36 protein-coding genes and 1 other RNA gene are annotated in these 43,928 nt (G+C 31.1%); 16 read left to right on the plus strand and 21 right to left on the minus strand.

Going from position 1 to position 43,928, the window contains the following annotated elements:
- Positions 1–47: 47 nt before the first annotated feature.
- The 9 genes from Z054_RS0125455 to Z054_RS0125495 all read left to right on the plus strand — a co-directional run bounded on the left by Z054_RS0125455 (position 48) and on the right by Z054_RS0125495 (position 8,138).
- Entirely contained in the window at positions 48–665 is a 618-nt protein-coding gene (locus tag Z054_RS0125455; protein ID WP_024772824.1) for a hypothetical protein, read from the plus strand.
- Positions 666–710: 45 nt separating this feature from the next.
- On the plus strand, positions 711–1,166 hold the full coding sequence (locus Z054_RS0125460) for a hypothetical protein (RefSeq protein WP_024772825.1): 456 nt from the start codon (positions 711–713) through the stop codon (positions 1,164–1,166).
- A gap of 87 nt (positions 1,167–1,253) precedes the next feature.
- A complete protein-coding gene (locus tag Z054_RS0125465; protein ID WP_024772826.1) occupies positions 1,254–1,814 on the plus strand; it encodes an HNH endonuclease in 561 nt (186 codons plus the stop codon).
- A gap of 405 nt (positions 1,815–2,219) precedes the next feature.
- The gene (locus Z054_RS0125470; protein ID WP_024772827.1) at positions 2,220–3,221 is read left to right on the plus strand and encodes a helix-turn-helix domain-containing protein; all 1,002 of its coding nucleotides are present in this window, start codon (positions 2,220–2,222) and stop codon (positions 3,219–3,221) included.
- Between the two features lie 120 nt (positions 3,222–3,341).
- Entirely contained in the window at positions 3,342–3,866 is a 525-nt protein-coding gene (locus Z054_RS30615; protein WP_024772828.1) for a hypothetical protein, read from the plus strand.
- Between the two features lie 7 nt (positions 3,867–3,873).
- The gene (locus Z054_RS0125480) at positions 3,874–4,470 is read left to right on the plus strand and encodes a DinB family protein (protein ID WP_024772829.1); all 597 of its coding nucleotides are present in this window, start codon (positions 3,874–3,876) and stop codon (positions 4,468–4,470) included.
- Positions 4,471–4,481: 11 nt separating this feature from the next.
- Positions 4,482–4,925: a hypothetical protein gene (locus Z054_RS0125485; protein WP_024772830.1), complete on the plus strand. Its 444-nt coding sequence runs from the start codon at positions 4,482–4,484 to the stop codon at positions 4,923–4,925.
- 343 nt (positions 4,926–5,268) lie between these two features.
- The gene (locus Z054_RS0125490) at positions 5,269–6,402 is read left to right on the plus strand and encodes a helix-turn-helix domain-containing protein (protein WP_024772831.1); all 1,134 of its coding nucleotides are present in this window, start codon (positions 5,269–5,271) and stop codon (positions 6,400–6,402) included.
- Between the two features lie 89 nt (positions 6,403–6,491).
- On the plus strand, positions 6,492–8,138 hold the full coding sequence (locus tag Z054_RS0125495) for a serine hydrolase domain-containing protein (RefSeq protein ID WP_024772832.1): 1,647 nt from the start codon (positions 6,492–6,494) through the stop codon (positions 8,136–8,138).
- Between the two features lie 318 nt (positions 8,139–8,456).
- Here the strand turns inward: Z054_RS0125495 and Z054_RS30620 are convergent, their stop codons facing one another.
- Complete coding sequence (locus Z054_RS30620) at positions 8,457–9,953, minus strand: serine hydrolase (RefSeq protein ID WP_024772833.1); 1,497 nt, start codon at positions 9,951–9,953, stop codon at positions 8,457–8,459.
- Between the two features lie 364 nt (positions 9,954–10,317).
- Here Z054_RS30620 and Z054_RS0125505 point away from each other — a divergent pair, with 364 nt between their 5' ends.
- Positions 10,318–10,764: a hypothetical protein gene (locus Z054_RS0125505; RefSeq protein WP_024772834.1), complete on the plus strand. Its 447-nt coding sequence runs from the start codon at positions 10,318–10,320 to the stop codon at positions 10,762–10,764.
- Positions 10,765–10,864: 100 nt separating this feature from the next.
- The gene (locus Z054_RS0125510; protein ID WP_024772835.1) at positions 10,865–11,065 is read left to right on the plus strand and encodes a hypothetical protein; all 201 of its coding nucleotides are present in this window, start codon (positions 10,865–10,867) and stop codon (positions 11,063–11,065) included.
- Here the strand turns inward: Z054_RS0125510 and Z054_RS0125515 are convergent.
- From Z054_RS0125515 to Z054_RS0125555, 8 genes are all read right to left on the minus strand, one after another.
- A complete protein-coding gene (locus Z054_RS0125515) occupies positions 11,055–11,924 on the minus strand; it encodes a DUF4249 family protein (RefSeq protein WP_024772836.1) in 870 nt (289 codons plus the stop codon). The genes Z054_RS0125510 and Z054_RS0125515 overlap by 11 nt on opposite strands.
- Positions 11,925–11,927: 3 nt before the next feature.
- Complete coding sequence (locus Z054_RS0125520; protein WP_152538676.1) at positions 11,928–14,516, minus strand: TonB-dependent receptor; 2,589 nt, start codon at positions 14,514–14,516, stop codon at positions 11,928–11,930.
- Positions 14,517–14,577: 61 nt separating this feature from the next.
- On the minus strand, positions 14,578–15,561 hold the full coding sequence (locus Z054_RS0125525; protein ID WP_024772838.1) for a FecR family protein: 984 nt from the start codon (positions 15,559–15,561) through the stop codon (positions 14,578–14,580).
- Positions 15,562–15,671: 110 nt separating this feature from the next.
- Positions 15,672–16,532, minus strand: a complete 861-nt coding sequence (locus Z054_RS0125530) for a DUF4249 family protein (RefSeq protein WP_024772839.1) — start codon at positions 16,530–16,532, stop codon at positions 15,672–15,674.
- Between the two features lie 51 nt (positions 16,533–16,583).
- Complete coding sequence (locus Z054_RS0125535) at positions 16,584–18,917, minus strand: TonB-dependent receptor (protein ID WP_024772840.1); 2,334 nt, start codon at positions 18,915–18,917, stop codon at positions 16,584–16,586.
- A 78-nt stretch (positions 18,918–18,995) separates the two neighbouring features.
- Positions 18,996–19,166 carry a hypothetical protein gene (locus Z054_RS31935; protein WP_161635342.1) on the minus strand — a complete coding sequence of 57 codons (171 nt, stop codon included), beginning with the start codon at positions 19,164–19,166 and terminating at the stop codon, positions 18,996–18,998.
- A 139-nt stretch (positions 19,167–19,305) separates the two neighbouring features.
- On the minus strand, positions 19,306–19,866 hold the full coding sequence (locus tag Z054_RS0125545; protein WP_024772842.1) for an RNA polymerase sigma-70 factor: 561 nt from the start codon (positions 19,864–19,866) through the stop codon (positions 19,306–19,308).
- A gap of 197 nt (positions 19,867–20,063) precedes the next feature.
- A complete protein-coding gene (locus Z054_RS0125555) occupies positions 20,064–20,660 on the minus strand; it encodes a porin family protein (RefSeq protein ID WP_024772843.1) in 597 nt (198 codons plus the stop codon).
- A 469-nt stretch (positions 20,661–21,129) separates the two neighbouring features.
- Between Z054_RS0125555 and Z054_RS0125560 the strand changes: the two genes are divergently transcribed.
- Entirely contained in the window at positions 21,130–21,729 is a 600-nt protein-coding gene (locus Z054_RS0125560; protein ID WP_024772844.1) for a TetR/AcrR family transcriptional regulator, read from the plus strand.
- Between the two features lie 159 nt (positions 21,730–21,888).
- On the opposite strand, the gene Z054_RS0125565 is transcribed toward Z054_RS0125560, so the two are convergent.
- The 3 genes from Z054_RS0125565 to Z054_RS0125575 all read right to left on the minus strand — a co-directional run bounded on the left by Z054_RS0125565 (position 21,889) and on the right by Z054_RS0125575 (position 27,989).
- Positions 21,889–25,404, minus strand: coding sequence for a T9SS type A sorting domain-containing protein (locus Z054_RS0125565; RefSeq protein WP_024772845.1), 3,516 nt, complete (start codon positions 25,402–25,404; stop codon positions 21,889–21,891).
- 3 nt (positions 25,405–25,407) lie between these two features.
- Positions 25,408–25,833 (minus strand): hypothetical protein, encoded by a 426-nt coding sequence (locus tag Z054_RS0125570; RefSeq protein WP_024772846.1) that lies wholly within the window; start codon positions 25,831–25,833, stop codon positions 25,408–25,410.
- A 530-nt stretch (positions 25,834–26,363) separates the two neighbouring features.
- Complete coding sequence (locus Z054_RS0125575; protein WP_024772847.1) at positions 26,364–27,989, minus strand: ABC-F family ATP-binding cassette domain-containing protein; 1,626 nt, start codon at positions 27,987–27,989, stop codon at positions 26,364–26,366.
- Positions 27,990–28,235: 246 nt separating this feature from the next.
- On the opposite strand from Z054_RS0125575, the gene Z054_RS0125580 reads away from it, so the two are divergent.
- A complete protein-coding gene (locus tag Z054_RS0125580; protein ID WP_024772848.1) occupies positions 28,236–29,681 on the plus strand; it encodes a TlpA family protein disulfide reductase in 1,446 nt (481 codons plus the stop codon).
- Positions 29,682–29,736: 55 nt separating this feature from the next.
- Here Z054_RS0125580 and fsa read toward each other — a convergent pair whose 3' ends face one another.
- The 3 genes from fsa to ffs form a co-directional block, all read right to left on the minus strand.
- Positions 29,737–30,390: a fructose-6-phosphate aldolase gene (fsa, locus tag Z054_RS0125585; RefSeq protein WP_024772849.1), complete on the minus strand. Its 654-nt coding sequence runs from the start codon at positions 30,388–30,390 to the stop codon at positions 29,737–29,739.
- A 151-nt stretch (positions 30,391–30,541) separates the two neighbouring features.
- Positions 30,542–31,363 carry an SDR family oxidoreductase gene (locus Z054_RS0125590; protein WP_024772850.1) on the minus strand — a complete coding sequence of 274 codons (822 nt, stop codon included), beginning with the start codon at positions 31,361–31,363 and terminating at the stop codon, positions 30,542–30,544.
- A gap of 121 nt (positions 31,364–31,484) precedes the next feature.
- An RNA gene (gene ffs, locus Z054_RS31170) (signal recognition particle sRNA small type) lies at positions 31,485–31,583 on the minus strand.
- Between the two features lie 87 nt (positions 31,584–31,670).
- Between ffs and Z054_RS0125595 the strand changes: the two genes are divergently transcribed.
- The 3 genes from Z054_RS0125595 (at position 31,671) to Z054_RS0125605 (ending at position 35,560) form a co-directional block, all read left to right on the plus strand.
- Positions 31,671–32,726 (plus strand): glutaminyl-peptide cyclotransferase, encoded by a 1,056-nt coding sequence (locus Z054_RS0125595; RefSeq protein ID WP_024772851.1) that lies wholly within the window; start codon positions 31,671–31,673, stop codon positions 32,724–32,726.
- Between the two features lie 171 nt (positions 32,727–32,897).
- A complete protein-coding gene (locus tag Z054_RS0125600) occupies positions 32,898–34,658 on the plus strand; it encodes a DEAD/DEAH box helicase (RefSeq protein WP_024772852.1) in 1,761 nt (586 codons plus the stop codon).
- A 137-nt stretch (positions 34,659–34,795) separates the two neighbouring features.
- On the plus strand, positions 34,796–35,560 hold the full coding sequence (locus Z054_RS0125605) for a carboxypeptidase-like regulatory domain-containing protein (protein ID WP_024772853.1): 765 nt from the start codon (positions 34,796–34,798) through the stop codon (positions 35,558–35,560).
- A gap of 21 nt (positions 35,561–35,581) precedes the next feature.
- Here the strand turns inward: Z054_RS0125605 and Z054_RS0125610 are convergent, their stop codons facing one another.
- The 6 genes from Z054_RS0125610 to Z054_RS0125635 all read right to left on the minus strand — a co-directional run.
- Complete coding sequence (locus Z054_RS0125610) at positions 35,582–35,947, minus strand: VOC family protein (RefSeq protein ID WP_024772854.1); 366 nt, start codon at positions 35,945–35,947, stop codon at positions 35,582–35,584.
- A 68-nt stretch (positions 35,948–36,015) separates the two neighbouring features.
- A complete protein-coding gene (locus tag Z054_RS0125615) occupies positions 36,016–36,672 on the minus strand; it encodes a TrmH family RNA methyltransferase (RefSeq protein WP_024772855.1) in 657 nt (218 codons plus the stop codon).
- A 1,751-nt stretch (positions 36,673–38,423) separates the two neighbouring features.
- The gene (locus Z054_RS0125620; protein ID WP_024772856.1) at positions 38,424–39,239 is read right to left on the minus strand and encodes a mechanosensitive ion channel family protein; all 816 of its coding nucleotides are present in this window, start codon (positions 39,237–39,239) and stop codon (positions 38,424–38,426) included.
- A 124-nt stretch (positions 39,240–39,363) separates the two neighbouring features.
- Positions 39,364–41,334 (minus strand): OmpA family protein, encoded by a 1,971-nt coding sequence (locus tag Z054_RS0125625; RefSeq protein ID WP_024772857.1) that lies wholly within the window; start codon positions 41,332–41,334, stop codon positions 39,364–39,366.
- 98 nt (positions 41,335–41,432) lie between these two features.
- The gene (locus Z054_RS0125630) at positions 41,433–42,389 is read right to left on the minus strand and encodes a PorP/SprF family type IX secretion system membrane protein (RefSeq protein ID WP_024772858.1); all 957 of its coding nucleotides are present in this window, start codon (positions 42,387–42,389) and stop codon (positions 41,433–41,435) included.
- 73 nt (positions 42,390–42,462) lie between these two features.
- A partial coding sequence (locus tag Z054_RS0125635) for a T9SS type B sorting domain-containing protein (protein ID WP_024772859.1) occupies positions 42,463–43,928 on the minus strand: 1,466 nt, incomplete at its 5' end.

Consider the following 43,928-nt stretch of genomic DNA (forward strand, 5'->3'; position numbering starts at 1 on the left):
TTATCGCCAAACAAAACATACACTTAACGTTGTAGTGCATTGTGAAAATGAATGAAGTGATAAAAAATAGAAAATATAATCAACAAATAATCTGGGAAGGAGATTTAAAAGATGACTGCAAAGCAAAATGGTCTGGATTAATGTTGCGAGCTGAGTGGATGGACGAAGATTATTGGTGGTGGTGCGTTTATGACAACCTGAATAATGATATTCAAATTGACAGTTCAAATGAATATGGTGAAAGGTTTATTGGTGGTGAAATTGCAAGAAATAAAGCAGAGAAAATAGCAAAAGAATACTTAAAAAACGAATTAGTTTTAGAACTCAAAAAATCTCAACTAGAAACAAATTTTGATGAACTTATATCTAATTTGAAAACTATGGGAATTTCGCCGATGCAATCAATTATGACTCTTATAAAAGATTTTGACTTTGAATACTCAAAGGCAAAAGATAAAGTGTTTGATTCTCCTGTTTGGAAAGGATTACGCCAACAATCTGAAAATCTGACTCAAGCCTTCTTAAATATTGCATCGGAAGATGCTGATAATGTTGAATATTATGATGACGGACACGTAAGTTCAATAACTTTTGACTTGACGAAAGAAGACTCAAATAAAAAACAAACCTTTTGGGATAGATTGAAAACTAGAATGAAAAAATAAACGCACTACAACATTTAAAATAAGATGCTAAGAAGATTATAATAGATGAGGACTTATCCAGAAAACACTGAAGAACTAGAAAAAAAACACAGTTTTAGTTTTCCTTTAGATAACAAAAAGTTAGAGCTTATTCATAATAATGTAATTTTACGTAATGATATTGCATTCGTATTTTTCAAATCAAGAATCTTAAATTCACTGAAAATGCAAAATCTATTCGAAAACGAATTATCTAATGAGTCATTTTTGGACAAAAAATTTAACCAAACAGACAGACTTAAAATTTATAAAGCAATAAAAAACCAGCTTCCTCAGCCAGTTAGTGAGAGTAAGAAATTGAGTTTGTATTCTTTGTTTCATTTAAACGAAAAACCAAAAATAGATACTAGAGTATTAACAATTAAAGACTTAATTTGTGATTTAATCAAGCAAAACAGAGTAACTATTAAAGGGGAATTTGAAACTTTTTTTAAAGATGAGCTTGATAACTTAAAATACTAAAACGACACTACAACAATATGTAAAAATGCATTAAAACGCATTTTACATTAACCGTTAACTACAATTAAATACAACTTAAAAATCTTAATGGCAATATATAATACTGTTTCAGACTCTTCTAATACTGCTGTAAGAGCATTATTAACTAAAATCGGAGAATATTATTGGGGTAAATCATTTAATACTGGCTCAGGAAAATCGAAAAGAATATGGGAATCTATTAGAGATGAAATTTTTAATGGAGAATGTGCTTATTGCAAAGATAAAAATTCCAAACTTCAAATTGAACACTTAATAATGTTCAATAGAACTCAATTTGGTTTACATCACCCTGGGAATGTTGTCCCTGTCTGTAACGATTGTAACAAAAGAAGGAAAAACAAAAAAAAAGAATACTTAGATTGGAAGGATCACTTGTTAGAAATATGTCTTGAAAATGACACTATGAATACTTTTGAATCTAAAAGAGATAAAATTTTAAATCATATGAACGAAGGTGAATTCAAATACCCCAATTTGAATGAAACTGAAAGAAATGCAATACGAGTAATTGCAAATTCGCTTTACGAAAATATTAAATCGGAAGGAGATAAATCTCTAAGGATGTATATGGAATTGGATAAAGTATTTGTTAAAAACAAACAGTAGCTAACACTATAAATGTGATCATAGCTGAATAGCAATTAATCTATTGGTTCTTGTATATTTATGATGGCATAGCAATTTTAAAGCTAAATAAGGTATGAAATCTGCGCAGAAGTCCAGGGTTAGGTAACAATTTACCCTGCTACAACACATATATTAAACATTACTACAAATTAAAATAAAAAAACACAAGGAAGATATAAAAATGTAATAAAAACATATTTTACACTTAACGTCATAATGCATTCAGAAAACCCTTAGTATCTAATATTTTATTCAAGGAAACATGTTCTTTAAAGTATATTAATACTATAATCTCCTATTTTACCAATTATAAATTCGTATCAATCATTGATGAATTAATACAATTACTAAATACAATGTTATCAAAAACCGTAAATTTATTACATGTTAACAACGGGATTAATTCTTATTCTTGCTTCTCTTGGTCTGGCTCAAGGTCTTTTTTTAAGTTTTTACTTATTCACACTTAAAAAAGGTGATGTAAAATCTAATATTTTTCTAGCACTTTTCTTATTAGGTCTAACCATTAGAATTGGTAAATCTGTATTAAATTATTACATCCCTTTAGAGAATTGGCAAAACAACATTGGTATTTCAGGCATTTTGTTTGCCGCACCTTCTTTATGGCTGTATGGAATTACACTTTTTGATAAAAAAAGAATACTATCAGTAAAAGATTACCTTCATTTTGTTCCTTTTATATTGTTTCTTTTTTTAATTCCATTTGTACCAAGAAATGGAAATTTTGAATCTTTTTGGAACTACGGAATAGTTGTTTTTTGTTTACTTTTTTATTTAATACTATCCTGGACGTATCTATATAAAAATCGGGTAAAAGTATCCAAAAACATATTCTTTTGGTATCGTAATATACTAATTGGTACTACATTTGTTTTGATTCATTATATTGGTAATCTTTTTGATTTTACGATGTACTATATCAGAGGCCCTATATTTTATTCTTTTCTAATATATGCTTTTAGTTTCATTTTCTTAAACCGGCACAAGTTTAATCTACAGAAATATAGCAATTCTAATTTGGACAAAAATAATTCTCGAGATCTATTTTTGGAGATTAAAAAACTCTTTGAAACCGAACAACTTTTTTTAGATGACCAACTAACTTTACTTGTTGTTTCTAAAAAATTAAACAGGAAAACTCGAGAAATTTCGCAAGCCATTAATGAAAACACCCAACAAAATTTTTATGATTTTGTAAACCAGCAACGTATTGAAAAAGCAGAGCAATTATTTAACGATTCAGAATACAAAAATGAAAAAATAGCTACAATTGCTTACGAATCTGGTTTTGGAAATGTTACTTCTTTTAATGTTGCCTTTAAGAAAAAAACCGGACTAACCCCTTCAGCTTATAGAAAAGGATAAAAAATTAGATTTTTCGTTCAAGGAAGAACGTATATTAAACTATTCTAACAATTTATTATTGAATATTGTCAAATACAAATTTGTAATGATTTTTAATTATATCATTAAAATATTCAATACATGGACAGAAAGAAATTCATTTATGGTTCAATTGTAGGGCTTGGTACAGCAATCGCCATACCTGCATATTTACTCACAAAACCACAAAAAGAAAACGCTCAACAATCCAAAAAAGATTCGGATCAATTAGATGAAAAATTAGTGAAAGATTTTGTAATTGCCGGGCATTCAAAACTAAATCTGGTTAAAGAGATGCTTAATGAGCATCCAAACTTAATTTATACATCTTATGATTGGGGAAATGGTGATTTTGAAGAAGCGATTGAAGGTGCGGCCCATCTAGGAAACAAAGAGATTGTAAACTACTTTATATCTAAAGGATCAAGAGCTAATCTTTTTGTATTAACAATGTTAGGCAAAACATCCTTAGTAAAACCAGTTATCGAGACTTATCCCGAATTACTTTTTGCAAAAGGCGCTCATGGTCTTACGCTACTCCATCATGCGCAAATTGGTGAGTGTTTAGAACTCGAAGACTATTTTAAGGAAAAAGGATTAACCAAAAAAATGATAAAAATTAGATAAAAAAATTATGAAAAAGATAATACCGTTTTTAATATTACTTGTACAATGCACTTCAACTTCTAATAATGAACTTACGAAAGAAGAACGAAATTTTGCAATCAATGAGTTAACTAATTCAAAAAACAATTTATTAAGTGTCGTAGATGATTTGAATGAATTACAACTTAACTATAAAAGTGATGAATCATCTTGGTCTATTGCTCAATGTACAGAACATATTACAATCTTTGAGAATCAAGTATTTGAAATACTTGAAGAATCTCTAGAATTACCTGCAAATCCAGAAAGAAGAGAAGGTGTAAAAAACACCGACAAAGAACTTATGGCTCGTATACTAGATCGAACAGATAAAGCGACTACACAAGAAGACCTTGAACCAAATGGAACATATGGAAATCATAACTCCACTATTGAAGAGTTTATAGTAAAACGCGAAAAACATATAAACTACATCAATACCACTAAAGATGATCTAAGGAATCATTTCATGGCTTTTGGGACTGTGGATGCTTATCAAATTTTTCTATACATGTCTGCACATACAGAACGCCATATCGAACAAATTAAAGAAATTAAAGAAAACATAAATTTTCCAAAAAATTAAATAATAAACAGATGAAAAAAATAACAATGATTAGTTTAATCACTCTCTTTATAGTTGCATCATGTAAAGAAAACACCCAAGGTACGAGTAATGATAAATCAACAACAAAACAAAATTATTCAAACCTAACACCACTAGAAGTTGTAAACAAAAGAATGAATTATTTTAATGAACATAATTATGATGAGTTCATTAAACTTTATAATACTGATGTTAAAGTATATACATATCCAGATAACTTAATGGGGACAGGTTCAGACAGGCTCGCTTTTATATTTAAATCAGATTTCGAAAGTAAATCAGTAGCAGTAAAAATTGTAAATCAAATGGATAATGGTCCTTATGTTATTAATCATGAAATAGTCTCTAATAATGGTAAAAAGACTAAGTATATTTCTATTTATAAAGTCGAAAAAGGGCTCATAAGTGCTGTAAGTTTTGTGAGAGATTTTTAACTCCAAAAGTTATTCTATTCATTCTAAAATAGATTCTAAAAATGCTAATGGTTTTCATCTAGAATTTCAAAAAAAAACGATTCGATAATAATAGAATAGATTTGGATTAGACGTAAATAAGAAAGCATGTAAAGAGTATATTCTTCCCGTACTTTTGAATTAAAAGACCAGTATATAATTTATTGCCTCGCACTCACCTACTTACCAAAATCTTAGCGGATCTTCTTTTCGGTTTGTATTTGTTAAATTTGATTCTGGATCTAAAACATATTATTTTGGACTTGCAGTTGATGATGTCGAAGCAAAGTATTTATCAAATGAACTGAATAAAAAAATGTAATTAATGTGCGAATTCAATTTAAATGTTTTTAATTTTATAATAATAGCATCTGTATTTATAGGAACAACATTTGGACTACTACTTATTTTTACTAGGCGGATAAACAGAAAAGCTAATGTACTACTTGGCTTAGTTACTTTCATTATTGTTTTTTGGAATATTTGGATATTGAGTTTGGATTTTCAAATAACTAATTATCTACCACATTTTTATTTAATACCATTAAATTACTCTTTGGCTCTTGGGCCATTATTATACTTATATGTTAAAAAAATAACCAACTTTAGTTATCATCTTTCTAAAAAAGATAGCATTCATTTTTTGCCATTAGTAATTGAACTCACTATACATTTTATTATAAGTCGTGATGCGTTTGTTAATAATATCATTGGTATTGAAACTGATACTTATTATAAATTAATGCCCATCGTTCAGTTTTTTGCTATTGTTTCTGTTGTAACCTATTGTTTATATGCACTGAAAGCAATTAAAGCATATCATTCTTGGTTAAACAAAAATTATAGCAACAATGACGCATATAGTTTAAGATGGTTATATAGGTTGATTATTGTGTTCGCTGTGCTTTGGTTTTTATGGACACCTTATACAATTATTGATTATGTAATATTTGATTTCCAGTTAAACATAAGTGATTATTATCCAATTTATGTATTACTTTCTATTATAACTATTTGGATTAGTGCTGAAGCTTTTTTAAGGCCAGAAATAATTTTACTTGAGGCTAATAGAGAAAATAGTATTGACAAAGAAAAACCATCTGAAGAGATCTTTAAAAAAGCATCTTGGTTAAAAGAACAAATGGTAACTAATCTTTTTTATCTTAACTCAGAATTGACCTTAAAGTCTTTAGCAGATAACCTTAATATGCACCCAAATGTCTTGTCCAAAGTAATAAACGATGGTTTAGATAAAAATTTCTCGGATTTTGTAAATGAATATCGTGTAAATGCTATTATTGAAAAGTTACATAGTGGTAATTATGATCACATAACTTTATTAGGTATATCTTTTGAATGTGGTTTCAATTCAAAAACAACTTTTAATAGAGTCTTTAAAAACATCAAAGGAGTGACTCCTATAAATTATAAAAAATCAATAAAAAACAACCCTGAATAGCTATAAATGGGTACCATTCTATAATATGGGGCTTTCGGTAATCTTAGTAAGTATATGTTTGTTGAATAATCCAATTTATACAATCAAATATGAAATCAAATTATTACTTAGCACTTATTGCTTGCTTAATAATATCTTGCAATACCATCAATAGTTCGCCCAAAAAAAATTCTCAAACAAAAGAAATTGAAAATTTATATTTTTCAAAAATTGACTTTAAAAAAAATAAACCAACATCAGATAACTACTCAAATAGTTTTACGCTAAACAAAGATGAATTTCTAAACATTCACTTTACATTAGACAAACCTCTTATCGAGAGTCTTAAGTTATTGGCTCCAAACTTAACACAAGACCAATTATTAAATAAAGGGAATTTTCAATTTTCGTTTTTAGTAGATGGAGAAATAATTTATGTAGAAAATTTAAACAAAGGTGCAGGAACAATTGATTCTAAAACAACTCAACTTAAACATATGATTCCTTTAGTTTATCCCAAACAAATTGACTTTTGGGGTTGGTTTATGTGGTTAAAGTTTATGAAATTAGGAGGGGGACAAGATGTTCTTGCTGAAGGGAACCATTCTTTAAGTATTGAAGTAAGGCCTTATATAAAAGAAGAAACATTAAAAGTTGGTACCATTCTAGCCAAAGGAAATATTACTGTAGAGGTGGCAAAAATCCTTGTAGATGAAACTCTAATACCTGTTCAAAAAATACAACCCAATAGTGGTTGGGAATTATCTAAAGATAATTTTAATAGTCCCAAAATAGAAGCTCTAAATAGAAAAATAGCTGAAAAAAGATTTGAAAATATTAATGGCGTTGTAGTTATAAAAGAAAATAAGCTTTTAATAGAAGAATACTTTAATGGTGAAAATAGAAATAGTTTACATGATTCAAGATCTGTAGGGAAATCACTTGCCTCTACAATGCTCGGAATTGCTATTGAAGAAAATCACATTAAAAGTGAAAATACATTATTAAAAGATTTTTACGAATTAAAATCTTTTAATAATTATAGCAAGAAAAAAGATTCAATAACATTAAAATCTCTTTTAACGATGAGTTCCGGATTTCTTGGTGATGATAGTGATTACAGTAGCCCTGGAAATGAAGAAAACATGTACCCAACAAATAATTGGGTGAAATTTTCACTTAATTTACCTATGCAGAAAGACAAAACAATAGGAAAAGACTTTACATATTTTACAGCTGGAGTAGTGATTCTAGGGGATGTCATTCACAAATCTGTTCCTGAAGGGTTAGTTTCATATGCAGATAAAAAATTATTTGCACCTCTTGATATTACCAATTATAAATGGCAATATACACCACAAAAAGTAGGAAATACTGCTGGCGGAATACAGCTAAGAGCAATTGATTTTGCTAAGTATGGACAGTTATACAAAAACAAAGGAAAATGGAATGGCAAACAAATTATAACTGAAAAGTGGGTAGAAAAAAGTTTATCAAAACAAGTATCACAAGCCTATGCTGGAATAGAAGGCGGGTATTATGGCTACCTTTTCTGGAATAAAACATATACCGTCAATGGTAAAAATCATCAAGTTTCTTTTTGCAGTGGTAGAGGTGGAAATAAAATCTTCATCTTCAAAGACATTCCTTTTGTTGTCGTTATTACTTCTTCTGCATATAACAATCCAAGTGCCCACTCTAATGCAGACAAAATGATGATTGAATATATATTACCAGCAATAATCGAGAAAGAATAAAGCCAGTTGCCAACAATGTATAAAAAACATAGGACGTTTTGTACTTAATCGAGATTGCATGTATATAAAGAAGGCTCTAATATTGTATACCAAATGTCATTAGAGAATTTAATGGTCCAGATAAAGAAGAATATTCATTAGAAGACATTAAAAACAATAACTCTAAAGTTGTTTCAATTATCTGGAAATAAAATACAGCAAACAATGTCCAAAAAAAACAGAAAAACAAGTTAATATTTTGCCTTGCTGCGACACACATATTAAAAGTTACCATTCATTGCAAAACGAACTCTGAGTCGAAAAATTGTAATTTAAAAACTACTTGTTTTTATTAAGCCATATTTCTAATTTCTGAGCTTTATCTTTAGCATATTCTAGAGTATTATCCATCTCATAACACTTTTTAAAATTCTTTAAAGCATGTATAGAATCTCCTTTTTCTAATAACCCATCACCATAACTATCATATACATTTGCAGAGTTTGGATATTCGTCTATGTTTAACTTAAATATTTTTAACGACTCTTCTAGATTACCATTTTGCAATAACAAATATCCTAATTGATTAATATTACCTTCTTTAACTTCATAAGTCATTGTATCCTTTTTTATCTCATAATAATGAGCAATACCTTTATCGATGCCTTCATTCAATATTTTTTTAGCCAAAACAGTTTCGGCTTTTAATCTTGGAACCTTATATGATTCATTTCTATTAATATTGACAAAACCACCAACTATATCTCGAAGATTACTATTTGAATTATTAGTTAGTAAAATTAAACCGCTTTTGGCATCGACTTCATTATACAAATAAGTACCAAAACCTACCCAACCACCAGAATGAAAAACAATCCTTGGTTCGGTTTTAGATTCTATAAACCAACCAAAACCATAGTTAGTTTCTTCTCCACTATTTAATTTCCCTGGTGTAAATGCTTCATCCAGATATGCTTTTGAAATAATTGTATGATTAGAAAGTGCCATATTCCATTTCATTAAATCTTCTAATGTTGAGTAAATACCACCATCGCCTCTTACATCATTAACAATATTATAATCATTAAGTTCTAAATCTTTTTGGTTTAATGCAGTTTGGTAACCAAAAACACGATTTGGCATGTTTGGGTCTGCTGCCTCTTGGTATTTATACAAAACGGTATTATTCATTTTTAGAGGTTCTAAAATTTGCTCTTTTAAAAATGTGCTAAAATGCTGTCCTGATATTTTTTCTACTATCGAAGCTAAAAACAAATAACCAGTGTTACTATACTCCCACTTCTCTCCTGTTTCAAAATCTAATCCCGGATTGACTCTATATATTTCTTTAATGATTTCATCGTTTCCTAAAATGTACTTTTTAGTAGAATCTGCAGGTTTCCAATTGTAATCAATTAGCCTTTCATAATCGGTTAACCCCGAGGTATGGTGCAATAAATGCTTGACAGTTATATTTTTATATGGGAAATTGGGAAGAATAGTATTTACTTTTTGATCGTAATCTAACTTTCCTGCTTCTTTTAATTTCATAATGGCCATACCAGTAAACTGCTTACTAACTGATGCTAAACGAAATTGTGAATCTAAGGTTAAGGAATCTTTAGGATTGATGCTTCTTAATCCCGAAGTATTTTTAAAAACAACTTCTCCGTTTTTGTATACTAAGATGTTTCCTGTTGTTATGCCTTTTTTGTGAAGCTCATTCAAAAACTCTTTATAAGTATTAGTTTCGGTTGCTGGTTTCTTTTCTGTTTTACAGGAAAAAAGGCAAACTGTAAGAAAACATATAAAGGCTATTTTTTTTATTGATTTCATTTTCTTAATTGATTAATTGAACACACTAAAATTACAATTAAATCCTTAATTATTTGGCAACGTATTACTATACTTAGCATTAACAACAATTGCTTTATTACTACTGCTCTTTGGGCTATTTTAAATAATAAAACTGAATTTGCTTTAACACTGAAAAATAGAAAACAGAATTTAATCGAATAAAATTAACTCTGAAAAACAGTAAAACGGCTACAAAATGCGTAACTAATTACTATTTCCTTGTAAATCAAAGTTAATAATTGAGTTATAAAGGTTAGTGATTCTCCAAGATTTAGTAAATTTAACACACAACTTACCATACACGAGACCTTAACTGCAATTAGAATATAAATTGAATAAGATCATGATAAAACCAATAATCTTTTTTTTGTCTCTCTTATTTTTAGGATGTAATGGTCCTAATAAAAAAGAAAATCGTTCCTTTTCAGATATCGAAAGAAAAAGTATAAATTGTGTAAAACAGATTTTTGAAAAAGACAGCATTTTTGGCAACATCAGAAATCACGCTTCCGAAAAAGTTTCATTAACTGAAGCTATTAATAATTACTCAAAAAATTCAAAATCATTAGATTATTCTAATTGCCCGGAAGGATTTGAATCAGCATTTTCTAAACATATTGATGCGTGGCTGGATTTTAGAAAAATATCGGATAAATATCCGTTACTTCGTGGAGAATTACATGATGTTTTTGCTGTCATAGAAAAAAGCAAAGATTCTACAGAATTTAAATCAAGATTGAATCAAATTTTGGAAACATGGAAAATAGTTGAAGAGAGTTCAAATCAATAAAAGCCAATTACCAACAAAATGTACAATTCATTACTTCGGGTTTTCTCTATTGATAAAGAAAATACCTTTACAATTATCAACAATAATTTGTCTTAAAATTATGGAAAACGAAAATAAATCACCTCGTAGAACTTGGGATCTGATGATCGGGATTGCTCTTGTCTTATTTGGAAGTTTGCGATTATACAACAGATTACAGGCTCAAACAGAATGGGGTTTTAGATCTATTATTACTATATTGTTTATTGGATATGGTGGATATCTGATCTATAGACATTTTCAAAACTCATCTAAGGGTTAACCGGATCGAGAGTTAGTTTTGTTTCTAATAATCTAAAACCAGCAAAAACACCATAACCACCTTCTCCTTGTATATTATTAGGAGGTATAATAGGCTGAAAGAAAGGGTTTGATGTTTGATCTTTATTTAGAAACGATGCTTTTAAAGTAGTGTAAATAATCTCATCTACGTTTGCAACTTTTACAGTTATTTCCTGAGTTGTATTTATATTAAAAATCGTTCCGTTTGCAGATACACCAAGTCCATCTCCATTTACATCTGTTGCAAATCTTTCAATATCAAAATCTGATATAGTGGGGTCTTCTCCAGTATTGTTCACTGTATTAAACAAAGCACCAATAATATAAAAATTATTTTCTCCTTTAAGGTCATCAAAACTTACGATAAGGTTTTCCCGAACGTTACCTTCATAAATTTTTAACCCCTTTGTAACAATTGCATTTTCTACTCTGGCAGTAGGAATAGTACAAGTGGCTTTAAACTCTTTTCCTTCGGCTATAACGTTTAATGTATAACTTTTTCCCGGTGCTATCAAAAAATTATCAGATGAAATCTCGTATAATTTATTATCATTAGAATAGATCAATTCAATCTCTTCTTGATTTTCATTTCTAATAGTTACAACGGCATCTTTAATAAGCAGAGTGTTTTCAAAATCTGCTTGCTCAATTTGTAATGGTTCATCAAATACAGATATCGTTTTAGAGACTTTTACTTTAATCACTTTTTCTTCAGGAGATAAAAACCCGTTAATCAAAACTAACTTCTCTCCTTCTGGTTTGTTTTTTATTTCTTCTTTTAGATCATCGCAACCTAAAATGATAAAACCACCAATTATAAATAAAATGTAAGATCTCATAAGCTAAAATTTTAAACTGTAATTAAATGATGGAAGGAATTGAAATAAATACCTTCTGTATAAAACATTCCGAGAATTTTCTTCATTCTTTGAAACTTCATAATAAAAAGGGTTTTTTCTGGCATATACATTATAAAACGAAAAACCCCATGTTCTTTCTCTCTTACGCTTTGTGATTTTATGAAATTGAATTCCCAAATCTAAACGATGAAAGTTTTCTCCTTTAAAATTATTTTTTTCTGTATTAAACAGTAATATATTATCATTATTATTTACATCTTCTATCGGAAAATTATCCCCAGCAGCAACTCCCAATGTATTTGGAAGGTTATAATTAATTCCTGATGAAAATAGCCAATTACCAGAAATCGTTATCTTTTTACTGGGCTTATATATACCAACTAATGAAAAATCGTGTCTTCTATCATAGCGCTCATTAAATATCTTTCCTCCATTTAAGTCTTCAAATTGTCTTTGCGACCATGATAACGTATACCCCAACCAACCTGTTAATTTCCCTTTCTTCTTTCTAAACAAAAATTCTGTTCCATATGCCCAACCTTTCCCAGTAGTAATACCATTTACAAAATCTACGGTTCGGATTGATCCTGTGATTTCTTTTTCGCTTCCGAGACCTGCAAAAGAAACTCCTTCTTTAAACGCTATGATATCATTCATTTTTTTATAATAGCCTTCAATGGTTAATTCATAACTATTATTGCCAAAATCTTTGGCCAATCCCAAAGCAATTTGCTCAGAAAGCTGGGGTTTTAACCGTTCTGTCGAAGACACCCAAAGATCTGTTGGCAAACCCAGACCACTATTAGATAGTCTATGTATATACTGATTCATTTTTGCATACGATCCCTTTAATGTAAACAAAGGAAATAACTTGTAAGCTACAGAAAGTCTCATCTCTGGTTTAAAATAACCTTTAGATTTATGCTGAAAATGACTAAATCTCAAACCCGGGTATATGCTAATTTTATCATTAATCCTCCAATCATCTTCAATATATACAGCACTCTCTAAGGTTTTAATTTTTTGTGTATTTACAATTTCATCATCACTAATATTTCTAATATCAATTTCTTTTGGCGTAAAATCATGATAAGTTGATCCCAGACCAAACCTAAATGTATGATTGGGATTAGGGTAGTAATTAAAATCGAACTTAACTCCATAATCGTTGATCCCAGAGCTAGTCTTAAAAGTAGAAATACGATTTGCTGCCCCTGTATTTTTATTACTAACTGTAAATTTATAATTACTAAATATTAGTGATGTATTAGAGAAGAGTTTATTATTAAATTCATGATTCCAACGTAAAGTAGAGGTTATATTACCCCAAAGAATTTTCTGCTTAGACTTCTCATTCTCTGCAGCAGTTTTATATCTATATTTATCTTGCCCATAGTATGTGCTCCAATACAGTTTATTTTTATCATTTATAACATGATGAAGCTTAGCGTTGACATCGGTGAAATAATAAACCAACTTGTACTCCTTAGACATAAATGGTAAAAGTAGTAGGTCTGCATATGTTCTGCGACCACTTATTACAAAGGATGTTTTTCCTTTTTTTATAGGCCCCTCTAGCAATAAAGATGATGAAATCAAGCTAATATTTGCTTTGCCGGCAAATTTCTCCTTATTCCCATTTTTAGTATCTATTTTCACTACAGAAGATAGTCTTCCGCCATATCGTGCAGGAAAACCTCCTTTAAATATTTCTACCGATTTAATGGCGTCTCCATTAAATATGGAAAAAATCCCAAAAAGATGATTTGAATTATAAACTGTGGCTTCATCTAGTATGATCAAATTTTGATCAGGTGTTCCGCCACGAACATAAAACCCGGTAGAACCTTCACTACCAGATTGTACCCCAGGTAATAATTGCAAGGTCTTAATAGCATCTTTTTCTCCAAGAATTGTAGGGATATCTTCAAAAATTGAAGGATTTAATCTCTCAGAACTCATCTGTGTAACCTGGCTTTTATTTGTTTCCTGATCAGAACTTATAATAACTTCATCCAGGTATTGAGTATCTAATTCTAAATCAAAATTTATCACTCTATCAGAAACAAGATCTATATTTTCCTTAACATTTTTATATCCTACAAACGAGATTAATACTTGATAATTACCTTCTGGAATAGAAAGAGAGTAAAATCCATAATCATTGGTTATTGTACCGGCATTAAGCTCGGGAATATAAATAGACACACTACTCAAATATTCCTGGCTTCCTTTTTCTGAAATATAACCGCTAATTGTATGTTTTTTTGGTCGTTTATAAATCAGTAACTTTTTACCTAAAAGTTTAAATTGATATAATTTAGAAGGAAAAAGGGTTTTTAAAACCTGAGTTAAAGTTTTTTCTTTAACACTAATAGATATCACTTTGGTAAGATCAATTGCACTATCTGAGTATCCTATTGTAAAATCTAATTTAGCTTCTAATTCAGACAGCACATTTGCAATAGATGTATTTTCTTTAATTAAATTAATTTTTTGATCTAAAATAGTTTCCTGGGCAAAACTATCGAACAATCCAATAAAGAGCACTATAAAAAGTACCCAAATCATTTTTATTTTCACAATTAGACTGAACCGGCAATTTGATTTTTGCAAAAAGAATGTTGTTTTTTTATGAGTTACACTCCCCTCCTTTTATGGTAATAGTATTCGAATCTACTTTTTCATAGGTAAGGTCAAATAATATTTTAAGTGTTTCCAGAACATTTTCAAACGATTCGTTGTCAAAGATAGTCGTTAACGTACAATTAGCAAACTCCTGACTCTCGATGATTAGATTCTTATTGTAATACAGTTCTATATCTTTAATTACTTGTTCGATAGAAGTTTTTTCAAATCTAAGCATCCCCGATTTCCAGGAAGAAAAATTTAGATTTTCATTTGCAGCTTTTACCAATTTACCACTTGCCATTGCCGTTATCTTATCTCCCGGAACTAAGATTTTTTTATGATTATTTGATAAAAACTCAACACTACCCGTTACTAATACAAGTTCGACTTCTTTTGTATTAACGTTATTTTTTAAGTTAAATGATGTCCCTAGAACCCTAGTTTGCGTTGTATTTGCAATAACAACAAACGGTTTATCAGGGTTTTTTGTAACCTCAAAAAAACCTTCTCCTTTTAGATTTAACAGTCTACTATCTCCTTTAAAGCCTTTTTTATATGTAAGTTGGCTACCTTCATTAAGCCATACTGAAGAGTTATCAGGTAATATAAATCTATTTTCGGTTCCTGCCTTTGCTATTAAAGTTACTTCTGTATTAAAAAATGAATTAAAATAAAAACCTAAACCTATTAATAACACAATAGACGCCGCTATCCTAAGATAAACCTTATTAAATTTTGGTTTTTTATTTTCTAAAGCAATTATGCCAGATTCAAATTTGTCCCATTGTTCATCTACATTAATTTTATCAAAATCCCCTATATCTTCTGAAGTATTCCATATGCGTTTAACATTTTCAAAATAGGTTGTATTCGATTCGGACTCAGCAATCCAATTTTCTACAAACTTTCGTTCATCATCTTGTACGTTATTTTGTAAATAACGTGTTAAAAGTTGTAGTATATGATCTTCTTGTTCGATATTCATTTCTGAAATTAAAATCTGGCTCTAAAAGTAATAAATTATTAAGATTATGTTGTCAAAACAACTTTAAGTTCGTTTTTTAAATAATAGTTTAATCGATTTTATCTTTTTGTCTAAAAAGTTTCTTCTACTTCTGCTAATTGATATCCTGCAAAAACACCAAATCCATTCTCTCCTTCTATATTAGTAGGAGCAATAACTGATTCTGCAAATGGGTCTCCGTCATTAAAATCGTTTAAGTATGTTGCCCTTAGAGCTCCGTATAATATTTTTTCTGCATTGGCCACCTTAATTTTTAATTTTGGATTAGGTAATGCATTTGCAGATAAGTTAAAAAAACCTTCTGCCGTGATTACAGAATTTTCTCTACTTACATCTGTTGCAAACTGTCTAAACTCGAAATTTACATTTTCTACTCCGTCATTAATTGTGCCTCCTCCATTATCAAAAGACTGAGTAACTACAGCACCTATAATGTAAAAATTATTTTGATCCTTAATATCTCCTATGGTAACTTTTAATAAGCGATTACCAGAGAATTCGTCTTCTTTTATCTTAATATTCTTCTCTATCCTTTGTACGGATTCTGTTGGTATTGTGCAAGATGCTTTATATTCTTTACCTAGAGCCGTAACCTTTAAAAAATATTTCTTACCAGGTGTGATTGTTAAACCACTTGCCGGTGCTTCATAATTTAAAGATACATCCATATATGTAAGTGCTACCTCATTTTTTTCTTCGTCTGTTATCACTACAGTAGCATCTTTAATGACCATATCCTTAACATTGGTACTAGATGCTCTTGACTTAGACCTTGACACTTGTACTTTTAGTGTTGTATCTTGTGGTGATAAGTAGCCATTAATAACAACAAGCTGTTGTTTTTCTAATAAATCACTTGCATCTACGCTTGTCTCGCAACTTACTAAACAAATGCTTAGAATTATTAATATTATATTTTGAAAATATTTCATCTGTGTATCTTTATATTTTTCTAATAATGTTGACCTTGTTGATTTCACTTTTTAGAATTTATAGGTGTAATTAATTGATGGAATAAATTGCAGGATTGATACTTTTTTAAGTTTAGCATCATCAAAATAATAATAGAAAGGATTCTTTCTTCCGTAAATATTATATATTGAAAATCCCCAGGTACGTTCTCTATTCTTTGAAAATCTTTTATGAAATTGAATTCCTAAATCCAAACGATGATAGTTCTCTCCTCTAAAATTATTTCGCTCTGTGCTAAAAGGTGTTCCACCATTAGAAAGGTCTGGGATTGTTATCGGAAAGGTACTTGTATTTGATAAAGACTCGGTATCCGGAAGATTAAAGTTATTCCCCGAAGAAAACAACCATGTTCCCGATAGTGTAATACGATCACTAGGTTTGTATATACCAACCAAAGAAAGGTCATGTCTTCTGTCATATTTTGAAAAAAACTTGCGCCCTTGATTTAGTTCATCAAATTGTCTTTCTGACCAAGATAATGTATACCCTAACCAACCGGTAAGCTTTCCTGTTTTTTTACGTAATAGTATTTCTGTACCGTAAGCCCACCCTTGGCCTGTGGTAATATTTTCTTCCCAATCAATTTCTTTTCCTGTTCCCAAGTCTTCTAATAACAAGAATGAGGCTCCTTCTTTATATGCTATCACATCATCCATTTTTTTATAATACCCCTCGACAGTAATAGAATATCCATCATCCATAAAATCTTTAGCAACTCCTAATGCATATTGTTCAGAAACCTGAGGCTTCAACTTATCAGTAGAAGATACCCAAAGATCTGTTGGTAATCCTATTCCCGAATTCGAAAGTAAATGAATGTATTGATTCATTTTGGAATAAGAAGCTTTTAATGCCAAATCAGGTTTTACATTCCAGGCAATGGTTGCTCTTGGTTCCAGATTAAGGTAATCTGTTGATTTAAACTGAAAATGAGTTAATCTTAACCCGGGAGAGAAACTTAATGTATTGGTGATTTTCCAGTCGTCCTCTAGATATAAAGCACTCTCCAGAGATTCAATCCTTTGTGTAATATCAGAATTACTTTCTCCTGTTTCTCTTATCCTGGACTGTTTTGGCACAAAATTATGATATGTAGACGCAAGCCCAAAACGTATAGAATGCTTAGGGTTTGGATAATAATCAAAATCTGCTTTAACACCATAGTCATTGATTCCTGAGTTTGTTTTTAATTTAAAAATTTCATCATTAAACTTTTCATCAACCTTTATCCCGAAATTATAATTACTAAAAATTAAAGAAGTGTTAGAAAAAAACTTATCACTAAATTGGTGATTCCATCGTAACGTAGAGGTAATGTTACCCCAGAACAATTTTGTTTTCAAGTCATCTCCTGCTTCCTTTTCAACTGCATGAAATTTGTCTTGTCCAAAATAATTACTCCAATATAATTTATTTTTTTCATTAAAAACATGGTGTATTTTAAAGTTAAGATCCATAAAGTAATATCCTGCTTTTAAATCTGATTTTTGAAAAGGCTTAGATAATAGATCTGCATATGTTCTTCGTCCACTAAAAATAAAGGAAGTTTTTCCTTTTTTGATTGGTCCTTCTACCAATAGAGATGAAGATATTAATCCAACATTTATTTTACCACTCAACCTTTCTTTATTCCCATTTTTTGTGTCTATTTTGAGTACAGAAGATAATCTACCACCAAATCTTGCTGGAAACCCTCCTTTAAAGGTTTCTATAGATTTAATAGCATCTCCATTAAATACCGAAAATATACCAAATAAGTGGTTAGAATTATATACCGGAGCTTCATCCAATATAATTAAGTTCTGATCCGGAGTCCCTCCTCTTACAAAGAATCCTGCGCTTCCTTCATTACCTCGCTGAATCCCAGGTAATAACTGTAATGCTTTGATCACATCCTTTTCCCCCAAAATAGCAGGTATATCCTCTATTTCTGAAGGTTTTATGGATACGACACTCATTTGAGTTACCTGGCTTTCATTTACTCTTCTGTCTCCATCTATAATAACTTCATCTAAGCTTTCGGTTTCTAGCTCCATATCAAAATTAAGTGTGAGATCATTGTTAAGATCAATCGATTGTTTAATGGTACCATATCCTATATAAGACACAATTAATTCATGTGTTCCCCCAGGAATAGTAAGTGAAAAGAATCCGTAGTCATTGGTAGTGGTCCCCACTCCTCTACCTGGAATATAAATTGAAACAGCCGGTAAATATTCCTGACTACCTGATTCTTTTACATACCCACTAATTGTATATTTTTCTGATGTTTTTTGTTGGCTAAATATTTTACTAAAGCCCATAACTACTACCCAAAGGGCAAGAATTACTTGTCTTGTTTTCAATTTTCTAAAAAGTTTAATGATTATATATTCAAAATACCGATTATGACCAAGTCATGAATTTTTATTTTATAAACTATATCACAATACTATTCTTTGAATCCATAATCGTTGAATCTTATGATAATATGAAGTATTGTCAGAACTCTGAGAAACCCATTGCTGTACAAACGTTTCTTCTTCTGGAGTTGCTTTATCCGAAAAATATTTAATCAAAGCATATTCTAAGTTAATTTGGTTGTGCATATTCATAACAGATTTCATTTTAATAAAAATTATATGTTATTCCTCTACTATAACAAAGCGTTTTGAATCATCTCTGTATAGTTATGTATATGACGAATAGAAAAGAAGTTACACGTAACCGGAAAGTAAAAAAAATGAAAATAAATTATAAATAACTGATAATCAGAATTATAAAAACAAACAAAACTAATGATTTTATTTTTTTAAGGGCATTACTGATATGAGTTTCGACAGTTCTCTTGCTTATATTAAGTTCATCGGCAATCTCTTGATTGGTTTTTCCTTCGAACCGACTTAGAATAAATATTTTTTGATTCTGATCAGGAAGAGCCCTGATGGCTTTGTAAATTTTTTCTTGTAATTCTGTTTTCCCTATCTCTTCATCATCTTCTTCTACAAGAATAGAAGATTCTTTTTGAATGATATCTTTATGTTGTTGACGAATATTATGAATTTTGATATGATCAAGGCATCGGTTTTTTACAGAGGTATATAGAAACGATTTTAAAGAGGTATGGATAATAAGCTCATCTTTTCTTTCGTACAACTTTATAAACACTTCTTGCGTAATATCTTGTGCTGTATCAAGATCCTGAACATATTTTTTTGCATATATCGTAAGTACTTTAAAATATTCCCTAAATACAGACTCAAAAACTTTGACATTTTTGTTTTTGATTTGTTCTATGATAAGTTGATCACCCAAACGTTAGTTTTGAAAATTATGCTATCAAATATCTTACAAAGATAAAATTACATTGCTATTCTCAAAGAACGAAAAACTCAACCATATGTTACAAAAATTAAAGAAACAACCTCTTCTTTTATTATTTCATAATCTATACAAAGCATAAAGGGGTTATTGAAATTTACCTCTTCTAACACCCCTCTAATACTAAACAATTAGAAATTAAATCTATACGATATACCTACTTGCAAAACTTCATTAAATTGTTGTTTTTCTTTATAAATGGATTGTTGTGAAAAGTTGTGGAAATCACCATCAAAAACATCCACTGTTCCTCGTTTATATCTGGCCTCTACTCCTATTCCGTTTTTAAATTCATAACCTAAACCAACCGCAATCGAAACATCTACAAAAGTAATATCATTGCCTTCATCCCTATTTATAATACCTACTGGAGTATCGTCTACATCAAAATCAATACTTGGCGCAATTATAAAATGTAAACCTGTATTTCTAACATAAAATTTGTTTGTTGCTGATATTGAGAGATAATGAATTTCGACATCACTCCCTGTTGAAAACTTAGTATTACCTCCTTGATTTGAATATCCTATTTCGGGTTGAAGAGCATAAAGTTTTGAAAATCTAATATTTAATAGTGCTCCTAAATAAACCCCTGGTTTAGTTTCTAAATTTGAATCAGAAAGATTAGAAATATTAACCCCACCTCTTAATCCAAAAGATGTCTTTTTTTGTGCTGAAGTAATACCGAAAACACCAATTAATGTAAATACCAATAAAAGTTTCTTCATTTTAATAAAAATTATATGTTATACTTTTTAGAGAATAAAGCATTATGCTTCATCTTTGTTCAATCATTACTATGACGTATAGAAAAGAAGTGACACGTAACTAAAGAATGATAAAATTTCAAAAAAAACATAAATAATTAAAAATCAACCTTATAAAATAGTCAAAATAAATAGTTTTATTTCTACGGTATTGATCATTAAAATTATATTGTTCTGTTACAAGTATTGAACTCATCAAGTACTATGAGAATTGGATTTTCTCTCATGAATAATATCCTATGTTGTTGTAAATCCTGTGATTCTTCATATAGTTTACATCAAAAACAATACAAGGATTAGCCATTATCCATACATATTTTCACTTAACTTTTTGGTTATTTATGTTCTAAACAATTAAGTTTGAGGAATGGAAAACAAAAATTAGAACTACTTTTCACAAAGTAGTTTGATTTTGATAAACTTATCAAACGTGGGAAGAAAGTCGGTACTCAAAAACAGAAAAGAAAAGAACAAAAAAGTAGAGCAATGGACTCTGGCTATACTCCCAAAATTAAAGACTACTGATTTAGGTGAGTTAACCATGGATGATCTGGCTTTGCTAATGAAGAAAAGCAAATCTACTATCTATCAATACTTTACTACAAAAGAAGAGATTTTTGAATATATCACACAAGTAAGAATAGATTATTTGTACACCTATAAAAATCAGATTACAGAAGAAATTTTGAAATTAGATTACAGATGTGAAACTCTAGGGCGTATTCTTATGGAGGGAGCTAAGGATGTTTCTTCATTTTTTTTAAGACAATTGCAAGAACATTATCCCACAGCATGGAAAATTATTGAAGAATTTTTGTGCGCATTACTTGAAGATTTAAAACAATTTTACATCTTAGGAATAGAAAACAATATCTTCAAACCTATATCATCTGAACTTCTTATCAAACTAGATGAATACTTTATCAGGCAATTAATTACTGACGATAATTTCTTTGACCAGACCGAAGAAACATTAGAATCTACAATGAGAGACTATATGTATTTAAAATTTGAAGGATTAAAAAAATAATACCATTTGTATTTTGAATTTACTGGTAAAGAAAATTAAGATTTTTTTGTTTCAGTAGATTTAAAGTGTAAATGGTATAAGATTGTCTTTTATAATAAGTATACCTATAAGTAGAGACTTATAGGTATACCATTACTTTAGCGTTTTAACATAATAAGATTACCTGATCACAATTCTGGTTGTATTTGTTATTCCTCCATCTCCAAAAACCTTAACTAGATACATTCCAGATTTAAGATTTTCTAAAGACAAAGTTTGTTGGGAATCATTGAGTGTTCCTATATTTTTTGAGTATACAAGTCTACCACTTATGCCATATATTTCGACCACGCTATTGTTAATTACAGTTCCGGATGAAATTTGCACTTCTCCATTAGAAATCGTTGGATATAAAAGAGCTCCTTCCGAACTTCGAAGAGGTTTTTCTACTTCTTCCACTTCTTCTGCTACCAATTGTTTTTCTGGAGCATTTATAGAGCGAATAGCCCAACCAAAAGAAGTAAATAAAGGATCGGAAACTAACCGAAAACGTACTGCAATAATATCTCCTTCCTGAAAGAAGTCTAATAAATTGATAGATTGTTCTTTAAACAATTCATCACTTATTGATGGAGAGGGCCCAGAGTTAAAAGCATCTGTCCACTCTGGAAATCTTTGTGCATCATAGGTATCTAATCGTATCCAATCTTTTAAATCGCTAGAAGCTTCTATCGTTACATAATCATAAAATTGACCCGGTGCAGGATCAAATTCTGTAATTGCAACATCTTCATAGGTAAAACTTCCATTCTCTGTATTAACAATAATAGGATGCCTTAAAACAGTGCGATATTCTGAATCGTTTAAATATGGATGTGCAGAATTATTGAGAACTGCCTGACTTACCGTTTCATTAATTGTATTGATCACAAATTCTCCTCCAAAAGTATATACATCAGATAGCTCAAAAGTTTCAATAGAGACAAGGTTTTTTGGAACAGTATAATCAATAATATCAAATGAATCTGAAGAAATAACAGAAGTATCCCCTGCGCTATCAATAGCCTGCATTCCAACAGTATAGTTTCCTTCTTCTAAATTCTCTATCACATAAGAAAACTCAGTACCTTGTTCGATATTATCCGTAATTTGAGCTATTTCTTCTCCTCCCAAATACACTACTATTTTCTCAATATCCTCATTTTCCTGTACATAAGTAATCTCTGCATTTTGATTTTCTACAGATTCTTGTGCTGCAGCAATAATTGTTGGAGGTGCATAGTACTTAGGTGGCTCATATCCTTCAAGTTCTTCAAGAGTAGCGGTCCAGACTCCTCTACCATGAGTTGCCATAACTACTTCATCATTTACGATTTTCATTTGCCATACAGAAAAAGCTGGCAATCCAGCCAGTAGCGACCAATGTTCTCCTCCATCTAATGTTTGAAATACTCCAATATCTGTTCCTACCCAAATTCTATCTTCATCAAATGGCATTTCTACCAAACTATGAATTGCGACATCTGGAAATCCTCTATCTTCTCCTGTAGAAAACCCTGAAATATCTACCCAGGTTTGTCCCAAATCTTCTGTTTTCAATATTTTAGCTGCTCCTTGTCCAGAAAATAATACATACGCTCTATCCTCATTTGTAGAAGAAGTTTCTACTCCGGAAATAAAATAATTATGATTAATACCATCTCTTGGATCAGAGAATAACGCCGTAGGTTCATAAGACACTCCATTATTCTTAGAGACATGAATCACATAACTTCCTGATTCTGTCATTGCATTACCAGCCCATACGACATCTGGATTAGCTGTAGACACAGAAACATCTAATGAACTTGAAGCTCCTACCGAAAAATTGTTCGGAATAGAAGTTAATTCCCATGATTTTGCAAAATCAAGAGATCTCCATACTCCACTAATAGAAGGACTGAAAAGTGCATTAGGATTATTATTTGAATTTGTGATTTTTGAATAAAAAGGTGATGTTCCTGCTCCCGATTCTCCATGTCTGGCATTAAATCCTTCACCATTTTCGTAACGTACAAAACCATTAAATTGGGAACCACCTATAAACTCATCAGGATTGTCATAATTCCATAATACTTCAAACCCATCTCCCCCAATGACAAACTGGTATGCGGTTTCATCGTTTGCTCCATTTTCCGTTAATGATATCCAGGTTCCATTATCCTGCGCTCCTGCCATATAATCTTCTGTTCCATTACGTTTATCGGCTCCATAAAATTGTGTACAATTCAGTCCTACGGCAGAAGTAGACCAGTCATTAAGCGTTGTTCCCGGTTCATATAAATAATCTGTATGATATATTCCTCCATCATTAGCAAGGATTAATTTAAACTTCTTTTCTTTTCTTTTCTTTATCCATGTTAAACCATGTTGGTCTACGTGAACATAATTATTTAATTCGCCATTATAACCCGCTGCGATAGGCTGAAAAGTATAACTCACTGGCCCATCTTTACTTTTAGTTTTAGTTCCAGTTCCTGCTTTAACTATTTGTACTCTATGCATCACTACTCCTCCTGCATAAAAAACATTTTCATTAAAAGGATGTGCTCTTATTATATTGTCATACCATCCTTGTCCAGTAATCAAATTTCCTGCTGCGGGAGTTCCTTCATAACCAATTAATCTAAACGTTTCCCCTGCATCACTGGTAAGGTAAAAATCAGTATTCACTGCAGTAGTTGCTCCACCACTACCTGTGTACACCGAAATAAAAACTCTATTTGGATTAGCTGGAGAAACATCAAGTTCAAAACGTGAATGGTTTGAGTTGTAATCATCTCTATTCAACACTAAATCCCATGTTAGTCCACCGTCCGTACTTTTTATAACTCCAACACTATTTACACCGCCATAAAGCGTATTAAAATTTGTAGGGTCATAGTTAAGATCCTGAACATTTCCTGCGTTATACGTATTCTGCCATGTTACTCCTCCATCTGTGGTTACATATATACCATTTCTACTTGCAACAACAAGATTATTTTCATCTTCAGGATTTAAGGCTAATCGGCCAATTCCTCCAAAATTTTTGGTGTTATTAAGATATTCCCAACTACGGCCTCCGTTTACGCTTTTTAAAACTCCAACTCCTCCAACTGCATCTAGGTTGTTAAAAGGTTCTCCTGTTCCCAGATACAATGTTTCGGGATCACTTGTTCCCACTGCAACTGTAGATGTAGACAGGTTAGGTATTTTATAATCTGTAAGATTTTCCCAGGTAGTTCCAGCATCTTCGGTTACCCAAAGTCCGCCACCAACAGTACCTGCATACCACTTATCATCATTATCAGGAGCCACTACAATACCACGTATCCTGCCTGGTACATTCACAGGCCCTCTTTCTGTCCATTTAATAATACTAGAATTCTTAGCAGTAGATCTATTTTTCATCGCTTTTTGATGCTCTGTCATCAAGAAACCATCTTTATATGTAGATTCTTCGGCTCCTATAGGTTTTAAAAGGTTTGCCTTATACTCTGCTATGATTTCAATTCCTTTCTTCTTGTTATAATCTTTCTTTTTTTTGAGTTTTTTAGAAGTTTCTACAGTGCTTATTTCTGTGCGTTTTTGTTCTTGGTTTTTATCGCACGAAGAATAAACGATTAGTAGAAAGATAAGAACAGCCAATTTTCGAAAATAAAATTTGTGTGTCATGAGTTAGTTGTTTAAATTAATAATTGTTATTTGTGTTTGAGTCTTTGACTGAAGTAGATCATCAGGATTTTCAGAAGTCGGTTTTTGTTCCATCCCGATGTAAGGAACAAGTTTTATAGAGGTATCATCATTCCAATCAACATTAGACCCTCTAAAATATCCTTGTTTTATAATTTTTTTTGTTACAGCGTTATATACAGTATATTCAAAATGAGTAGCTGGATCTCCTGGCTTCATTATCTTTTTAACATGAAGCTCCATCGACTTATTTCTGTTTAGCTTTGAAATAATCATATCATTTTTCATAGGTGTAACAGGCTGATGTGATGGTTTATCTTGCGTAGTTTTATTTTCTACAGTTTTACACTGAGCAAAAGAAAATATGGTTAAACCAAAAAAAAGGATACTTATAATTTTTCTCAATAACATCGATACTATTTTATAAATCGCTTGTGAAAGTTTTATTAACTATTCGTTAAATCGGTAATTACTTTCGGTTTTTGGGGAAAGAATATGGTGAAAGCTTATACTTTTATATAAATAATAAAAGACAACCGCATAACATACCTCTAAAATAGTTTTTATTTTTTTAAAAATCAACTACTTACTACCTGATTTAACAAAATAAGTGTAGTTCAATTTCATGTCTACAGGTAAGTTTTTGAACGATGATTTTTTAATTTAAAATCTAGATATGCAAAATATTCAACAACATATATGTTGCCAAATGGCCATAACTATAGTTTCAAGATCATACTAATGCACTTGTCAACTTAAGTTATAAGCAGAGCTAACCTCGTATTTTGAAATTATCTTTTATATTTTTCAAAACAGAGTTATACTCCTAAAATAGTTTTAATTAATCTCCTTATTAGGGAATACTATATATGGAAAGATGAATAGAATTATAAGATACAACTCTAAAATTAACTTGTTATTTACTGATTTTGGCAATAAAATTAAACATTCACGCCATACATTTTTTCTCGTAGTTCTTTAATTTTCGGATCACTCATATACTCGTCAAATGTAGCATAACGATCGATAACTCCGTTTGGTGTTAGTTCTATTACTCTGTTACCCACGGTTTGAGCAAACTCGTGATCATGAGTAGTAAATAAGACTGTACCTTTAAACTTTTTCAATGAATTATTAAAAGCGGTAATTGACTCTAAATCAAGGTGATTTGTAGGCTCATCCAGCATCAATACATTTGCTCTTGTCATCATCATTTTGGATAACATACAACGAACTTTTTCACCTCCAGATAGTACATTTGATTTTTTTAATGCTTCTTCACCACTAAAAATCATTTTTCCTAAGAACCCTCTAATAAATACTTCTTCTCTTTCTTCTTCTGTAGTTGCCCATTGACGTAACCAATCAACTAGTGTAAGGTCATTTTGAAAATATTCACTATTATCTGCTGGCAAATATGATTGAGTAGTAGTAATCCCCCAGTTAAATTTACCAGAGTCTACTTTTTGCTTATCATTTAGTGCCTGATAAAATGCAGTTGTGGCTCTTGAGTCTTTAGAGAAGATAACAACTTTATCTCCTTTATTTAAATTAATATCAATGTCTTTAAATAGTGTATCACCATCCTGGCTTGCTGTTAATCCTTCTACATTCAGGATTTGATCACCTGCTTCTCTATCTCTTTCGAATATTATAGCAGGATAGCGGCGACTTGATGGCTTAATATCTTCGATATTAAGTTTTTCTATCATTTTTTTACGAGAAGTAGCTTGTTTAGATTTTGCTACGTTCGCACTAAATCGTGCAATAAACTCTTGTAATTCTTTTTTCTTCTCTTCTGCTTTTTTATTCTGCTGGGCTCTTTGTCTTGCTGCTAATTGAGAAGACTCATACCAGAACGTATAATTACCACTATAGTGATTAATTTTACTAAAATCAATATCCGAAATATGTGTACATACTGCATCTAAAAAGTGACGGTCGTGAGATACCACAATAACAGTATTCTCAAAGTTTGCCAAAAAGCTTTCTAACCATGAAATGGTTTCATAATCTAAATCATTTGTTGGCTCATCCATTATTAAAACGTCTGGGTTACCAAACAAACATTGTGCTATCAATACTCTAACACGTTGTTTAGTATCAAGATCAGACATCTGGGTATAGTGCAATTCTTCTTTAATACCTAAATTAGAAAGCATTGCTGCTGCATCACTATCAGCATTCCAACCATTCATTTCTTCAAATTGTACTTGTAGCTCACCTATTTTCTCTGCATTTTCATCTGTATAATCTGCATAAAGGGCATCTATTTCTTTCTTTATTTTATAAAGAGGTTTATTCCCCATAATTACAGCTTCTAGTACCGTATACTCATCATATGCATAATGGTTCTGTTCTAAAACAGACATTCGTTTCCCTGGTTCTAGGTGTACATGCCCAGATGTAGCTTCCATTACTCCAGAAAGAATTTTAAGAAATGTGGATTTCCCAGCACCATTGGCGCCAATAATACCATAGCAATTGCCCTGTATAAAAGAAGTATTTACTTCATCAAAAAGAATTCGTTTACCAAATTGAACAGAAAGATTAGAAACTGATAGCATGAGTATGAAAAATTGTAAGATTTAAATTTGCCGCAAAAGTAGATAAATGGATTCAGAACCTGAAACAATATATCATTAATTTCAAAGACTTATCCTATAGCCTATTTGTCATCAAAAAATTGGAAATTGGAAAATTTAAATGCTCCAAATCGTTAATATGTATAGAATTAACTTATAATTAACAACCGCAGTAGGTGTTTCCCTTTATTTTTGGGCAAATAGTAAGTTAATTTTATAGCGTCAGAAATGCAGTTTTCCGTATTAAGATATTTTGTTCAAGTTTCTTTTTTATCATGCTTTATATGTAGCTGTGGTTCTTCTGAAAAAGACAATAAAGAATATACTTATTTTGGAGGTGAAATTGTAAACCCAAATACTAATTATGTTATTTTATCTAAGGGTTATGATTATAGGGATACTATTCGGCTGGATAAAAACAATAGGTTTCTACACAAAATAGAAAATTTAGAAGATGGGTTATATTCTTTTAAACATAATCCAGAATACCAGGTGGTACTTCTCGAAAAAGGAGATAGTGTACTGATTCGATTAAATACTTTAGAATTTGACGAATCTCTTGTTTTTACAGGCGAAGGTTCGGGAAAAAATAATTTTTTAATCGATTTATTTTTACAGAACGAAATTGAGCGTGAAAGTCTAAAAAGAACAAGTTTTAGGCAGTCTTCTTCGTATTTTAAAAAAAATCAAGATTCTTTACTAAATATAAAATCTACTGCTTTTGAAAAGTTAGTCAACAAAAATGAGTTGAGTAATTTGGCAAAAAAGCTTACTCAAGCGAGTTTTATATTTGAATATTATATGAGGCATGAATTGTATTTTAATAGCCGTTATGAAATGGGAGGTCTCAATGCAACTAAAGAATTATCTCCTTCTTTTTTTAATTATAGAAACCAGATTGATTTTAATGATGATGAATTGAAGAGACTATATTCTTATAATTGGTTTTTAAATTGTTATTTCACTAATGCTTCTCTTTCTAATATCGATAATCAACTACGACATAATGATGATTTAGAAAATTTTATTTATAAATTGGACTTAATTGATAATGTTGTAGAGCATTCGTATATCAAAAATAACTTATTAAGGAGATCTACTATTCGTTTTTTATTGGATGATAGTGAAAATAATAAAGAATCAGACATAGCTTTAAAACATTACCTATCAGTAAGCACCAGTAATCGATCGCAAAAGGAATTAAAAAAACTTGCCAGACATATTTCAAAATTAAGGCCAAACAAAATTATTCCTGATCAGGATTTAATTACTTCAAAAGGTGAAACTGTGAAATTATCATCACTTTTTAGCAAACCAGTTACTGCTTTATATTTTTGGTCGATAGAAAGCAAAGATCATTATGTAAAGGCCCATGAAAAAGCAACATATCTTAGTTCTTTGTATCCTGGTATCGATTTTGTTGCTGTAAATATTGACCCTGATCAAACAAAAAATTGGTTAAAAACTATAAAAAGACATCATTACAACTTGGATAATGAATACGAATTTAAATACCCAAAATGTTCTTCAGAAGAATTGGTTATTCATTATAGAAATAAAGTTATTCTTGTAGATCAAGAAGGTAAGATAATAAACCCCAGCACAGATTTATTTGCTTCTGTTTTTGAGAAGCAACTCATGCAATATACGCAATTGGCAAGTTTAGAAAATTAAAAAGCCACTCAATAGAGCAGCTTTTTATAAATTTTATGGACAAGGAAAAACTAAATTAATTTCCTTTTTTATAATCTGCAAGAAACTTTGCAAGACCAATATCGGTTAATGGGTGTTTAAGTAATCCTTCAATAGAAGAAAGAGGTCCAGTCATTACATCTGCACCAATCTTAGCACAATCAATTACATGCATTGTATGTCTTACCGAAGCTGCCAAAATCTGCGTATCAAATCCGTAATTATCATAAATCAATCTAATCTCTGCGATAAGATTAAGTCCATCTGTAGAAATATCATCTAATCTACCAATAAACGGAGAAACATATGTAGCTCCTGCCTTAGCAGCAAGTAAAGCCTGCCCTGCAGAAAATACCAAAGTACAATTGGTCTTAATTCCTTTATCGCTAAAGTATTTTATTGCTTTTATACCATCTTTGATCATTGGTACTTTTACAATAATCTGATCATGAAGCTTAGCTAGCTCTTCTCCTTCTTTTATAATACCGTCAAAATCTGTAGAAATTACCTCTGCACTTACATCTCCGGTTACGATTTCACATATCTTTTTATAGTGATTAATAATATTTTCTTTACCGGTGATACCTTCTTTAGCCATCAAAGATGGGTTTGTAGTTACTCCATCCAGAACTCCTAAATCTTGCGCTTCCTTAATCTGATCAAGATTTGCAGTATCAATAAAAAATTTCATAGTATTGTTTTTAAAATTGTTGTGTATAAATTTTGCACTTTTATAGATCGCGAATATAAAAATAATCGTTGTAGGCTAATAAAATCTTTTTGTTAATTAAAAAAATATCTTTTATCTATAAAACTCTTATATTCAATTACAGAAGTAAAAATCATAATTTATAATGATTCATTAGCATCTTCTCATATACTCTATCTGGTAATATTCTTTTTAGTACAATAGAAAATTTTTGCATAAATGCTCCAACCTTATAATGCACCTTTGGTTTTTTATTTTTTATAATCTTAAAAACAGCTTCAGCCATTTCTAAAGGGTCATTGCCCGAATCTACATGGCTATCCATTAGTTTTAGTGTATCACCATATGGTTTTTCATATGGAGAATTTTCAATAACCGGGGCATGGTAGCGCCCTGCAGCAATATTGGTTGCAAAATCACCAGGAGCCACATTTGTCATTCTAATATTAAAACTTTTTAATTCCATCCGCCATGCTTCTGTAGTCATCTCTAATGCAGCTTTAGAAGCGCTATAAATTCCTCTATATGGTAGCCCCATATATCCAGCTATAGAGGTGATGTTAATAACTAAACCACTACCCTGTTTTCGCATTACTGGCAAAACAGCTTTAGTAACATTAATTGGACCAAAGTAATTTGTAGTAAAATTTCGTACTATTTCCTCATTAGGGATTTCCTCTATCGGACCAGTAATACCTGCTCCAGCATTATTGATTAGTACATCTAATCGCCCATGTTTTTGTTCTATTGTTGCGATAGCAGATTTGATACTATTGGTATCAGCAACATCTAGTTCCAAAAGTGTAAAAAACTCAAAATCAGAAAATCGAGATGGATTACGACTTGTACCATATACAATATATCCTCTTTCTGCTAAAAATATTCCTATTGATTTCCCTATCCCAGAAGACCCACCTGTAATTAAAACTACAGTATCTTTTTGATTCGTGCTCATAATCGCAAATATACAATTCTGATTAACGATCTACTAATCTCAAAATATAAAATGATAGGAAACGATGATGGTGATTTGTGTGTTGATATTTAGTAAATAATATCAAAAATTAGGGCACAAAAAAAGGCAAGCTACCTACATCACACTGCTACAACCGTCTACCTTTGCTGCGTTCCCGCCCTGGAGGATTCAACAGGAGCTAGTTGTGTAGGACTTGCCGATGCAAAGATACAATCTTTAGGATATAAAACAATGATTTTTTAAACCCAATTAAAATAAATATCTTGCTTAAAATTTAATTATCACAATGAAGATCCATAACTCCTTCGTCATCATTATTTTAAGCATACTCAGTTTTTCTTGTGGAAGTAATCAGAATAAGCAAAAAAAATATTTTTCTATCAATACCGAGGATAATAAAACAAAATTTATGCTTGGTGAGACGATAAAAGCAAACATTATAAACGCTCAAAATATAAAAATTGATTCTGTCACCTTTCTTTTAGACAATAAAAAAGTAGCTTCTAAAAAAGATTTTAGTTATGAAGAAAAAATAGATAATGAAAAATTAGGAAATCATATCCTAACCGCTCAAGTTTTTTATGACGGAAATATAGATACAATAAGCAAAAAAGTTGCTTTTCTTAATAATATATCTCCAAAATTGTATTCTTATAAAATTATTGCAGAATATCCTCATGATAAAGAAGCTTTTACCCAGGGGCTAGAATTTTTTGGGGATACATTATATGAAAGCACTGGCAAAAAAGGAATGTCTTCTTTAAGAAAACTTAACTATAAAACTGGAGAAGTTCTTGTAAAAATAGATATCGCAAAGGAATATTTTGCTGAAGGAATTACGATTATGAATGATAAAATATTTCAACTGACCTGGACATCTAAAGAAGGATTTATCTATAATCTTAGTACCTTAGAGAAAACTGGAAGTTTTGCATATAATCAAAGTAAAGAAGGTTGGGGATTATGTAATAACGGAAATAAGATCTATAAAAGCGATGGTACAGAAAAAATATGGATACTTGACCCTAATACACTTGCAGAAGAAGATTATATAGAAGTTACTACAAACAAAGGTGTTAAATCCAGGTTTAATGAATTAGAATGGGTAGACGGAAAAATTTACGCCAATACCTGGCAAAAGGATGGGATTGCTATAATTAATCCCGATAGTGGTGCTTTAGAAGCTGTAATTAATCTTAGTGGTCTTCGTAAAAAAGTAACCCAACATGAAAAATTAGATGTACTAAATGGTATAGCATATAATAAAGACACCAAACGGTTATTTGTTACTGGCAAAAACTGGGATAAACTTTTTGAAATTGAAGTTATTAAAAAACCATAGCGTTTTTCGAGAAAAACCAATCATACACCATTAAATATTGATCATTATATTTCAATTTTCTGATACAATAAAGATTCATTTTTCAATAAATTTCTGCAACACTATAATAAGTTCCTCGTTATTGTAATAGACAGATAATAAACCGTACCTTTGCGGCTTATTTTTAGCTATATGAATAAATTTGAAGCATTAGGTCTTGGTGAAGCCATTATTAAGGCGGTGAATGATATGGGTTTTGAAACCCCTAGTGAAGTACAGGAAAAGGCAATCCCTATTTTATTAAAAGAAGATACGGATATTGTTGCTTTAGCACAAACCGGTACAGGAAAAACAGCAGCTTTTGGTTTTCCCTTAATCGAAAAAATTGATAGTAGCAGTAGGATTACACAAGGATTAATCCTCTCTCCTACCCGTGAACTTTGTTTACAAATTACTAACGAACTAAAAAACTACTCTAAATATATTCCTGGATTGCACACCGTAGCAATTTATGGCGGAGCAAGTATAACAGATCAGGCAAAACAAATAAAGCGTGGTGCCCAAATCGTAGTGGCAACTCCTGGGCGAATGCAGGATATGATCAACCGTAAAATGGTAGACATTACCAATATTAGTTATTGTATATTGGATGAAGCCGATGAGATGTTAAATATGGGATTTTATGAAGATATTAATACCATTTTATCTCATACCCCAGAAGATAAAAGTACTTGGCTCTTCTCTGCTACAATGCCAAAAGAAGTTTCTACCATTGCAAAACGATTTATGCAAACACCGGTAGAAATTACTGTGGGGCATAAAAACACCGGTTCTAAAAATGTTTCTCACGAATATTATGTGGTAAACTCTCGTGATCGATATGCTGCCCTTAAACGATTAGCAGATGCAAATCCTGATATCTTTTCGGTAATTTTTTGCCGTACAAAAAGAGATACTCAAAAAGTAGCAGAAAACCTTATTGGTGATGGATACAATGCCGCAGCATTACATGGTGATTTAAGTCAAAATCAACGTGATCTGGTGATGAAAAGTTTTAGAAATCGCCAAATACAGATGCTAGTTGCTACAGATGTAGCTGCACGTGGTATTGATGTAGATGATGTTACCCATGTAATCAACTATCAACTCCCAGATGAGATAGAAACCTACACCCATAGAAGTGGAAGAACAGGACGTGCCGGAAAAAGTGGTGTTTCTATGGTTATCGTATCTAAAAGTGAAGTCAGAAAAATTAAATCTGTAGAACGGATTATTAAGAAGAGTTTCGAGAAAAAAGAAATTCCTAGTGGCGAAGAAATATGCCAAGTTCAACTATTTCATTTAGCCAGTGATATCGGAAAAGCAGAAATAAATCATGAAATTGATAGTTATTTACCATCTATTAATGAGGTTTTAGAAGAATTTTCTAAAGAAGAATTGATCAAAAAATTCTTTTCGGTAGAGTTTTCTCGTTTTCATAATTATTACAAAAAATCTAGAGATCTAAATGCTGTAAACGAAAGAGAAAGTAATTCTGGCAGAGATGGTAGTACGCGTTACTTTATTAATGTAGGAGAAAAAGATGGATTTGACTGGATGACTTTAAAGGATTTCCTGAAAGAAGTGTTAGAAATAGGAAGTGATTCTTTAAGCCGGGTAGATGTAAAAGAAAGCTTTTCTTTTTTCAATACCAATACTGAGCATCAGGAACGAGTTCTTCAGGTTTTTGAAGATTTCAGAATGGAAGGAAGAAAGGTTAATGTAGAAATATCTAAAGATTCTGGCCGTAGAGGAGGAAGACGTCGTCGTGATAATGATGGTGGTGGTTTTAAAGGAAAACGTAGAAGCGACGGATTTAAACCTAAGGGTAAAAAACGTTTTGATTCAAAAGAAGATAGAGGTAGCGGAGGTAATCAAAAAAGAGATCGTAGAAAACGTAGTGATCGTAGATAAATCAGAGGTTTTGTCCTTTGTATATTCAAGAAATATTTCCCCAGTAAATCATTGAATATAAAGACTTAACAAATAAATATGATTTTTGGCGCGATTTTTATGTTATATTATTTAAAATTGAACGTCATATTATATACATGAAGAGAGTATTATTTTACATAGCACTATTAGCAGGTATAACTACTTATGCTCAGGTAAATGATTCAAATACTGTATCAGGAAAAGTGTTAAATGCTGCCAATGATCAGATATTAGAAAATGTTCACATTGTTAATCTTAGCCAGGTAATAGGAACAATTACCAATGAAAAAGGAGATTTTAATATTCCTGCCAAAGTAAATGACACTCTATATTTCTCTTATATTGGATATAAACCATTACAGGTTAGAGTAACTAATGATTGGGTTAAGTTTGGAGAAGTTAAGATCAAGATGACAGAGTTAGGAATTGCGTTAGAAGAGGTAGTTGTAGCCGATGTACAACTTACTGGTTATCTGGAGATCGATGCTAAGAGAATTCCTGTCTATAACAATTACAGATATAGTATTTCTGGGTTAAATTCTGGATATGAAGGTGGTAGCAGGCAGCCTGGAGCTGTAAACAAGGTATTGGGTGCTATTTTTAACCCTGCAGATTTTCTATATAATATATTTAGCAAACGATCAAAGGAATTAAGAAAGCTTCGCAAAATGAAGAAGGACGATGAGATTAGAAATCTATTAGAGACTAAATTTGATCGTGCGACTTTAATGGCTCTTCTGCAAGTAGGACGGTTGGATATAGATGAGATTTTACGAAATTGTAATTATTCTGTTGATTTTATAAAATTTGCAAACGATCTTCAAATCCTCGATGCGATAAGCGAATGTTATGAGGAATACAAAATACTAGACAGAAAGTAATCTATATACAAGAGCATATTATCAACGTAACGAATGTAATGCAATTCTGTTTCCTTCAGAATCTATAAAGTATGCCATATATCCATGCTCTTCAGAGATTTGCTTTTTGCCTAAAACCACTTTCCCTCCTGCATCTGCCACTCTACTCATTTCATTAGCAATATTGTCACAAGAAAAGTATACCAAAACTCCATCTTTACTAGGTTTATAATGTTCTCCTGCATAGATTAATGTTCCGGTAGCAATTCCGACTTGATTTTGATTGGGAAACCACCCCATCTGTACACCTTCCATATCTTGAAGGTTAATTTCAATATCAAAAACTGTTTCATAAAAAGTTTTAGCTCTTTTCATATCTATAACGGGAATTTCGAACCAAGTAACCATAATATTAGATGTTAGATGTTAGATGTTAGATGTTAGATGTTAGATGTTAGATGTTAGATGTTAGAAAGTTACTCTTTCTCATGATATCGCGCAATAATTTGCTCATGACTTTTAATCACCTTCTTTGCCCACTCCATTCGTTTTTCTAATTTTTCTTCTTCAGATAACTGCCAATTGATATTTGTTTCTTTAAGTGTAGAGGTAACATGCTGTAAAATGATTGCTGCAGAAACTGAAATATTAAGGCTTTCGGTAAATCCAACCATTGGGATATGCAATCTGGCATCTGCCATTTCCAGAACCTGGTCACTTAACCCTTGTTGCTCTCTTCCAAAGAAAAATGCAGCTGGTTTATCAACATTAAAATCCTGTAAAACTTTAGAATCATCATGTGGAGTAGTCGCAACAATTTGATATCCTTGATTTTGTAATGTAGCAAGACACTCTTTGGTAGTTGAGTATCGATTGACATCTACCCATTTTTGAGCGCCCATTGCAATCTCACGATCTATACGTTTTGCGTTTATTTCTTCAATTACATGCACATTTTGGACTCCAAACACATCACAACTACGTATCACCGCACTTGTATTATGCAATTGATACACATCCTCGACTGCAACCGTAAAATGGTTTGTTCGTTGTTCCAAAACTTTTTTATTTAAACCTTGTCGTCTTGGAGTAAGAAATGATTCTAAATATTCGAGAAGTTTTATATCTATCATAACCGCTAAAATATGAAAACGTCGACTATTTTTAAATAAAAAAAGAGCTACCTGGTATAATATACCTGATAGCTCTTTTACAATCTACTTAATTTAACTTAAATACATACACCGTAGCTTTCTTAGTTGTAAAACTTATGACGTATTCACAACATGGCTCAAGTATATATATAATTCAGATTTAAAAACACTTAAAATTTGATATCGTCTATCAAACATTTTTTTATAACTATTTACACATTAAATCATTCTTTTTTAGATAAAAAAAACCTCCCGAAATTACCCCTAAAAACGGAAGGTTTAAGTAAACACATTGTCAAAATGTTTCTTACTGACTAATTATTTGTATCATAATTAGCCTAATTTTTCTTTTTCATTATTTCTTAATTCATACTTTATAATGCTGTTGTTATACTATTTATAGTAATAGGTTTTAGTATCAGTGTAGCTATGCTCAAAATCAAATTTGGCATTACTATACTGTATGGCGTGGTAAATAAATATCAAAAAAGATCTTAACAACTTGTAGCTGTGCACATTAAACTTAAATACGAGATTAACTAAAGATAAAAGGCTAGTTTTTCTGGTATTATGTGGTGTTAAGAAAGTGATAAAAAATGTACGGTAAGTCCGTAAAAAAGATAAAGAATTACTATATTTCACCCTTTGAAAAGAGGAGAAAAACGATATGCATTTTTCCTTAAGGGAAAGAAGCATCCCATCAATTGAAAATCGAAATTGACAATTTCTAGATACATGAAATAATAGTCTACTCATAATGATTGATTTATTTTAAATTAATCGCTATTCAGACCCTGCTTTTGTTGGCTCGCCAAAGTTTTACAATTGCGGGGTTGTTTTTGTCTTAACCTTAATTTTTAATGATACATATTTATAAAAGAAACTAACATTAAAAATCTACAGTCTTTACACATTTATTTATTATAACTTCTTTTTTTAGCACTACGATCAAAACACTTCCAAAAACAGAAGTTTTTGATTTTATATTAATTATTATGTATTCTCTTATATATAATAAAAGTAATACATTTCTATTTTCTTATTAATTCAGTTTGACAATAAAAGTGCTTGTTTCTTCACAAAAGTATTTAACTACTACTTAGATGAAAAACTACATATTTCTTTTACAAAACAATATCGAATATAAAACTCAGGGAGGGGTAAGAAAATAAGTTTTTTACTCTTTAATTATTACATTATGTTTTGTTCAAAAACAATACTTAAAGATAGTTACTATTTGTTAAAACCGAACACTGAAATACCACATAATTATTCCGGTTTTACCGTAAAAAAATAAATGATTAATCATATTTGCAAAAAGGTAAACAAAATTAACATTTACATTAGTTCAAAAAACAGCAATTACCTAATAATCAAATATTTACACTTAATAAAAAATCACATAAAAGGTTGTAAATCTTTAAAAAAAGTAGGAATATTCTATAAAATTTATACAAATACTGCCTTTTAACTGCTATAATAAGCTTTTTAACTGTTTTTAGACTGTTGCAAAAACGTCAATTATTGATAGATAAACTGTAATTTCTTATTAAGATAAAAGTATCCATCTTGTTTTTCAATACTAAAATAGATAATAGATTTGAAATGTTATATTATTATCCTCGGCTCTGATATTTTTAACTCTCTAAACTTAAACAGTTTACAAAAACAAAAAAATCACTCTCTATAGAAAATAGAAAGTGATTTTTAATTTTAATTTATTTTTACGCTTAGCCTTCTTTTTGAATTTCTACCGCGTGTGGGTAAGGAATTTCTATACCAGCAGCATCAAGGGCTAGTTTACAGTTTTCTAATGTAGCAAAATACACATCCCAATAATCTTCGGGGGTACAGTATGGTCGAACAGCCAAATCAACAGAGCTTTCCCCTAATTGACTAACATTTACAGAAGGTGCAGGATCTTTCATTACCTTAGGGTTTGATGTCAAAACTCCTAGCAATACTTCTTTTGCATCTTTTATATTTTCATCATAACCTATACCTATCGTGATATCTACTCTCATCATTCCTTCTACTGTATAGTTAATGATATTACCATTTGCCATTGCTCCATTAGGAACGATAGCTAACTTATTTTGTGGAGTAGTTAATTTGGTTGTAAAAATTTCAATTTCTTTAACTACACCTAATACGCCTTGTGCTTCTATAAGATCTCCTATTTTATATGGTCTAAAAATCATAATAAGTACTCCCCCTGCAAAATTTGATAAAGATCCTTGTAATGCCAAACCAATTGCCAAACCGGCAGCTGCAATTACCGCAGCAAAAGTAGTTACATCAACTCCTAATCTTGAAATTACAATAATGATAAGGAATACTTTTAACGACCAGGTCACTAAGTTTAATAAAAACCTTTGTAAAGATTCATCATACTTACTTTTAGACATTACTTGCCTAGCACTATTAATTAATTTCTTAATAACCCACGATCCTATAATATAAATAAGGATGGCTGTAATAAGTTTAGGGCCAAATTCTTTTGCCAGTTCAATACCGTAATTGAACCATTCTTGAGCTTTCTCCATTATAATTTGTGTTATTTTGTGTTGAAATATTGTAACAATAAAAAATATAGCTACAATTGATACAATTTTAGAATAGCAAAGGTATATTAAATCAATTCAAAGCCAAAATACTTTTATAATATGGCTATTGTAGAATAATAAACTCACTTCTACGATTACGTTGATGCTGCTCTTCACTACAAGATACATCATCGGCACAGGCATTGACTAATTGCGTTTCGCCATATCCTCTACCTGTTATCCTAGATTTATCTATTTTACCTTTTCCTATAATATATTTAATAGTACTTTTTGCTCTTCGTTCACTTAAAGACATATTATATTGATTATTTGCTCTACTATCAGTGTGAGATCTAATATCAATTTTCAGGTTAGGATATTCTTTAAGTGCTGCAATGATTTTTTGTAACTCTACCTCGGCATCAGGTCTTATAAAAGATTTATCTAAGTCAAAATATATAATTTCCAGATCAAGCAATTTAGCTAAATCATCACCTGGTTTTGCTTCTTTCCCGACTAATCCACCTTTATCAAGTTGTAAAGCAACATCATATTCATGTTCTAATACACTATTAGTTGTAAGAAGTGTTTCGGTAGGGTTATATGTTGTTTTGTTTGCTCTTACAACATATTGTTTTTCACACTCCAGATCAAATCTATACATACCTTTTGCATCTGTTACAGTACGTTGTAATTCACTATTGGTATCATCTAATAAAAATATTTCGGCATCTACCAAAACTTCTTTTGAATTTGCATCTGTAACTTTTCCTGTAACATATTGATTACAAGTGGTGATCAATTCTTCAATTTGTTTAAAACTATAAATATCATCATTTCCTTTTCCTCCAGTACGATTACTAGAAAAATATCCAATTTTTGTATCTTCATTCAACACAAAAGTAAAATCGTCTTCAGAGCTATTTACTGGTTTCCCTACATTATATGGTATAGAAAATGTTCCTGATTCTTCGGGAACGGTTACAAAAATATCTAACCCTCCCAGACCAACATGCCCATCACTAGCAAAATATAATCGTCCCGAATCACTAACGTATGGAAAAGTTTCTCTTCCTTCGGTATTGATCTTATCTCCAAGGTTTCTTGGTTCTCCAAAAGTTCCATCTTCATTTATATCAATCACATATAAATCAGAAAGCCCTCTACTGTCTGGCATATCACTAGCAAAATAAAGTTTGGTTCCATCTGCACTTAAAGCAGGGTGTGCCATAGAATATTCGTTACTATTAAAAGGTAATTCTTCTATATTATCCCATTTATTATTTTCGATTATAGCTTTATACAATTTTAATAATGTTGTACCTTTTTCATTAGAGCCTAATCTTCTTTTGGTATAATTATTACGAGTAAAGTATACGGTTTGACCATCATTACTAAATGAAGTAGATGATTCATGAAATTTGGTGTTTATTTTTCCTTTTATTTTTTTCGGAGCTTGTAAAGTACCTTTCTCTTCTGTTATAGTCGAAGAATACAAATCCAGAAATGGCATTTCATCCCATTCATGTACAATCCTGCTTATCCCACTATTACCACCACGAGAAGATGCAAACACTAACTGCCCTTGATTATTAAAACTTGGAGCATAATCAGAATATTTAGAATTCACACTAAGTTTTGACAACTTATATTTACCCGATTGCATTTCGATAAACTTTAGATAATCTCGTGTATTCATAAAAAATTCTGCTCGCTTATCATTTCCAATTAAAGTGTTGAAACGTTCCATTATTTTATCAGCTTCGTCATATCGTTGTACACTTTTCAAGCTTTGAGAATACCTGAATAAATATTCAGGATCAATATCATCTACATAAGTCGTAGTGAGTTTTTCATACCAGGGAATCGCATCTTCGAGTCTTGCATTGAAATAATAAGAATCTCCTATTTTTTTAAATAAATCGGCAGATTCATATCCCTTTTCAGCTACCTGAAGATAAATTTTTCGGGCGTCAACAAAAGCATATCGACTAAAACTTTCATCTGCTTTGGCTAAACGTTTTTCTTGAGAAAAAGCAATACCAGACAATAGTATACTTAAGGATATATTTATAAAATATTTGGTAAAATTCATAGTTTTTCGTTTTTACTTAATTCTAAAAACTAGGTTTTATTAAGGTTCTTATCTTTTGCTTTTATTTTTTTTGAAGGTCTATCATCCTTAAATAATAATTAAAAGAAACGAGGAGTTAACATTCTATTGTATTTTTTGAAAAGCTCGAATCTGAGAAAGACCTCATAACTCCCATCATTAAATTGACTCTGACCTAACTCGGTGGTTTCGCGATCATATGCAAAACCTATCATCATAGCATCTGAAATCTGAAATCCTATAGAACCACTTAATGCAGCACTCCAACGATAAGCAGCTCCCAGGGTCAAACGATCATACAATAAAAAATTAGCAGAAATATCTACCTGTAATGGTGCACCAAATACCAACTTACCTAAAACTGCTGGCTTAAACTTTACGTCATCACTCAAATCAAAAACATGACCTGCTATTAAATAATAATTTATACGTTCCTCTGCCAAAAAACTAACTGCTGTACTACTACTTGTTGTTGTGCTCTCATCAAAATGATCAGTTTCTAACAAATTAGGAGCACTTAATCCTACATAAAACTTATTGGTGTGATAATACACCCCTACTCCAACATTGGGACTAAACTTATTGTCTATATTACTCTCAAACAAAGCATCATTAGTATTAAACTGTGATAATTTCTGAAAATCAACATTCAATAAATGACCTCCAGCTTTTACCCCAAAACTTAGTCGACCTTCTTCTGATGTAGGAATCGTATAGGAAAAATCAATATCGAAATATGTTTCATCGGTAGGACCAATTGCATCATTTACTATAGATAATCCTAAACCAACTCGCTCATTTCCTCCAATGGGGGTATTAATAGTTAAGGTTTGAGTACGAGGAGCACCATCTAAACCAACCCACTGACTACGATGAAGTCCCATAATACTCATCACTCCTCGACTTCCTGCATAAGCTGGATTAACACTTATAGTATTATACATATACTGAGTGTATTGAGCATCCTGTTGGGCATAACTGTTCAAAAACATAGTGCTTAAAAACGCCACCACAATTATTGTTTTTATTTTTTTCATCTGCTCTAATTTAATATTTTTATTTCACCCACGAGTAAATTTAATCATACTCGTGGATGTTTTATTTTGATAATTACCTGTTAATGTATAAGTATCCTGCTCTATTTTTTTGTTCTCCTGATTCTAGAGTATAATTAAGAACATAATAATAAGTTCCTACAGGTAATTGATCATTCCCTTGTACTGTAGTTCTTCCTAATGATATTCCTCTGAAGAAATTATCATCTCTTCCATAGTTTTTGGATTCATACACTTTAACTCCCCAGCGATTATAAATTTCTAAGGTATTCTCTAATCTTTCAATTCCACTGATTATGAACACATCATTAATTCCATCTCCATTAGGTGACATTCCTGAAAAAACTGTAATATTATCTTCTTCTTCAGTAGGCCCATTAGGTTCTAAATAATCGGGAGTACCATTACCATTGCTATCAAAAGCATCATCAGGGTTACCATTACCATCTGGATCAGGATTTTCATCTTCTGTTAAAATTCCATCATCATCATCATCGGTATCCAGAATATCAGGAATACCATCACCATCAGTATCTTGAGGATTATCTGGATCATCTCCTATTTCAAATTCATTTATTACTCCATCCCCATCACAATCACCTGAAAAAACAGCACCAGGATTTGGATCACAAGGATCTAATGGATCTGTACCATCATTTTCTTCATCAACATCATTAATTCCATCACCATCGGTATCGCTAAGGTTTATTTCCACCAATCCAATTGCAATATTGCCTCCAGGATCGGTTGCAACCACATCTATTGTATCCATATCATCAAGTATAGGGAATACTCCACTATCAGGAATAGCTGTATCTGGGTCAATACCCCAATTACCAGTAGCATCAGTGGTTACAGTATACGTAACTTCTGGTATACCATCTCCGTCTTCGTCTACCGTAATGGTTAAAGTTTCATTAGGCTCTCCTGTCCCAGTTAAAGTAGGTGTAATATCGTTAGTCGTAAAGCTATCTACCGATATCGTCGTAACATCAATGGTTACCACTCCAGCTCCACTATTACCTCCGGCATCGGTAGCTACAACATCTAAAGTATCATTATCTGTTAACATTGGTAAACTACCACTTGTAGGAACGACTACTCCAGTATCAATACTCCAATCTCCGGCAGCATCTGTAGTTACGGTATAAGTAACTTCTGGGGTACCATCACCATTCTCATCTACTGTAATGGTTAAGGTCTCATTTGCCTCTCCTGTCCCAGTTAAAGTTGGGGTAATATCATTCGTTGTAAACGTATCTGCTGTTGGGGTTGTAAGATCAATAGTCACTACTCCAGCTCCACTATTACCTCCGGCATCAGTAGCTACAACATCTAAAGTGTCGTTATCTGTTAATACTGGTAAACTACCACTTGTAGGAACAGCAACTCCGGTATCAATACTCCAGTCTCCTGATGCATTTGTAGTTACTGTATAGGTAACCTCTGGGGTACCATCTCCGTTCTCATCAACAGTAATCGTTAAGGTTTCATTTGCTTCTCCTGTTCCGGTTAAAGTTG

Source organism: Aquimarina macrocephali JAMB N27 (genome assembly GCF_000520995.1).
Lineage (GTDB): Bacteria > Bacteroidota > Bacteroidia > Flavobacteriales > Flavobacteriaceae > Aquimarina > Aquimarina macrocephali.

What these genes read in the sequence shown, in the direction of transcription:
- Z054_RS0125580 (WP_024772848.1), top strand. Translation starts at nt 28,236, where the DNA reads ATGCAGTTTTCCGTATTAAGATATTTTGTTCAAGTTTCTTTTTTATCA.
- Z054_RS0125465 (WP_024772826.1), top strand. Translation starts at nt 1,254, where the DNA reads ATGGCAATATATAATACTGTTTCAGACTCTTCTAATACTGCTGTAAGA.
- Z054_RS0125600 (WP_024772852.1), top strand. Translation starts at nt 32,898, where the DNA reads ATGAATAAATTTGAAGCATTAGGTCTTGGTGAAGCCATTATTAAGGCG.
- Z054_RS0125485 (WP_024772830.1), top strand. Translation starts at nt 4,482, where the DNA reads ATGAAAAAAATAACAATGATTAGTTTAATCACTCTCTTTATAGTTGCA.
- Z054_RS0125490 (WP_024772831.1), top strand. Translation starts at nt 5,269, where the DNA reads ATGTGCGAATTCAATTTAAATGTTTTTAATTTTATAATAATAGCATCT.
- Z054_RS0125605 (WP_024772853.1), top strand. Translation starts at nt 34,796, where the DNA reads ATGAAGAGAGTATTATTTTACATAGCACTATTAGCAGGTATAACTACT.
- Z054_RS0125495 (WP_024772832.1), top strand. Translation starts at nt 6,492, where the DNA reads ATGAAATCAAATTATTACTTAGCACTTATTGCTTGCTTAATAATATCT.
- Z054_RS0125570 (WP_024772846.1), bottom strand. Translation starts at nt 25,833, where the DNA reads ATGTTATTGAGAAAAATTATAAGTATCCTTTTTTTTGGTTTAACCATA.
- Z054_RS0125530 (WP_024772839.1), bottom strand. Translation starts at nt 16,532, where the DNA reads ATGAAATATTTTCAAAATATAATATTAATAATTCTAAGCATTTGTTTA.
- Z054_RS0125555 (WP_024772843.1), bottom strand. Translation starts at nt 20,660, where the DNA reads ATGAAGAAACTTTTATTGGTATTTACATTAATTGGTGTTTTCGGTATT.
- Z054_RS0125610 (WP_024772854.1), bottom strand. Translation starts at nt 35,947, where the DNA reads ATGGTTACTTGGTTCGAAATTCCCGTTATAGATATGAAAAGAGCTAAA.
- Z054_RS0125520 (WP_152538676.1), bottom strand. Translation starts at nt 14,516, where the DNA reads ATGATTTGGGTACTTTTTATAGTGCTCTTTATTGGATTGTTCGATAGT.
- Z054_RS31935 (WP_161635342.1), bottom strand. Translation starts at nt 19,166, where the DNA reads ATGAATATGCACAACCAAATTAACTTAGAATATGCTTTGATTAAATAT.
- Z054_RS0125515 (WP_024772836.1), bottom strand. Translation starts at nt 11,924, where the DNA reads ATGAGATCTTACATTTTATTTATAATTGGTGGTTTTATCATTTTAGGT.
- Z054_RS0125455 (WP_024772824.1), top strand. Translation starts at nt 48, where the DNA reads ATGAATGAAGTGATAAAAAATAGAAAATATAATCAACAAATAATCTGG.
- Z054_RS0125575 (WP_024772847.1), bottom strand. Translation starts at nt 27,989, where the DNA reads ATGCTATCAGTTTCTAATCTTTCTGTTCAATTTGGTAAACGAATTCTT.
- Z054_RS0125470 (WP_024772827.1), top strand. Translation starts at nt 2,220, where the DNA reads ATGTTAACAACGGGATTAATTCTTATTCTTGCTTCTCTTGGTCTGGCT.
- Z054_RS0125510 (WP_024772835.1), top strand. Translation starts at nt 10,865, where the DNA reads ATGGAAAACGAAAATAAATCACCTCGTAGAACTTGGGATCTGATGATC.
- Z054_RS30615 (WP_024772828.1), top strand. Translation starts at nt 3,342, where the DNA reads ATGGACAGAAAGAAATTCATTTATGGTTCAATTGTAGGGCTTGGTACA.
- Z054_RS0125505 (WP_024772834.1), top strand. Translation starts at nt 10,318, where the DNA reads ATGATAAAACCAATAATCTTTTTTTTGTCTCTCTTATTTTTAGGATGT.
- Z054_RS0125590 (WP_024772850.1), bottom strand. Translation starts at nt 31,363, where the DNA reads ATGAGCACGAATCAAAAAGATACTGTAGTTTTAATTACAGGTGGGTCT.
- Z054_RS0125525 (WP_024772838.1), bottom strand. Translation starts at nt 15,561, where the DNA reads ATGAATATCGAACAAGAAGATCATATACTACAACTTTTAACACGTTAT.
- fsa (WP_024772849.1), bottom strand. Translation starts at nt 30,390, where the DNA reads ATGAAATTTTTTATTGATACTGCAAATCTTGATCAGATTAAGGAAGCG.
- Z054_RS0125630 (WP_024772858.1), bottom strand. Translation starts at nt 42,389, where the DNA reads ATGAAAAAAATAAAAACAATAATTGTGGTGGCGTTTTTAAGCACTATG.
- Z054_RS0125595 (WP_024772851.1), top strand. Translation starts at nt 31,671, where the DNA reads ATGAAGATCCATAACTCCTTCGTCATCATTATTTTAAGCATACTCAGT.
- Z054_RS0125615 (WP_024772855.1), bottom strand. Translation starts at nt 36,672, where the DNA reads ATGATAGATATAAAACTTCTCGAATATTTAGAATCATTTCTTACTCCA.
- Z054_RS0125480 (WP_024772829.1), top strand. Translation starts at nt 3,874, where the DNA reads ATGAAAAAGATAATACCGTTTTTAATATTACTTGTACAATGCACTTCA.
- Z054_RS0125620 (WP_024772856.1), bottom strand. Translation starts at nt 39,239, where the DNA reads ATGGAGAAAGCTCAAGAATGGTTCAATTACGGTATTGAACTGGCAAAA.
- Z054_RS0125565 (WP_024772845.1), bottom strand. Translation starts at nt 25,404, where the DNA reads ATGACACACAAATTTTATTTTCGAAAATTGGCTGTTCTTATCTTTCTA.
- Z054_RS0125460 (WP_024772825.1), top strand. Translation starts at nt 711, where the DNA reads ATGAGGACTTATCCAGAAAACACTGAAGAACTAGAAAAAAAACACAGT.
- Z054_RS0125625 (WP_024772857.1), bottom strand. Translation starts at nt 41,334, where the DNA reads ATGAATTTTACCAAATATTTTATAAATATATCCTTAAGTATACTATTG.
- Z054_RS30620 (WP_024772833.1), bottom strand. Translation starts at nt 9,953, where the DNA reads ATGAAATCAATAAAAAAAATAGCCTTTATATGTTTTCTTACAGTTTGC.